At 47.3% G+C, this 41,709-nt stretch carries 41 protein-coding genes, 1 other RNA gene, 2 pseudogenes and 1 riboswitch; of the genes and pseudogenes, 16 read left to right on the top strand and 28 right to left on the bottom strand.

From position 1 onward, the window contains the following. Positions 1-757 (top strand): annotated as a pseudogene (locus ACTCCX_RS08195) (transposase); the annotation flags it as partial. Between the two features lie 19 nt (positions 758-776). Then, a complete protein-coding gene (locus ACTCCX_RS08190; RefSeq protein WP_463275537.1) occupies positions 777-1,355 on the top strand; it encodes an ATP-binding protein in 579 nt (192 codons plus the stop codon). On the opposite strand, the gene istB (ACTCCX_RS08185) is transcribed toward ACTCCX_RS08190, so the two are convergent. Further along, positions 1,316-2,047 carry an IS21-like element helper ATPase IstB gene (gene istB / locus ACTCCX_RS08185; protein ID WP_463275533.1) on the bottom strand — a complete coding sequence of 244 codons (732 nt, stop codon included), beginning with the start codon at positions 2,045-2,047 and terminating at the stop codon, positions 1,316-1,318. The two genes, ACTCCX_RS08190 and istB (ACTCCX_RS08185), sit on opposite strands and share 40 nt — an antisense overlap. Beyond that, a complete protein-coding gene (istA, locus tag ACTCCX_RS08180; protein ID WP_463275532.1) occupies positions 2,044-3,450 on the bottom strand; it encodes an IS21 family transposase in 1,407 nt (468 codons plus the stop codon). The genes istB (ACTCCX_RS08185) and istA overlap by 4 nt, the downstream gene beginning before the upstream one ends. A 249-nt stretch (positions 3,451-3,699) precedes the next feature. Between istA and ACTCCX_RS08175 the strand changes: the two genes are divergently transcribed. The 8 genes from ACTCCX_RS08175 to ACTCCX_RS08140 all read left to right on the top strand — a co-directional run bounded on the left by ACTCCX_RS08175 (position 3,700) and on the right by ACTCCX_RS08140 (position 11,981). Further along, positions 3,700-4,482 (top strand): DDE-type integrase/transposase/recombinase, encoded by a 783-nt coding sequence (locus ACTCCX_RS08175; protein WP_463275531.1) that lies wholly within the window; start codon positions 3,700-3,702, stop codon positions 4,480-4,482. Between the two features lie 102 nt (positions 4,483-4,584). Continuing rightward, positions 4,585-6,162, top strand: a complete 1,578-nt coding sequence (locus ACTCCX_RS08170) for a tyrosine-type recombinase/integrase (RefSeq protein WP_463275530.1) — start codon at positions 4,585-4,587, stop codon at positions 6,160-6,162. After that, positions 6,155-7,129, top strand: a complete 975-nt coding sequence (locus ACTCCX_RS08165) for a tyrosine-type recombinase/integrase (RefSeq protein WP_272161981.1) — start codon at positions 6,155-6,157, stop codon at positions 7,127-7,129. The genes ACTCCX_RS08170 and ACTCCX_RS08165 overlap by 8 nt, the downstream gene beginning before the upstream one ends. Beyond that, entirely contained in the window at positions 7,119-8,150 is a 1,032-nt protein-coding gene (locus tag ACTCCX_RS08160) for a tyrosine-type recombinase/integrase (RefSeq protein WP_068562030.1), read from the top strand. Before ACTCCX_RS08165 ends, ACTCCX_RS08160 begins: the two co-directional genes overlap by 11 nt. Positions 8,151-8,355: 205 nt before the next feature. Next, positions 8,356-9,069 carry a Mu transposase domain-containing protein gene (locus tag ACTCCX_RS08155; RefSeq protein ID WP_463275529.1) on the top strand — a complete coding sequence of 238 codons (714 nt, stop codon included), beginning with the start codon at positions 8,356-8,358 and terminating at the stop codon, positions 9,067-9,069. Then, complete coding sequence (gene istB / locus ACTCCX_RS08150) at positions 9,066-9,812, top strand: IS21-like element helper ATPase IstB (protein ID WP_463275528.1); 747 nt, start codon at positions 9,066-9,068, stop codon at positions 9,810-9,812. Before ACTCCX_RS08155 ends, istB (ACTCCX_RS08150) begins: the two co-directional genes overlap by 4 nt. A 25-nt stretch (positions 9,813-9,837) precedes the next feature. Next, positions 9,838-10,146, top strand: coding sequence for a hypothetical protein (locus ACTCCX_RS08145; RefSeq protein WP_463275527.1), 309 nt, complete (start codon positions 9,838-9,840; stop codon positions 10,144-10,146). Positions 10,147-10,829: 683 nt separating this feature from the next. Beyond that, positions 10,830-11,981 carry a site-specific integrase gene (locus ACTCCX_RS08140; protein ID WP_463275526.1) on the top strand — a complete coding sequence of 384 codons (1,152 nt, stop codon included), beginning with the start codon at positions 10,830-10,832 and terminating at the stop codon, positions 11,979-11,981. Positions 11,982-12,087: 106 nt separating this feature from the next. On the opposite strand, the gene sufB is transcribed toward ACTCCX_RS08140, so the two are convergent. The 5 genes from sufB to sufC are packed head-to-tail and all read right to left on the bottom strand — an operon-like array spanning position 12,088 to position 17,260. Next, positions 12,088-13,482, bottom strand: coding sequence for a Fe-S cluster assembly protein SufB (gene sufB, locus ACTCCX_RS08135; RefSeq protein WP_463275525.1), 1,395 nt, complete (start codon positions 13,480-13,482; stop codon positions 12,088-12,090). Further along, entirely contained in the window at positions 13,479-13,964 is a 486-nt protein-coding gene (sufU, locus tag ACTCCX_RS08130) for a Fe-S cluster assembly sulfur transfer protein SufU (protein WP_463275524.1), read from the bottom strand. Before sufU ends, sufB begins: the two co-directional genes overlap by 4 nt. Next, positions 13,951-15,186, bottom strand: a complete 1,236-nt coding sequence (locus tag ACTCCX_RS08125) for a cysteine desulfurase (RefSeq protein WP_463275523.1) — start codon at positions 15,184-15,186, stop codon at positions 13,951-13,953. The genes sufU and ACTCCX_RS08125 overlap by 14 nt, the downstream gene beginning before the upstream one ends. Next, the gene (gene sufD, locus ACTCCX_RS08120; RefSeq protein WP_463275522.1) at positions 15,183-16,475 is read right to left on the bottom strand and encodes a Fe-S cluster assembly protein SufD; all 1,293 of its coding nucleotides are present in this window, start codon (positions 16,473-16,475) and stop codon (positions 15,183-15,185) included. Before sufD ends, ACTCCX_RS08125 begins: the two co-directional genes overlap by 4 nt. Positions 16,476-16,486: 11 nt before the next feature. Next, positions 16,487-17,260, bottom strand: coding sequence for a Fe-S cluster assembly ATPase SufC (sufC, locus tag ACTCCX_RS08115; protein ID WP_068622182.1), 774 nt, complete (start codon positions 17,258-17,260; stop codon positions 16,487-16,489). Between the two features lie 255 nt (positions 17,261-17,515). Between sufC and ACTCCX_RS08110 the strand changes: the two genes are divergently transcribed. Beyond that, positions 17,516-18,241: a gamma-glutamyl-gamma-aminobutyrate hydrolase family protein gene (locus ACTCCX_RS08110; protein ID WP_463275521.1), complete on the top strand. Its 726-nt coding sequence runs from the start codon at positions 17,516-17,518 to the stop codon at positions 18,239-18,241. 121 nt (positions 18,242-18,362) lie between these two features. Here the strand turns inward: ACTCCX_RS08110 and ACTCCX_RS08105 are convergent, their stop codons facing one another. The 10 genes from ACTCCX_RS08105 to dapD all read right to left on the bottom strand — a co-directional run bounded on the left by ACTCCX_RS08105 (position 18,363) and on the right by dapD (position 27,571). Continuing rightward, complete coding sequence (locus tag ACTCCX_RS08105) at positions 18,363-18,719, bottom strand: glycine cleavage system H family protein (protein ID WP_463275520.1); 357 nt, start codon at positions 18,717-18,719, stop codon at positions 18,363-18,365. A 16-nt stretch (positions 18,720-18,735) separates the two neighbouring features. Further along, on the bottom strand, positions 18,736-19,089 hold the full coding sequence (locus ACTCCX_RS08100; RefSeq protein WP_463275519.1) for a Spx/MgsR family RNA polymerase-binding regulatory protein: 354 nt from the start codon (positions 19,087-19,089) through the stop codon (positions 18,736-18,738). Positions 19,090-19,113: 24 nt separating this feature from the next. After that, positions 19,114-20,310, bottom strand: a complete 1,197-nt coding sequence (locus ACTCCX_RS08095) for an FtsW/RodA/SpoVE family cell cycle protein (protein WP_463275518.1) — start codon at positions 20,308-20,310, stop codon at positions 19,114-19,116. Positions 20,311-20,404: 94 nt separating this feature from the next. Then, positions 20,405-21,427 (bottom strand): YihY/virulence factor BrkB family protein, encoded by a 1,023-nt coding sequence (locus tag ACTCCX_RS08090; protein WP_463275517.1) that lies wholly within the window; start codon positions 21,425-21,427, stop codon positions 20,405-20,407. A 370-nt stretch (positions 21,428-21,797) separates the two neighbouring features. Beyond that, positions 21,798-22,838, bottom strand: coding sequence for a branched-chain amino acid aminotransferase (locus ACTCCX_RS08085; RefSeq protein ID WP_463275536.1), 1,041 nt, complete (start codon positions 22,836-22,838; stop codon positions 21,798-21,800). 355 nt (positions 22,839-23,193) lie between these two features. Next, the gene (locus ACTCCX_RS08080) at positions 23,194-24,141 is read right to left on the bottom strand and encodes an aldo/keto reductase (protein ID WP_463275516.1); all 948 of its coding nucleotides are present in this window, start codon (positions 24,139-24,141) and stop codon (positions 23,194-23,196) included. A gap of 40 nt (positions 24,142-24,181) precedes the next feature. After that, positions 24,182-24,712 carry a DUF2179 domain-containing protein gene (locus ACTCCX_RS08075; protein WP_463275535.1) on the bottom strand — a complete coding sequence of 177 codons (531 nt, stop codon included), beginning with the start codon at positions 24,710-24,712 and terminating at the stop codon, positions 24,182-24,184. 32 nt (positions 24,713-24,744) lie between these two features. Next, on the bottom strand, positions 24,745-25,260 hold the full coding sequence (locus ACTCCX_RS08070) for a hypothetical protein (protein ID WP_463275515.1): 516 nt from the start codon (positions 25,258-25,260) through the stop codon (positions 24,745-24,747). Positions 25,261-25,683: 423 nt separating this feature from the next. Next, positions 25,684-26,826, bottom strand: a complete 1,143-nt coding sequence (locus ACTCCX_RS08065) for a M20 metallopeptidase family protein (RefSeq protein ID WP_463275534.1) — start codon at positions 26,824-26,826, stop codon at positions 25,684-25,686. Positions 26,827-26,857: 31 nt separating this feature from the next. Then, positions 26,858-27,571 carry a 2,3,4,5-tetrahydropyridine-2,6-dicarboxylate N-acetyltransferase gene (gene dapD / locus ACTCCX_RS08060; RefSeq protein WP_463275514.1) on the bottom strand — a complete coding sequence of 238 codons (714 nt, stop codon included), beginning with the start codon at positions 27,569-27,571 and terminating at the stop codon, positions 26,858-26,860. 159 nt (positions 27,572-27,730) lie between these two features. After that, a riboswitch (Lysine riboswitch) is annotated at positions 27,731-27,876 on the bottom strand. 248 nt (positions 27,877-28,124) lie between these two features. Between dapD and ACTCCX_RS08055 the strand changes: the two genes are divergently transcribed. Next, entirely contained in the window at positions 28,125-29,294 is a 1,170-nt protein-coding gene (locus ACTCCX_RS08055; protein WP_463275513.1) for an aminotransferase class I/II-fold pyridoxal phosphate-dependent enzyme, read from the top strand. A gap of 317 nt (positions 29,295-29,611) precedes the next feature. Here the strand turns inward: ACTCCX_RS08055 and scfB are convergent, their stop codons facing one another. Continuing rightward, the gene (gene scfB / locus ACTCCX_RS08050) at positions 29,612-31,015 is read right to left on the bottom strand and encodes a thioether cross-link-forming SCIFF peptide maturase (RefSeq protein WP_463275512.1); all 1,404 of its coding nucleotides are present in this window, start codon (positions 31,013-31,015) and stop codon (positions 29,612-29,614) included. Between the two features lie 206 nt (positions 31,016-31,221). Between scfB and ACTCCX_RS08045 the strand changes: the two genes are divergently transcribed. Then, positions 31,222-32,241 (top strand): RNA-guided endonuclease InsQ/TnpB family protein, encoded by a 1,020-nt coding sequence (locus ACTCCX_RS08045; RefSeq protein WP_463275511.1) that lies wholly within the window; start codon positions 31,222-31,224, stop codon positions 32,239-32,241. Positions 32,242-32,391: 150 nt separating this feature from the next. On the opposite strand, the gene scfA is transcribed toward ACTCCX_RS08045, so the two are convergent. From scfA to ACTCCX_RS08025, 4 genes are all read right to left on the bottom strand, one after another. After that, on the bottom strand, positions 32,392-32,547 hold the full coding sequence (scfA, locus tag ACTCCX_RS08040) for a six-cysteine ranthipeptide SCIFF (protein WP_084253821.1): 156 nt from the start codon (positions 32,545-32,547) through the stop codon (positions 32,392-32,394). Between the two features lie 170 nt (positions 32,548-32,717). Continuing rightward, positions 32,718-34,190: an aminotransferase class I/II-fold pyridoxal phosphate-dependent enzyme gene (locus ACTCCX_RS08035; RefSeq protein WP_463275510.1), complete on the bottom strand. Its 1,473-nt coding sequence runs from the start codon at positions 34,188-34,190 to the stop codon at positions 32,718-32,720. Positions 34,191-34,303: 113 nt separating this feature from the next. Further along, on the bottom strand, positions 34,304-34,858 hold the full coding sequence (locus ACTCCX_RS08030) for an NADPH-dependent FMN reductase (RefSeq protein ID WP_463275509.1): 555 nt from the start codon (positions 34,856-34,858) through the stop codon (positions 34,304-34,306). Between the two features lie 99 nt (positions 34,859-34,957). Next, entirely contained in the window at positions 34,958-35,809 is an 852-nt protein-coding gene (locus ACTCCX_RS08025; RefSeq protein ID WP_463275508.1) for an SMP-30/gluconolactonase/LRE family protein, read from the bottom strand. Positions 35,810-36,013: 204 nt separating this feature from the next. On the opposite strand from ACTCCX_RS08025, the gene ACTCCX_RS08020 reads away from it, so the two are divergent. Next, positions 36,014-37,018, top strand: coding sequence for an ornithine cyclodeaminase family protein (locus tag ACTCCX_RS08020; protein ID WP_463275507.1), 1,005 nt, complete (start codon positions 36,014-36,016; stop codon positions 37,016-37,018). Between the two features lie 25 nt (positions 37,019-37,043). Next, the gene (locus ACTCCX_RS08015; protein WP_463275506.1) at positions 37,044-37,646 is read left to right on the top strand and encodes a hypothetical protein; all 603 of its coding nucleotides are present in this window, start codon (positions 37,044-37,046) and stop codon (positions 37,644-37,646) included. A gap of 113 nt (positions 37,647-37,759) precedes the next feature. Here ACTCCX_RS08015 and ACTCCX_RS08010 read toward each other — a convergent pair. The 5 genes and pseudogenes from ACTCCX_RS08010 to ACTCCX_RS07990 all read right to left on the bottom strand — a co-directional run. Beyond that, a pseudogene (locus ACTCCX_RS08010) lies at positions 37,760-37,921 on the bottom strand (cold-shock protein); the annotation flags it as partial. A 141-nt stretch (positions 37,922-38,062) separates the two neighbouring features. Then, positions 38,063-38,269, bottom strand: a complete 207-nt coding sequence (locus tag ACTCCX_RS08005; RefSeq protein ID WP_463275505.1) for a cold-shock protein — start codon at positions 38,267-38,269, stop codon at positions 38,063-38,065. Between the two features lie 231 nt (positions 38,270-38,500). Beyond that, on the bottom strand, positions 38,501-38,701 hold the full coding sequence (locus tag ACTCCX_RS08000) for a hypothetical protein (RefSeq protein WP_463275504.1): 201 nt from the start codon (positions 38,699-38,701) through the stop codon (positions 38,501-38,503). 322 nt (positions 38,702-39,023) lie between these two features. Beyond that, positions 39,024-39,233: a hypothetical protein gene (locus ACTCCX_RS07995; RefSeq protein WP_463275503.1), complete on the bottom strand. Its 210-nt coding sequence runs from the start codon at positions 39,231-39,233 to the stop codon at positions 39,024-39,026. Between the two features lie 147 nt (positions 39,234-39,380). Then, the gene (locus tag ACTCCX_RS07990; RefSeq protein WP_463275502.1) at positions 39,381-39,995 is read right to left on the bottom strand and encodes a YdhK family protein; all 615 of its coding nucleotides are present in this window, start codon (positions 39,993-39,995) and stop codon (positions 39,381-39,383) included. Between the two features lie 274 nt (positions 39,996-40,269). Between ACTCCX_RS07990 and ssrA the strand changes: the two genes are divergently transcribed. Further along, positions 40,270-40,634: a transfer-messenger RNA gene (gene ssrA, locus ACTCCX_RS07985) on the top strand. Between the two features lie 351 nt (positions 40,635-40,985). Here ssrA and ACTCCX_RS07980 read toward each other — a convergent pair. Continuing rightward, a partial coding sequence (locus tag ACTCCX_RS07980; RefSeq protein ID WP_463275501.1) for an ATP-binding protein occupies positions 40,986-41,709 on the bottom strand: 724 nt, incomplete at its 5' end.

Raw genomic sequence — 41,709 nt, 5'->3', positions numbered from 1 at the left:
GATCTAGGCAATCTTGGTTTTAGCAAGGTCAAACTCGTAATGGACCGAGGGTTTTACAGCAAGGAAAATATCGATGCCTTGTACCAAAATCATTTGAAATTTTTGATGGCCACAAAAGTATCCCTGAAATACGTGCAGGAAGAACTGAACAAGGTTCGAGATAACATCCGCACACGCGCTAATTACAATGCCAGCTACCAACTTTACAGCCATACTGCAACGATAGACTGGGAGTATTCACAGAAACGCCCGTACAAAGGCGATGTGATTGAAGGGAAACGGCGGATGTACCTGCATCTTTATTTTAGCGGTGAAAAAGCACTGGAGCACGAGAACCGTTTCAATGCGCTTCTTGATCGGCTCGAAGCAGAACTAGTTTCCGGGAGCCCTCATCAGCAATGAAATCAAGGATCCCATCGCCGCTTTAGATTTGTACCGTAACAAAGACATCGTTGAGAAAGCCTTTGGAAATCTTAAAGAGCGGCTGAATTTACGGCGCACAGCCGTTTCATCAGAAAGTTCGCTTGAAGGAAAATTATTCGTGCAGTTCATCGCATTGATCTATTTATCGTACATCAAAAAGCAGATGTCCGAAAAAGAGCTGTATAAAAATTACACGATGCAGGAATTACTGGACGAATTGGATGTCATTGAGGCATTTGAAAATCCAGGCAGTGCATTGCGAGTGGGTGAGGTTACGAAGAAGCAGTCGCAATTATATAACACCTTAGGTGTTGTGCCCCCGACCACGTTATAATTTTTTGGGAATCTAGGTAATACATGCTGACTACCAGTATAATGAACCTATTAAAATAGAAGCCTATCGGGGATACTATATTTTCTCAAATCCTGGGAACATGAAAATTTCCGTAGAAGAATTTCTTCGAGGTGGAGATTCAAAACCGAGAAATAATACTATTGTTACATTGTTTAGACGAGTGGGATTATGTGAGAGAGCTGGATCTGGAGAGCCAAAAATATTCCAGGCTGCGCAAAAAAACAAATTGAAATTGCCAGACGTAAAAAATGAAACTTATAAAACAATTATAAAATTGTGGAAAATAGACATCGCAGATGCTCATCCAGGTTTAGGTGACAATGAGAAGAAAATATTAAGGCTTTTACAAAAAAGCATGTTGCCAATATCCAGCTCTGAAATAAGAGACAAGTTAAATTTAACAAAGTATTATTCCGATCAGGCTATTAAAACACTAATAGACAATAAACTGATTGAGCAAGACGGAAATGTGTTTTGCAAGAGAAAAGTGCAGAAGATTGCAGAGAAAAAATACAGAACATTGCTGACCCTATTTTTTTACAGTTTTCTGGTTGATAATGCATTTGTAAACCGATAGCTTTCGCCAGAAAATGAGAAAATATGCGCGTGGTGAATCAAACGATCTACTAACGCACTGGTTAAGCGCGGATCTTGAAAAACCTTATTCCAAGAGCTGAATTCTAAATTCGTTGTGATTATCAAACTTTTGCGTTCATAAAAGTCTGAAATCAAATGGAACAGGAGCTCCGCTCCTTCTTGTTCAAGAGGCAAGTATCCTAATTCGTCTAAGATTAATAAATCGCAGTTCTGGATACTTTTTCGTGTTCGTTCCAAAGTGCCTTTTTTGGTGGCTCTAAGGAGTTTGTCGACTAAATCTAAGACCCGGTAAAAGCGAACCTGTTTGCCTTGTAAACAGGCTTCAAGACCTAAACCGGTTGCCAACGACGTTTTGCCTGTTCCAGGGGTACCAATAAATATCAAGTTCTCTTTTTTCTCAATGAAATCCAAGCTGACCAGTTCTTCCTTCGTAAGGTAAGAAGGGAAACCGATTTGGTTATGCCAGACGTAGTTCTTAAGGTGCTTGTCACTGTGGAAGCCCGCCTGTTTCACTAAGCGGTTTGCTTTTGCTGTCTCTCGTTCTTCCTGTTCATGCCGAAGGCATTCGAGTATAATTCGTTGTTCGTGCTCTGTAATTACCTGCTGGGTGGCATAGTCATGAATATATGCCAAGCGGAGCCTCTTGCACAAACTTTTTAACTCCTCATTCATAACTGCTTCACCGCCTTAGGTCCCAGCTGATCATAGCGTGTCATATCAACCTCTGCTTGAGACTCAATCAATCCAAGATTGGATAATACCAGCTCTTCAAAACGCTCATCCAACGTCTCTAGTGAGTATTTTTTCAAAAGTTGGTACAGCTGGCGGATCCTATCTCGAACGGTTGCGGAATTTTGCTCCACCAAATAAAGCTTGATATTGGGCGGAAGTAATTTTGTGTAACGCGAATGTTTGACTGCTCCAGGCTTCATTCGCCAGTCTTTGAATTTTTGCTCCCAATCCACAGGAATTGTTTCGTTCATGTAGGGGCGGTATCCTTGATGTACCAACTCTCCGTTACGATTCACGCAAGTGAATTGATTCCAAGTGTATTTCACCAGCAGCTGACTGTTTCGTCCGGCCTTGGGAATATGGATTGATTCTCCATCTATTCTCAATTCCCCATACTTATTCGTTTTGCTGTCCTTGTAACTAAAGACAGAATACGGTTCAGTAGGTAAACGCAGCAGAGATTCTGATTCTGTTTTCCATAATTCATCGATTGTGAAGTGCTTTTGGTAATGGTTTCGCAGACTATCTTCGGCTAATTTTTTATTCAGCCAGTCCGTCATCTGCTCAAAGCTCGTCATCAAGGGGATTTCATCAAAGAAGTTGTAGCGGATATAACCTACCTTATTTTCAACGGCTCCTTTTTCATGCCCTGAATAGGCGTTACAAGCGACTGCTTTGAAACGATAGTAGGAACGGAACAGCTCAAATTCCTCAGCGAATACAGTGTCTTCCTTGCCTTTCTTCGGTTGAACAACTGCAGCTGCCAAATTATCAATACGTATTTCAGTTGGAACACCGCCCGAGAGCTCGAAGAGTTTCTTCAAACCCGTTAAGAAACATTCCCGATTCTCCCGAGGCATAGCTACCGCAAAGGCTCGATTGCAATGAGGATAGGCCAATACCAAAAGCTTGATCATGCGGAAATTATTCTCGTAGGCGACGCGATACGTTCCGAAGTCTAGTTGTGCTTCACCCGCGGGGTGTTCCAATTTCTCATATGCTGGCGCTTTGTGTTCTTCCTTTTTCGTATCCTGAATATATTGACAAACTGTTCGATACCCACCTGTAAAACCAAGCTTCTGGAGCTGCTCGAATATCGCTTTACGGGTTCGCCGATTCTTTCGAGTCTCCCGGCTGTCCTCGAATAACCAGCCATCTACAATTTCGTTCCATCCTTCGGTATACATCATGCCATTATTCGTCTGTTTTCGTTCTTTCGGAAGAACCGCAGAGTATGCGTACTTCTTTGCAGTCCTCCAATTAATTCCTTCCTTTTTTGCAATCTGATTGATCGAAAGTCCTTCTTCATTTCTTGTATCTTTGATATGATTAATTTGGTCCATTGTTAACATCCTTTTTGATCCTCCAATATAAGTCTCGACAACTCTATTGTAGGTTATTCATTTAGGTGTGATATCCGACAACCAAAATTACCACTAGTGACATAGTTATTACCACCTAGTGACACCAAACTTACCACTCAATGACATTGAAGTTACCACTCGACAAAATAGATGATTAAATCAACAATACCTCCAATATAATGAAGGAGCACTACAGCGTGCAAAAACATTATATTGGAGGTATTTTTTATGATTCAGTATCGGAAAATATTGGAAATGGCCCATGAGGGCTTGAGCTTGCGGACGGTCTCTGCAAGTACTGGTCACGGTCGGCCGAAAGTCACTGAAATTCTTCAGTTGGCTAAGGAAAAAGGACTGGAATGTCCACTGACAGAGGAGATGGATGACCATTGGATAGAAGAATTTTTGTATCCTTACAAAGCCATTGAGAATTCAGGGTACGGCATGATTGATTTTGAACTCGTGCACAAGGAACTGGCTAAACCCAATGTGACTTTGTCGCTGCTTCACTATGAGTATGAAGTTAATTGTCGTGCGAATGGTAAAATTCCCTATACCTATCGGTCATTTTTACGTCATTACAAAGCTTATGCGGATAAGTACAAAGCAACCCTTAGGGTCCGTAGAAAACCGGGAGAAATAATGGAAGTGGACTGGGCAGGATCAACAGCATTTATCATTGATCGGGATACAGGGGAAAAAATAAAGGCTTATGTTTTTGTCGCAACGCTTCCGTGTAGCCAATTATCCTATGCCGAGGCTACCTTATCCATGGACATGAACGCCTGGATCGGTGCACATAACCGCGCTTTTGAATACTTTGGAGGAAATACGCAGATTGTTGTTCCGGATAACCTTAAAACCTCTGTTACCCGTCATACGCTGAAAGAGCTCGTGCTGAATCCAACCTACCGGGAAATGTGCGACCATTATGGGACTTTATGCATGCCTGCAAGGGTCAGGGCTCCACAAGATTATCCTCAAACTCAGATTATCTTCAAAAAGCCATAGGACAAGCTCTTTCACTAGAGATGCCTGTGGCTTTTTTGAAGATAATATTTTCCATTGGTGGTATTCTTTGACTGATCGATTATAGTATGAGGAGGACTAGAGATGGAAAAACTGGAAGAAATAATCAGCGTTGTTTTGACAGAGAGAAAACCTCAACTTGCATCTTCATCTTTCGAGTCGCTACATTTTTATTGCAACCAATTATCGCAAATGGCATCTAAAATGAATATCACTGTTCCATGCCAGAAACTTTATGATGCTTTTATTGAAGATGACAGAAATTCCAAGGAAAGAAGTTCGAGACATAGGCAATGCGTTAAATTAGTAGATTATTATGCCGGCACTCATGCCAAAGATGAGCGCGGAAATCCATTTAACAGAAGCTCTCTTCCGACGGAAGATGAAACGAAGGATTTTTTCAAAGATGTGAGCTACCCCATATCAATTCAGATTACAATCGATCACTTGATTATAAAGTCTGAATTAGAAATGAGGGGCTTGAAATTATCATCATCTACAATAGGACAATATAAACACTCTTGGCTAGATATACGCGACTATTTTAATAAACAAAACGCAGGCATCTATGCAAGCGAAGTATTACAACAGTATATTTCTGAAATAAATGGATTACGAAGTAAATGCTTAATGAATGAGTGGAAATGGAAAATGAACAGAAAGGCTGCACATGTTCTTTTGGAAGTCGCTGACACAGGTACATTTAACTGGAAACCTATTCAACAAAATTTGTCTTTTACGGATCACGATTTAGAAGAACTCCGCACCATTTATATCAACACATTAAGTGAAAAAAACCTTAGTAAAGCTACAATTAATCTGTACGACTATGTTTTCCGTAAAACCTTATCATTGGCAGAAATACAAACAATTGAAGAATTAGCCGGATTATCTTATGAAGAAACCCAATTGATCATCGCGTCATTTTCAACCATCTGCAATAAAAAAAGTATGGCCACTATATTGCCGATATTAAGAAGCCTCTTAACCTTTTTGTTTGAGAACAACGTTACCGATTATAATCTTTCAAATGTTATCATGAGCAGATTTATTCAAAAAGGCAATGTCTCAGCCTATCTGTCTGTAGAAGATGAGCGGCGCTTGATTGAGCAACTAGAGCAGGAATCCATGCGAACCAAAGCCATAATATTACTCGCTCTACGTTTCGGCCTAAGGGACTCAGACGTCTGCAACTTAACCCTTCAAAGCATTGATTGGAATAAGGAAAAACTGTATGTAGTCCAGCAAAAGACTGGTGAATCAATCATTTTTCCCCTATTACCTGAGATCGGTAATGCCCTCATGGAATACATCTTACATGAACGCCATCCGCGTATAGATTACCCCTACATCTTTTTAAGAAAGCAAGCTCCCTACAATAAAATCTCATCTGCTTATCCTTTTTGTTCAAAACTCCTGAATAAATTAAAAATCCAACCAGTAAATGGCAAAACCAAAGGTTTGCATCTATTTCGTTATACACTAACTCATCGTTTACTTTCAGCTAAGGTTCCTCATCAGGTCGTAACAGATATTCTTGGGCATACTTCAAAAGAATCAGACAAACCTTATATCTCTCTCGAAGAATCTATGCTGCGTATGTGTGCTTTAGATCTTTCAGAAATTGGGAAAATACATTGGGGAGAGGATAAATTTGAGTGAGCATATCTTTAAAAGCAGATTAGGTCCGCATTTAGAAACCTTTATTGCTCAAAAGCAATCTGTTGGGTTCCCTTATCAATCATCAGCACGAATTCTATACCATTTCGATGACATGGTTTTTGAATATTTTCCAGATATAGAGTCTTTAACAAAAGAGATTGTCGATAAATGGATACACTACAAACCAAATGAACATCCTAATGGCCTTTTAAGACGGATTACGCCTATCCGACAATTTGGTAAATATTTACATGCCATTGGGCATGCAGCGTACATCCTCCCTGGGAACATCCCTAATAAACAGCTCCAATATGAAGCTCATATTTTTACTACAAAAGAATTACAGGCCTTTTTTCATGCAATTGATAGTTGTCCCGTTTCTCCTTTTTCCCCTACACGCTGTTATGTTATTCCTGTACTATTTCGCTTGTTGTATTGTTGTGGACTGAGGTCTTCCGAAGCCAGACTGTTGAACATTACCGATGTTAACTTAACGAACGGACAGATTTTGATTCGGGAGTCGAAAGGTTGGAAAGCAAGAATATTATTTATGAGCCCGGATCTTTTAGAGGTGTGTAGAGAATATAACCAAAATATAGAAGAAATTTTCCCGATGCGACAAGCATTCTTTCCAAATATAAATGGAGAATTTTATAACAAAAGTACTATTGATCATTGGTTTCATGAATTCTGGGATAATCTCCCCGAAGCGCAATTGGTAACAGGGAATTCACCAAGAGTTCATGATCTTAGACACACGTACGCTGTACACAGACTAAACTCTTGGGTCAGAGAGAATGAGAATGTCACAGGTCTTTACCCATATTTAAGTGAGTATATGGGACATTCGCATTTTACAGAAACAGACTACTATCTTACTCTCGTAGAATCGTTTTATCCTGAAATTGAAGAAAGATTATCTAGTATTAACGATGACATAATACCGGAGGTATATGATGAGTACTGATAAAAAAATGCAGTTCTACCAATTATTACGAGATTTCTTGACAGATTACTTAGTTACAAGGCGTAATTTTAGCGACAAGACTGTACGTGCCTATAAACAATCCTTGAAACTATTGAGGAAATATTTTTCAGACGAAAAAGGGATCAGCTTTGATTCAATGGATTTTTCCTGCTTTAGCAGAAGTAATATATATGGCTATCTCATGTGGCTTAAAGATTCACGCAACTGTTCTTATCAGACCCTCAACCTCCGGTTAGCTGCTATCAAATCGTTTCTGAAGTTCTGTAGTGAAGAACATATTGAATTAACGCCCATTTATTTGGAAGTTTGTAGTATCCATACTTTCAGAGCATCAAAAAAAGAGCGCATAGAATATCTCAACCAAGCTCAAATAAAAAATTTATTTTTGGCACCTGATGCCACAACGAAGTTAGGCAGACGAGATCGTTTTTTCATGATTTTTGCGTATGAGACCGGTGCACGCCTACAAGAACTTCTTAGCCTTACGTGCGATTCCATAGTTTATGGGGATCATTCTGTTCAGCTCAGAATTCAAGGGAAGGGGCACAAAACTCGTTATGTTCCATTACTGAAGGCTACAATAAAGCATTTAGAGGCATATTTAAATGAATTCCATAATCACTCGGATAAGTCTGATTTTTTATTTTATACAATCCATGATTCAATGCACACCCAGATGAAACCAGGAACGGTTGATCATTTTTTGAAAAAGTACGCGCGTCTTGCATACAATGGAGATCCTAGTTTCCCAATTAATCTTCATGCTCATATGTTACGGCATAGTATCGCGATGGCAATGTATAAGGAGGGTATTCCAATTTCTTACATCAAGGATTTTCTGGGACATAAAAGCTTAGAGACCACATCAGTTTATTCGTACGCCGACGGCGAAACTATTAAAAATGCATTGGAGTCAGTGCAAGACATCCCAAATTTAAAGCAACAGAAAAAGTGGAAAGGCAAGGAAGAATATCTTTTAGAATTTTGTGGATTGAACTAGATTATTATCCTCAAAAGCCACAGAGCCCTCTCGATAACTAGAGCAGTCTGTGGCTTTTTTGAGGATAATCTGAGTTTGAGGATAATCTTTTTTATTTTCAATTGAATATAACAAGGATAAAGCATCTGTTGAAGGCTCAGTCAGCACTATATCGACATGGATTATTGCGGCTCTAAGGAATGAGCATTGTTTTACGCTAAGCGATTTGAATCAAAAAGTCGGCGAGAAGCTCGAAGAATTTAATCACAGAGATTTTTCGAAAAAGAAAGGCACTCGCTTTACAGCGTTTGAAGAAGAGGAGAAGTTCGCACTTTCCCCTCTACCAGCAAAACCATATAAAATGGCCGAGTGGAGAACCGCTAAAGTACGCCTGGATTATCACATCAGTATTGGGAATATGTTTTATTCCGTTCCATATGAATATATCGCGAAAAACGTCGATGTACGTGTTTCCGAGCATCTCATCGAGGTTTTCTTCAAACAAATGCGAGTAGCTACGCACTCCCGATTATATGGGAAATTCGGTCAGTTATCCACCAGTAATGATCACATGCCGGATAACCACAAACTGTATGTCGAGCAGACACCGGAAAACGCCATCCAATGGGCGGAAACGATTGGAGAGAACACTCTACGCCTTATTCAATATCTTTTAGACACCTATCAAGTTGAACGCAAGGCGCTCTCCTCTATTTTTTCCTTAAAAAATAGTTCCCGCCGTTATACCAAGTACGAAATCGAAAGAGCGTGCAAGGAAATATTAAATGTCACCCAACGACCGACGGTCAAATTAGTTCAAAATCAACTGAAAGCAAACAAGAAAAAAGATGCCGAACAAGCAATAGAAAAACCAAGCAAGTCTCAGGACGATTTCGGATTTACGCGTGGAAAAGATTATTGGGGAGGAAAAACACAATGAACGAACAAACAATAAGCAAAATGATCTCAATGAAATTAGCAGGGATGGTAGAAGGATATCAGCATCAAGAGAGTGCACCGGAGTTCAAAAAAATGAGTTTTGAAGAAAGATTCCAACTGCTGATTGATCATGAGTACGACAGACGCAAATCGAACACGTTAAAAAGATTAATCAAGAGTGCAAACTTTCAAGATTCACAGGCTTGTATTGAAGACATCGAATACCACGAGGACCGGAGATTAGAGAAGATGCGCATCTTGGAACTATCCAGCTGCAATTACATTCGACAAACAAATAACATTATCATCAAAGGTCCAACTGGGGCCGGTAAAAGCTATATCGCACAGGCTTTCGGCATATCAGCCTGCCGACAACACCACACTGTAAAGTATGTGCGTCTTCCAGAGTTACTGGATGAATTGATGGTAGAGCACTATCGAAATGATGATTCTTACCGCAAAAGTATTAAGAAGATTGCCAAGGTGGATTTACTGATTCTTGACGAATGGCTCTTAATCGATATCTCGCCAGAACAGGCTGCAATAGTTCTTGAAATCGTGGAAATGAGATACAAGCTCAAATCGACTATTTTCTGTTCCCAAATTGATCCGCAAGGATGGCCCCACAAACTCGGAAATGGAACTGTAGCTGAAGCGATTATGGATCGAATCGTCCATAACTCAATCCAATTACTGATAGATGGAGAAATATCTATGCGTGAACGGCATGGCATCCGGAACTGATTTTCAATAGGAGGTTTAGACGAATATGTGTTATGAAGATGAAACCGAAGATTATCATAAAATGTTAGAAAAGCAATCTGAGGAGTACGAACTTATTTCTTTTATCGTGGCTCTAGTTGAATATTCAGCTGAATTAGAAGAACAGGTCGTCGAACTCAGACGCACAATCAATACCTTATCGGATAAAAATCGTCCGCCATTTCCCGACCTTTTGGGGGATATTTACCAAACGTTTGATGATTATTCCGCGTACAGAAAGTACCAAAGTCTCATTGAGGAGCGTATCGAATGGAATAAAAATCACCCTGTTTCCGAGATAATGAAAGGTCTATAGCAGCATCACCCAATTCTAACTTTAAATTTTACAGTTAGAAAACATACTTGAAATGACCTAAGAGCCGTTCCTGGATTATATGGAATGGCTCTTAGGTGACCTTAAGGTCAGTATCGTTGGTGTTAAACTCTCTGCACACTTACTGGTAAAGTTTATTCACCGATTGTGCATTTTAGCCTTATTCACGAAAAGCTGTCCATTTCCTTTATTTAAAGGATTAGGGCAGCTTTTCTCGATTATTTTTCTCACTGGTAACTTGTCTGGCACTCACTGGTAATATCGGTGTCACTAGGTGGTAATAACTATGTCACTGCTGGTAATTTCCTGTGGCGGATATCAAGGTGTCAGCAATGGACTTTTTATATTGCAGAGTTGTGTAGTTTTCTCCTGCAAAACTCTGTACTTTTATTTTGCACTAAACAGGAAAAGGCAGATCAACAAAATACGCACTTAATCAGTCTACATCGGAATACTTAGCACAGCTACAACATGTATATAAACAGTTAGAAGAGTATTATGTGAATAAATAAAAAACACCACTCTCCCCGACCAAAGCGAAAGTGGTGTTTAGTAGAAAGAGCCTCATGACAAGGCTTCTTTGTGTATGTTCATTTTAGCATATTTAAGAACCAACGAATAGTTCTTTCGCGCTGGCGGGCAAGAGAGATCAGGAGGTTTTTAAATTGATAAAGGAATACAGAAAGAAAGATGGTTCAAAAGCTTATTTAGCACAGGTGTACTTAGGCATCGATCCCGTTACCGGGAAGAAAAAAAGCACCACAAGGAGAGGGTTCGCCACAAAGAAGGAAGCGGAAGTGATGGAGGCCAGGCTGAAGGTGAACTCAGCGGATGGTTTGCATACCACCCAAAAAAAGCAACGGTACCGCTTCAGCGATGTTTATGAATTATGGTTGCAGCAACATGAACGCGAAGTGAAGCCAGGATCGTATGGAACGACAAAACGCTATGCCGAGTTGCACGTTCTACCTTACTTCGGCAATCTGTTTATCGAAAAAATAGACATCGCTTTCTGCCAAAAAATTCTGAATAAATGGACGGATCACTTCAAAAACGCTAAGTATCCAAAACGCATTGTTTCCGAAACATTGAATTATGCGTTATTGATGGGGATCATAGACGCGAACCCCATGAAGATGCTGAAGCTTCCGCGACAAAAAAAGGAGCAGCCTTTGCAGCAAGAGGAAAACTATCTCGATGCCGAAGAGCTGAAATATTTCCTTGAATGCTGCGAGGATTACGGTAACGAAAAATTCACAACCTTCTTCCGTCTCCTCGCATTTACCGGCTGCAGGCGTGGAGAAGCGTTAGCCTTGACATGTGATGACATTAATTTCAAATCAAAAAGAATCACCATTTCAAAAACGCAGACCGTTGACAAAGATGGCGTTGTGATCGTTTCAACCCCGAAGACTTTCGAATCTTACAGAGAGATCTCCATTGATAAAAAAACGGCCGATATTCTAATGGGATGGCGTGCAAGCCAAAGGAAGATGTACTTCAAACGAGGGATTAACACAAGCTCAAAAGAGCAACTCGTTTTTACTACCTATCCAGAAAACAAGCTATACAATGGTCCGACAGTGAATGATTGGCTGAACACGCTTGAACGTAAGTACAAACTGAAACATATAACCATTCACGGCTTCCGGCACACTCACTGCTCGCTCTGGTTCGAAGCTGGGACACCAATTCAGGTTGTCAAAGAGAGGCTGGGCCATAGCAACATTAACACAACTATGAATATATACACGCATGTGACCAAGAAAGCGGAAGACAACGCTGACGAAAAATTCGCGGAACGCTTCAATTTTTGATTCTCAACAGAGTGGAATTCAAAATGGAATTCACTGCGCTATTTCCGTAAAAATAAAAAGGCTAGAAAAGGCTTTGCGCAGCCCTTTCTAGCCTATATTTGATGTTTTATCCTACAGACCCTTCCATTTCATACGCAATAAGTCTATTCAACTCGACTGCATACTCCATCGGAAGTTCTTTTGTGAATGGCTCTACGAAGCCCATGACGATCATTTCGGTCGCTTGGGACTCGCTGAGGCCACGGCTCATCAGGTAGTAAAGCTGCTCTTCAGAGATTTTGGAAACTTTGGCTTCGTGCTCCAGGGAGACTCTGCCATTGTGGATTTCGTTGAACGGGATTGTGTCGGAAGTGGAGATGTCGTCCATGATGATCGTGTCGCATTCGATATGCGAGATTGATCCTTCCGATTTCTTCCCGAACTTCACTTGTCCGCGATAGTTCACTGCCCCGCCGTCTTTGGCGATCGACTTGGAGACAATCGAGCTGGACGTGTGCGGTGCGTTGTGGATCATTTTTGCGCCGGTATCCTGCAGTTGACCTTTGCCGGCGAAAGCTACGGAAAGCATCGTTCCTTTGGCGCCACGGCCGTTCAGGAAGATACTTGGGTATTTCATGGTCACTTTGGCACCCAAGTTGCCGTCAATCCATTCCATGGTCGCATTTTCCAGGGCTACGGCACGTTTCGTCACCAAATTGTAGACATTTCCGGACCAGTTTTGGATGGTCGTGTAGCGGCAATAAGCATCCTTCTTCACGATGATCTCAACGACTGCGGCATGCAGGCTGTCGGCCGAATAAGTCGGTGCGGTACAACCTTCAACATAGTGGACGCTGGCGCCTTCGTCAACGACGATCAACGTGCGTTCGAATTGGCCGGAGCCTTCATTGTTGATACGGAAGTAAGTCTGCAACGGCACATCACATTTGACGCCTTTCGGAACATAGATGAACGTACCACCGGACCAAACAGCTGAATTCAAAGCTGCTTGGAAGTTGTCTGTCGGTGGTACAACCGTGGCGAAATGTTCCTTGAAGATTTCCGGATATTCCTTCAGAGCTGTGTCCGTATCGGTGAAGACGATGCCTAATTTCTCAAACTCGTCCTTCATGTTGTGATAGACGGCTTCCGACTCGTACTGGACCGTTACGCCGGCCAGATAGGCACGCTCGGCTTCAGGAATCCCGATTTTTTCGAAAGTTTCCTTGATTTCGTCAGGCACATCGTCCCACGTCCGGGCAACTTTGTCAGTGGCTTTCTGGAAATAGGTGATGTCGTCGAATTTTAGATCGGTTAAGTCAGGTCCCCATTTCGGCAACCCTGCTTTGTGGTATGCTTCCAATGATTTCAGACGGAAATCCAACATCCATTGCGGTTCATCCTTGGATTCGGATATTTCCCTGACGATTTCTTCAGTCAGTCCTTTTCCGGTTGAATAGATGATTTTTGCGTCGTCATGAAAGCCAAATTTATAATCGTCAACTACTGGTACTTCACTCATACAATCTCTCCTTCATGCGGGGATTCCGCTTGTTCTTCCCCTTGTTCTTTTTTGTCCTGGATAATCGCTCTTTCCAAAGCCTTCCAAGCCAAAGTGGCGCATTTGATGCGGGCCGGGAATTTCGCGACGCCGTTCAGGACGATCGCTTCGCCGAGGTGTTTTTCATTCGGCTCGATTTTGTCCTGGACCAGCAGGAAAAATTCTTCCGCCAAAGCCACTGCTTCTGTCTTTGTTTTGCCGATGACAACGTCCGTCATCATGCTGGCGCTGGCTGTGCTGATGCTGCAGCCGTGGCCGGAAAATTTGGCGGCCTTGATCGTGTCACCGTCCATCGCCAATTGCAAAGTGATGACGTCGCCGCAGGTCGGGTTGTTCAGCTCGATCTGTTCGTCGGCGTTTTCCAAAGTGCCGTAATTGTGCGGATGACTGGAGTGGTCAAGAATGACATGGCGGTATAGGTTTTCTAGTTTAGATAAAGCCATCTTTGAAAAACTCCTTTATTTTATGCAAGGAGGCGATGAATTGATCGGCCTCTTCGAATGTGTTGTAGAAATAGAAACTCGCCCGGGCTGTCGAAGATACATCCAAATAACGCATCAACGGCTGCGCGCAGTGATGGCCGGCGCGGACGGCGATGCCTTCCATGTCGAAAGCCGTAGCCAAATCATGCGGATGTATCCCTTCCAGGTTGAAGGTGATGACGCCCGTGTGCTTATCCGGATCGGCCGGACCGTAGACAGTGATGCCTTCGATTGCTTGCAGTTTCGGCAGCACATAACGCACCATTTCCTTCTCGTAGGCTTCGATGGCATCCATGCCGATCGCTTCCAGATAGTCGACGGCAGCCCCAAGGCCGATTCCGCCGGCGATGTTCGGTGTGCCGGCTTCGAATTTCCAAGGCAGGACACTCCAAGTGCTTTCCTGATCATAAACGAAATCGATCATTTCGCCGCCGAATTCGACAGGCTCCATCTTTTCAAGCAAGGCTTCCTTGCCGTAAAGTACGCCGGAACCGGTAGGCCCGAGCATCTTGTGGCCGCTGAAGGCGTAGAAATCGGCATCCAATGCCTGCACATCGACTTTCATGTGCGGCGTCGATTGGGCGCCGTCCACGACGATGTAGCCGTTGTGCTGGTGGATCAATGCGGCCAGTTCCTTGATCGGGTTGGTGATCCCCAAGACGTTCGAGGAATGGCAGACCGACAGAATTTTGCCTTTTGCAGTGATGATCTCGGCCGATTTTTCGACATCGACGAAGCCATCCGCAGTCAACGGCAAGTAGACCAATTTAGCCTTCTTGCGTTTCGCCAATTGTTGCCAAGGAACCACGTTGGAGTGGTGCTCCATCGGCGTGATGTAGATTTCATCACCCTCTTCGACGATCAGATCGCCGAAGCCAACAGCGACCCAGTTCAATCCGGTCGTCGTGCCGCGCGTGAAAAGGACTTCCTTCGTCGAAGCGGCATTGATGAAGCGGCGCAGTTTTTCGCGGGCGGCTTCATAAGCTGAAGTCGCGCGTTCCGCCAACGTGTGCACGCCGCGGTGAATATTGGCATTGTCCTGCTCATAGTAATGTTGGATGGCTTCCAGCACCTGGTTCGGTTTTTGTGAAGTGGCTGCATTGTCCAGATAGATCAGCGGCTCGTCGTTCACGGTCTGGAAAAGGATCGGGAAGTCCTGTTTGATTTTATTAGCATCGATCAAAGTTTCATCAACTTCCTTTCGATCATCTCCACCAAATCTTCACGGATTTCTTTGACTGGGATGGCCGCGATGACCGTGCCCAGGAATCCGCGGATGACCAGACGCTCTGCTTCTGCCTTCGGGATACCGCGGGAAAGAAGATAGAACATCTCTTCCGGATCGACGCGCCCGACGCTGGCGGCATGGCCGGCTGTGACGTCGTTCTCATCGATCAAGAGGATCGGGTTTGCATCCCCTCTGGCGTTATCGGACAGCATCAGGACGCGGCTTTCTTGCTGCGCATCAGCGCCCTTCGCACCTTTGATGATGTGGCCGATACCGTTGAAGGTCAAAGTCGAACGGTCCATGATGACCCCGTGCTGCAGGATATGGCCGATCGAGTGCTTACCGTAGTTCGTGACGCGGGTATCGATGCCTTGTACTTGTCTGCCTGTCGAAACAGCCACGACTTTGATTTCGCTGTGGGAGCCTTCACCGATCAGATCGGAATCGAAATCGGAGATGACGTTGCCGTCGTTCATGACGCCGATTGCCCAATCGATCAAAGAATCCTTCAACAGGTGGCCGCGACGATTGATGTAGACGGACGTGTTTTCGCCCAAAGTATCGACAGCCGAGAATTTGACTTGCGCGCCTGGTTTCGTGATGACTTCGACGATGATATTTGCGCTGTTCTTTTCGTTGCCGTCGGTTTCGTAGCGTTCCACGTATTTGACGGAGCTGTTCACATCAGCGACCAGAAGCACGTGTTTGACGAAGCTTTCCTTCACGTGGGCATTCTGGATGAACAGAGCTTCCAACGGCTCTTCGATGACGACGTTCTTCGGCACGTAAAGGAAGACGCCACTGTTCATGAAGGCAGTATGGAAAGCGGTGAAACGGTCTTCTTCCGGTTTCACGGCTGTCGTCATGTAGTATTCTTGGACCAATTCAGGATAGTCCTGAGCAGCCGTATATAAATCAGTAAAGATGACGCCTTGATCGATCAAATGTTGCGGCAATTGCTCCATCAGCGTCACATTTCCGTATTGCACGATTTTCGGTGTGTCGCCCAAGTCGTATTGCAGTCCTTGGCTGTTCACCAATTCCTCGCCGTATGCACCGGCGGAGATGGTCGTCTCGAGGAGTGGCCAACGGTGGTAGCTGACGCGTTCCATCAATGGATAATCCAGTTCCTCGTATTTTTCAAGCCATTCCAACCGTTTGTTGCGCATCCATTCCGGTTCTTCCTTTTCAATGGAAAACAGGCGAACCGCATCCAACAAGGACGTTTTTTCTTCGTTCAGCATGGGACGTCCTCCTATTCTTCATCCAATTGGATATCAAGTCCTAATTCGTCGCGGATACCGCGGTAGCCTTCCGCTTCCAGACGTTTCGCCAAGCTGGCATCGCCGGATTTCACGATGCGGCCGTCCATCATGACATGGACGAATGTAGGGTGTACATAATTCAAGAGACGTTGGTAGTGGGTGATGATCAGGACGCCGAAGTCAGGACCGGACATCAGGTTCACGCCTTTGGAAACGACTTTCAAGGCATCGATATCGAGACCGGAGTCGATTTCGTCAAGGATGGCGAATTTCGGTTCGATCATCATCAACTGCAGGATTTCGTTGCGTTTCTTTTCTCCGCCTGAGAAACCTTCGTTCAAATAGCGTTCAGCCATTTCTTCCGGCATGTTCAGGATTTCCATTTTTTCATCCAATTTCTTGATGAAATTCATGACTGAAATTTTATCGTCTTCCGCGCGGCGGGCATTGATGGCTGCGCGCATGAATTCGGCGTTCGTGATGCCGGTGATTTCGCTCGGGTATTGCATCGCCAGGAACAGGCCGGCGCGGGCGCGTTCGTCGACTTCCATTTCCGTCACATCTTCGCCGTCCAACAGGATCTGGCCTTGCGTGATCGTGTAGCTCGGATGGCCCATGATCGCTTGCGACAGAGTCGATTTACCCGTACCGTTCGGCCCCATGATGGCGTGGATTTCGCCGGTGTTCATCACCAGATTGACGCCCTTCAAAATTTGTTTATCCTCAATGGAGACATGCAGATCTATTATTTCTAAAGTAGACATAAACTAACTCCTCGCAATCTATATATTTTAATCGAACCTTCATTATTGACACTACGACTATTCTAACCCAATTGAAAACCTTTCGCAATGAAATCCTAATGAAAACCCAATCAATCAACGATATTTTTTTTTAATTTATAATCATTATAAACTATCGATCGGTTTTGTCCACCAATAAGAACGATTCTTTCCCATATTCCCGATTGTGGTGTAAAATGATGAAAATCAGCAATTAGCGAAAGGAAGTTAACATATATGAGACCATTGATCGGCATCACCGGCAACCAATTACTGGAAGCAGTCCCCGCTTTCTCAGGCATTTCCGTCGCCTACACACCCATCGGATTCGTGAAAGGGGTCCAGGCAGCGGGAGGCAACCCGCTGATCATACCAATCGGCGCCCCCGAAACGGCAGCGGACTACATCGCCAAAATCGATGGGCTGCTGTTGACGGGCGGACAAGATGTTTCTCCGAATTTTTACGGTGAGGAACCGAGCCTGCATATCGGCGCGACCTTCCCTTTGCGCGACGACTTCGAAATGGCGCTCGTGGAGGAAGCCTTGAAACAGAAGAAACCGATTTTGGCCGTCTGCCGCGGCTTGCAGATCTTGAACGTGCAGATGGGCGGCAGCCTCTATCAGGACCTTGCCCATGAATATCCGGAAATGCGCATCCAGCATCAACAAAAGACCGACTTCAAGTATGCAACCCACTCAGTCATCGTGACGGAAGGCAGCCACCTCCACGAACTCGTTGGCGGAAAGCTACCGGTGAATTCGTTTCATCACCAAGCGTTGAAGGTTATCGCAAAGGGTTTGCAGCCTGTCGGATATAGCCCTGACGGTCTTGTCGAAGCCGTCGAAGCGACGGATCCGGAACAAAGCATCCTGGCCATCCAATGGCACCCGGAGACGATGATACCGGAGTCGAAGACCATGCGTCTCTTCTTCGAGGATCTGGTAGCGCGGTCGGCGCGCTAGGAGGATATCGGGTTTCGGGCCGGCTCCTCCGGCCAACCCGGCCTTCGCTGGAAAAAAATAAAAAAGGCAAGCGCTCGGATGTCATATCCACGCGCTTGCCTTTTTATCTTTTCACATGCTTTTACAGTCCGGATTCGTTCAGCAAAGCTTCGAATGCTTCCTCGGATACGTCCGTCAGTGCGACGATCCAGTTCACTGTTGCATCGCTACTGTTCAGGTTCTCCGGATTGTTTTCCAGTGCTTCGTTGACGGCTGTGATCGTGCCGTCCAATGGTGAAGTCAAATCCGTCATCGCTTTGGCAGCCTCTACGCCGATCAGTGTGTCGGTCGTTTTGATTGCTCCCGTTTCGGGAAGGTCGATGAAGCTGACTTCGCCCAGATCGTCCTGGCCTTTTTCGGACAGGCCGATGATGTACTTGTCGGCTTCCTTCTTGATCCAGAAGCCGTTCTCGCTGTATTTCACTGTGTTTTCAGTCATGTTGGTTTCCCCTTTCTTATTTCCAGATGGTCTCAAACTTTTCTTCGTCGTGTCCGACCGTGATCTGCGTGCCATCCGTTACGAATGGTCGGCGGATCAACATTCCGTCTGATTCCAACAGATCCAACGCTTCTTCAAGTTCCATGCTGTCGAGTTTGTCCTTCAGTTGCATTTCCTTGTACAGATTACCGCTCGTGTTGAACATACGGCGAAGCGTCAAATTGCCGGATGCGATCGCTTGGCGGATACTTTCACGGTCCGGACGCTCTTCGCGGATGTCCTTCAATTCATAGGCGATGCCCTCTTCGTCGAACCAAGCGCGCGTTTTTTTGCAGGTCGAGCATTGGGGATGTTGATAAATAGTGATCAATACAGTTGCCTCCTTAAGTTAGGCTCAGATGCCGAAATGTTCGTCCTCTTCCGAGAACATGTAGCTGCGGTAATGGTAACGCATCGACATGACCAGCCCGATCCCGAGCATATTGCCGAGCAGCGCCGAGCCCCCCTGCGAGATGAACGGCAACGGGATACCGGTGATCGGCAACAACCCGATCGTCATGCCGATATTTTCCAATACGTGGAACAGGATCATCATAATGACGCCCGTCGCCATGTAGGCATAAAATTCGTTTTTCGTATCGAAACAGATCCGGATCATTTGATAGATCAGCAAGAAGTAGACGAAAATGAGAAAACACCCGCCAATGAAGCCGAAATTCTCGCCGATCGTGGAAAAGATCATATCGGAAACGCGAACCGGCACGTAGACTTCGGAAACGCCAAGGCCTTTGCCGAATAGTTTGCCCGATCCGATCGCTTTCATGCTTTGCGCCAATTGATAAGCATCCCCGGTGCTGTCCCCGAATGGGTCGAGCCAGGAATCGATCCGGGCGAGTTGGTAATTCTGGAAGCCGAAGTTCAGGAGCACATCGCGGTTATACACTACCAAGTAGATTAGCAACGATCCGAGCGCTCCAATCGTCCCGAATACGGGCAGCAGGATTTTCCAGGATACTCCCGAAAGGAAGGTCATGCCGATGATGATCGCCAGGAACACGAGCGTCGTCCCGAGGTCATTCTGCAGGATAACCAGCAGCAGCGGCGGTGCCGACCACATGGCGATCTTCAGCAGCAAGTTCATGTCGGTTTTTTCGGTCCGGTCATCGATCTGCATATTGTGCTCGGTGATGACTCGCGCCAGCATGATGATGAGGGCGACTTTCACGACCTCGGAAGGCTGGAACGTGACGGAACCGAAGCGGAACCAACTTTTTGCCCCCTGGAGGTAGTAGGTATTGCGGTCATAGAAAATCAGGACCAGAAACAGCAGCAGGATGCCGGCCCCATATGCGAGCGGCGCGACTTTCCAAAGTTGTTCGGAATCGAAATGCATCACGATGGCCGCGGCAATGATGCCGATGCCGTACCAAACGAGCTGCATGATGGTCGTACTGATGTCACCGTTCGTCTGCAGGACAGTCGTTGAATAAATCGTCAGGACGCTGATGATGGCAAGAAGGAACACGGACAGGATGATGCCGTAATCGATCTTAGAAACATCCGCATTCTGCGTAGTTTGTTGATTTCGCATGGTTAAATCCTTTCTTTCTAAAACAATGGGCGTGCTATCTTTTCATTATATAGAAACTTCGCCCAAAAAAAAAGGCGCCGAGGTTTAAAAAATCCTAAACCTCTTTGCCCCGACTTTCCGGATTCAATAATGCGTCTGCCTGTTTGTTCGACTGGATGCGCAGTTTTTTGCGGATCAGCCGCCGTTTCAGCGATTGTTCGTTGACGGTCAGCGCCAATGCGTTCTTCGAATAACGGATCGCATAACGGCTCTCCTCTTTCAGAACGATCGGCAATGGTCGGAAATAATGGTACAGCATCACGTTGAGGAAGCCGCCCAGGATCAGTACCGTGCCCATCAGATACAACCACAACAGCAGCGTGATCACAACCCCGATCGCGCTGTTCCCGATTGCTTGGTTGCCGGCGACTCCGACATATAGGGAGAACAATTGCGAAATCAGCAGGAAGCCGATCGTTGCGAATGCCGCACCCGGCAGGGAATACTTGATTGACCAGCGCACGTTCGGAACCACGAAATAAATGACGGTCATGATGATGGAGATGATCAGGAAGGCCCAGACCCACCGGACATTATCGAATGCCGTGATGAAGTCCAACTGGATGGATAAAAATTCTTCAAAGAAATCACGGATATATCTGCCGAACATGAACAGGAAGGCAACGAGCGCAATCATGGCGACCAACAGAAAGGCAATAACGAACGAAAAAATCCTGTGGACGATGAAGTTCTTCCGCATCTTCGTGTTGTACACTTGATTCAAAACGTTCTGGAAGACATTGAATGCCTTCGAAGCTGTCCAGATCGACAACACCAGCCCGAATGAAACCACCCCACCACTGCCGCTGTTCAAATATTCTTCCAGTATCGGCGTGAGCGTATTGCTGACTTCAAGCGGCAAGGCCATCTCCACATAGGCCACCACCTGCTCCCGCGGCAACGGCAGCAACGGAATGATGTTCCCCAACAGCAACAGTGAGGGAAGCAGCGCCAACAAAACATAGTAGGCCATCTCAGCCGACTGCCGTCCAATCTCCATCCGGCCCCAATGCTGCTGGAACAAGACCATGATTTGGCGAATTTTTGGATTTTTGATGTATTTCCTTAATGCATTCATTCCTCTTTCCTCCCGCCAATATCTATAGCTTAATCATAGCCAAAAGCGGCTCTGAATGCCACCGATATGCATTGATGGAGCGGTACAGCCTAGTTGCTCCGTCAGCGCCGGCGAAGGTAGCCCTTGCCGGTGCTGGCGATTCCAGGAAAATGTCACCTCCGGTTGGCTCGGCTTCGCCGGAGTTCGGCTGCCGCAAAAAACCTCTCCTCCGGCCAACATTCGCTCGCCGGAGTTGGTCGCCGGCACGCACGCTGTTCTCCGGGCAGCGCTCCCTCACCGGAGCTGCCGACCTTTTCCGGCAGCCAGCACCAAAAAAACAGCCCTCCGCCAGCATAAAGGCTTTGGGAGAGCTGCATTTTCATCTAATCGTTTAGTCCACTTTCACGATCCAACCTTCAGGCGCTTCCAGATCGCCGAATTGGATACCGGTCAGTTCTTCATACAATTTGCGGGTCACAGGTCCGACTTCCGTTTCGGAATTGAAGACGTGGAAGTTGTCGCCGTACTGGATGCCGCCGATCGGTGAGATGACTGCAGCAGTTCCGCAGGCACCGGCTTCGCTGAACTCATCCAGCTTGTCGATGAAGACATCGCCTTCTTCGACTTGCATGCCCAAGTGGTGCTCAGCCAAATACAACAAAGAGTACTTGGTGATGCTCGGCAGGATCGATGGTGATTTCGGTGTCACAAAGCGGTTGTCCTTCGTGATGCCGAAGAAGTTTGCCGAGCCGACTTCTTCGATTTTCGTGTGCGTTGCCGGATCAAGATAGATGCAGTCGCTGAAGTTGCGATCATGCGCTTCTTTACCAGGCAGCAAGCTGCTTGCGTAGTTACCTCCGACTTTGGCTGCACCTGTGCCGTGCGGTGCGGCGCGGTCGTAGTCGGACACGATGAAGTTCGTCGGCGTCAAGCCACCTTTGAAGTAAGGGCCTACCGGCATCACGAAGATTGAGAAAATGTATTCGGTCGCCGGGCTGACGCCGATGTTGTCGCCGACACCCATCAAGTAAGGGCGCAGGTAGAGTGTGCTGCCTGTATTGTAAGGCGGCACCCATTTTTCATTCGCTTTGACGACAGCTTTAGCGGCTTCGACAAATTTTTCAACCGGAAACTCAGGCATCAAGAGACGTTGACAGCTTTGGATCATCCGTTTGGCATTTTCTTCAGGACGGAACAGATTGATGCTGCCGTCTTTTGTGCGGTATGCCTTCAACCCCTCAAAGCAGGATTGGCCGTAGTGCAGAACCGGAGAGCCTTCGCTGATGTGGACTTTGTTGTCGGTCGTCATTTCGCCGTCATCCCATTTGCCGTCTTTCCAATAAGAAATGAAGCGGTAATCCGTCTTGATGTAACTGAATCCTAGATTTTCCCAATCGATGTTCAACGCTTTCTGTTCTTCTGTCTGTGTCATTTCTGTCATCCAAACCACTCCATATCTATATTATTTACCTGTCATACTGAACGAAAAAAAGAATGAGCCTATGCGATCAGGCTCATTCTTTATGAGAGCCCAATGAAGCGGAAAGAGGACTCTACTTGTAGTAAGTAAGAATCCTGGGCTTAAATCACTTCTAGAATGACTAGGGCATCGAATGAGAACGACGCTTTCTTTTTGTTCTGCAGCGTGCACATTCCGCAAGTCGCATCCATTCCCATCCACTCCCCTCTTTTTGTTAGATTATGATGTAATTCTATGCTTGTATCTAATGAATGTCAAATGCTTTTTTCATCATTTTGCAATAAAAGGATGTGATGCAACCGGAAATTCATTTCGGCAACCGATACGATGCCGGGAAAGCTTGCTGGATCAAAGCGATGTCCGCTGCATCCAACCGGACTTCTGCAGCTTCGAGGTTCTCGAGCACCTGTTGACGATTGCGGGCGCCCGGAATGACAGCATCGACAATATCCTTGGAAAGGTAGTAGGCCAAAACGACATTCTGCAGGCCCGTATGGTGCTTCGCGGCAAGCGGCCGGATCATATCCACGCGCTTCAGGATATCTGTGTAGGTGCCGCCCTGGAACTGCGGACGCTGCCGTTGTTTCTCCGACAAGACCGAATCTTCCCTGTACTTGCCGGCCAGCAGCCCGGATGCGAACGGGAAGTACGGGATAAAGGAGATGCCTTGTTCGCGGCAATAAGGGAAGAGTATCTCTTCGGCCGACTGGTTCAGGAGATTGTATTCATCCTGGACAACATCGATGTAGCCGTTGGCGTTGCCTTCCTTCAGCTGGTCCAGATTGAAGTTAGAGACACCGATGGCACGGATTTTCCCTTGTTCCTTCAGTCGCTGCAGCGCGCCGACAGCTTCGGCTTTGGGTGTCTTTTCATCCGGAAAATGGATGTAATAAAGATCGATGTGGTCGGTCTGCAGTCGCCTGAGACTGTCTTCGACCTGTTCCGTCAGGAAATCCGGATTATTGTTCAGAACAATACCCGTTTCCGTCAACTGGTGCGCGCCCTTTGTGGCGATGACGACATTATTGCGTAGGCTGTGTTCCTTTAATGTCTTGCCGATGATTGTTTCGGAAGTGCCCTTCCCATAAAGGAAGGCTGTATCGATGAAGTTCAATCCCTTATCGATCGCGCTCAAGAGCACCTCACCGCCGTATTCGGTGTTCGTTTCCGGATCGGCTGCGGCGATTTTGTTCGCCCCTAGCCCGATTGGATGGATCAGCAGGTCGGTTCTTCCCAATTTCACAAGTTCAGTCATATCGTTTCCCCTTTCTTTGTTCGGTCATTTAATTGTTGCTTTATTTGCCGAGGTGGACCCGTTTGGACCAGAAACCGCCGTGGATGTATTTCGGGTCATACGAAACCATGAAAGCTTTCTGATCGATCTCCAGCACTTTGTTCTGAAGGTGGCGTTCGGCTTTGCGTGTCAGCAAAATTTCGAGCACAAGACGCTCGCCGTCCCTACCGTTGGCTCTGTAACTGGAGACGCCGTAACCAAGATCGCGCAGTTGATTCGGCATTGTGCTGGTCACGTCCTGGGTCATGACGGTGATCATCGTATAACCGAGCGCGAGCCAATCCTCGATTTTTATGCCGACAGCGATTCCGGCACCGTATCCGAGTGCATAGGCCGCCAGATTAAGCGGATTGTCGAGGCTGTTCATGACCATCGACAGTCCCAACACGTAAATGACGATCTCCACCATGCTCAACAGTGGCGCCAAAATGCGGTAGCCTTTTATCGTCAGCATGAAACGGATTGTGTTCAGCGTGACATAGCTTAGATTGATCGCGAAAATTTTTGTCAATAATTCTAAGTCGAGAATCATCATCACTCCTTTTTTTGTTCAAAACGGACTCTTTAGTATTGTGCGGGATGGCGGGTGTATTCGCCCGTTACGATATCCATTTCCAGCAGTTCTCCGGTCGTTCCGTTGTAGCGGTAAAAGCCGACGGAGCTGGCTACCTCGGCGCCGTTTTCGCGGACGTTGATGGTGACTTCATTGCCCTCTACCGATTCCACGATGAAAAGATACACGTCGCTTTCGACATAGCCTGTCAATTGCGTGATTGTTTGTTTTGCCTCGGTAATCAGTGCCGACTCTTCAGCGGTCTGGGCCGTCTCGATGGTAGTGGTGGAATCCGCTGTTGTGCTGTTTGCTGCAGGCTGTGTCTGCACGCTCTCGGTCGCTTCCAGACTGCTCGCTCTTGAAGCGGCTTGCGTACTCGCCTCACCAGTTGCCTGCTTTTCCGATTGCACTTGCGACGTGCTCGTCGCCGTCTCGATGGCTGCCGTGTCTGTTGCTGGACTTTGACAGGCGACAAGCAGCCATGCTGTGGAGCCTAAAAGAAATGCGGATAATCTTTTCTTATGCATAATTTCCCCTCTTTCATCCAATATGTGATTCCATTGTACCTTTTTTGCCGAAAAAATGCTTTCCACATCCATCAATTTAAGCGAACCTTTACAATTTTATTGGATGCGGAGCAATATTGCTGCAACCCATCTGGTTTGCCCGCTTCGATCAAATTAGGTAAAAAGTGGCTGCCGGAGATGAACAATGCACACTGGCCCACAGCTCCGGCGAGGGTCCGTTCGCCGGAGGAGACCGGTAATAGATGGGCTCTCCTCCGATGAGGCTCCTGCCATCGGAGGAGAGCATTTGAATGAGGTCCTGTACTCCGGCGAAACACCCCTCACCGGAGGACGGCAATCGTTATGTGCCCCGAAAGCAAAAAGCACCCCGGCGAGGGTGCTTTTTGGTTGTATGTTGTGTGTTCGGTAACTTGCTGTTAGCTTTCAGCCTTTGAGCCCTTCTTTTTCGAGGATCAAATCGTAGCATTCGATCCCTTTCAACAGAACCTTCTCGTCGAAGTTGAAACGGCTGCTGTGGAGCGGGTGCGTCCATCCCATATCGGGACGGCCGGTGCCGAGCAGGATGAAGGCCCCGCGGATGCTTTCCTGGTAGAAAGCGAAGTCCTCGGCCAGCATCAACGGTTTGACGACCTCGTAGGTATCCATCGGCAGTGCATCCATCAACGTGCCGATCATTTCCGCATCGTTTGTGACTTCCGGATAGAAATCGCGGATATCCAACCTGCAGATGACACCGCTCAAGCGCTCGACGCCGGCGCAGATGTCGGCGAGGCGCTCCTTGATGGCCGCGTAGACCACCTTGTCGTAGCTGCGGATCGTACCGGTCAACTCGGCTCTGCCGGCCACAATGTTGCGGGCTTCCCCGGCATGCAGCGTGCCGATGTTCACGACTGCCGGCTGCAGCGGATCGAGATCGCGGGCCAGAATATTTTGGACCGAAAGCAGGATCTGTGCGGCGGCGATCAGGGCATCCTTGCCGAAATGCGGCTGCCCGGCATGCGAGCTGACGCCTTCAAGCGTGATGTCGAATTCGCCGTTGCGCGCCATCAGGGGTCCTTTAGCCAAGCCGAAAATACCTTCAGGCAGACTTGGATACACGTGGTAGCCGTAGATTTTTTCGACCTGCAATTCCTGCAGAATGCCGGAATCCATAATCCATTTCGCACCGCCTGGACCTTCTTCGGCCGGCTGGAAGACCAGCACGACGGACTTCTCCAAAATCGGCAGGGACTTCAGGTATTTCGCGAAACCCAACAACAGGGCCATATGCCCGTCATGTCCGCATGCATGCATTTTGCCCGGGTGAATCGAAGCGAAATCCACTCCGGTTTCCTCGGTGACCTCCAGCGCATCCATATCCGCACGGAAAGCGACCGCTTCCGGCGACTTGCCCTTCAACAAGGCTACCCATCCGGTTTCGGCGGTGCTGATTGGTTCATAACCGAATGACACCAGTTTCTGGCGGACATATTCCGAAGTCAACGGCAGATCGAAGCCAATCTCCGGAATCTGGTGGAGCTCCCTTCGGATCTTTTTCACCGTTTCGTATAATTCTGCAATTTGCATGCTCTTCACCTGGTCCCTCCGCGTGTAGTTATTAGTCTCTTAAATCAGCCAACAATTGGGTTTTTTCGCTTGTCTGTTCGTCCTTCATCTTCACGATTTTAGCAGGGGATCCCGCTACAACCGCATTAGCCGGTACGTCTTCCAATACGATTGCGCCGGCTGCGACAACAGCACCTTCGCCGATGTGCACACCTTCGATGATGACCGCGTTCGCGCCGACCAAAACACCGTCTTCAATGATGACTGGTGATTTCGAAGGTGGCTCGAGTACGCCTGCAACCACTGCGCCAGCACCGATGTGGCAATTTTTGCCGATTGTGCCGCGTGCGCCGACGACCGCACCCATATCGATCATCGTGCCTTCGCCAATGACTGCGCCGATATTGATGACTGCACCCATCATGATGACCGCGCTCTTGCCGATTGTCACGTGATCACGGATGAAGGAGCCTGGCTCGATGCGGGCATCGGCCTTAGTCGTATCCAACAAAGGAATCGCGGAATTGCGTCTGTCATATTCCATGACCTGATCTTTGATCTTATCTTTGTTAGCTTCCAGGAAAGGATAGATTGCTGAAGCATCTCCGAAGACTGTATAGCTGTCTCCGCTTCCGAAGAATTTCAAGCCCTCGTAGGCTGGGTTTTCAAAATCCCCTTTGATGTAAAGTTTTATGGGTGTTTGCTTTTCGGCAGCTTTGATGTAGGCTGCGATTTCATAAGCATCTGTCAATAATAGTTCGCTCATTTTGCTGTTTCCTCCCGATCATTTTTTTCTGTTCCAACATGCCCATTATAGCACGCCGGCCTGCGTTTGCCCTATGCGGCGGACGGCCATTTGTTGCGGAAATGCAAAAAAATAGCGGTAAGCGAGTGCTTACGGCTACGGAGACCTGCATTCGCCCAACCAAGCTAAAGCGCAATCCATTGTCATCGGGCAACGACAATGGAACAGCCCCACATTTGTTCAACCTGGGTCCAGCATTCTCATGCTTCGGCGACCGTCCCTTTCCCTTGCGGTACTCTTGACCAGTCGCGACCTCTTTTTGCTTGGTGATTCATTCATTTTTCTAATCGTACACTTATCCGGCAGGACTGTCAACCGCTCCGCGTCGGAAAGTGCCGGGATGAATGACCTTTTTTATGTGAAAATGTTCATCAAATGAGCAATTTTCTAATTATTATCCCTGAGCAGCCATCTTTGTATAGAAATGAGGCCACAATCATGTTATGTTACTTTCATAAAGTGTGGGTTTCCCACGCGACATCATCAAGGATAGTTCATCCGGAGGAGACAATATATGAGCAGAGAAACGAACCGTTTGGTAAAACAATTGAAAGGATCGCCCATCCGCAACTTCGACGCCGCCATCAGCGATGTGAAGGATCTGATCCGTTTCACGATGGGGGAGCCGGATTTCGATACGCCGGCTTTCATCAAAGCGGCGGCCGTGGAGGCGCTGAATCAGAACCAGACGCATTATGCGCCTTCCGCCGGTGTCCTCGAAACACGCAAGGAAATCGCAAAGTTCATGGAGCGGAAATACGGGCTGCAGTATGAAGCGGAAAGTGAAATCATCCTGACTGTCGGCGCCACGGAAGCGATCACCGCCTCAATGTTCGCGCTGATGAATCCGGGCGACAAAGTGATTATCCCTTCGCCGGCCTTCCCGCAATATGAATACGTGGCGCACCTTGCAGGCGGTGAGAACGTAATGATCGACACTTCCAGAACCGGCTTTCTGATTACGCCAGCGGATCTGAAAGCTACCCTGGACGCCAATCCGGAGACGAAAATGATCGTGCTCAACTACCCAAGCAACCCGACCGGCGCAACCTATGCGCAGGAGGAAGTCGAAGCCTTGGCGGCAGTGATTGCAAAATATGATGTTTTCGTGCTCAGCGATGAAATCTACAGCGAACTGACCTACGGAGGCAGCCATACGTCCATCGCCACGTACATTCCAGAGCAGACGATTGTCATCAACGGCACTTCGAAGAGCTATGCGATGACCGGATGGCGCGTCGGCTTTGTCGCCGCCCCGGCCGAATTGACACACGAAATTTTGAAATACCACCAGAGCCTCGTCACTTGCGGTTCCACGCCTGCCCAGACGGCGGCTGGCGTTGCCTTCCGCGATGGCGATGCGGTGACCGCTGAAATGAAGGCGGCCTACCGCAAACGCCGGGACATCCTGCTGGAAGGCTTGACGGCTGCCGGGCTGCAGATCCATAATCCGGACGGCGCCTTCTACTTGTTCCCGCGCATTCCGGAACAGTACGGCAACGATGACTGGAACTTCTGCATCGACCTCGCCCGCAAAGCCGGCGTCGGTGTCATCCCCGGATCGGCGTTCGGACCGGCCGGCGTCGGCTACTTCCGCATGAGCTACGCCGCCAGCGATGCGAACGTCATCGAAGGCTGCCGTCGCATCGTTGCGTTTCTGGACGAGTTGAAGGCTGCTCAGTAAATCGGTGAAATGAAATAGAACTGGAGGAGGTGTCCCGGCTGGGATGCCTCCTTCTTGCATTATCTGTCGGGTGTTTCGCGGTTTTCGGTATCCGTTTTGTCGACAGATGCGGGATCTCTCGACATTTGAGGTTACCGTCCTGGGCATACGCCCGACAGAAGAGCGTTCTGTCGACAGTTCTGCATTTGTAACCGCATCAACAACTGACATCCGGATATTAACTTGTCTAAACAACTGCAATTTCATCAGAAAGACAAAAAGAAGTGCGAACCGTGGTTGAACGGCGCGCACTTCTCTCATTTTCTATCGTTATGTTCTTACTCAGCGGCCATCGCTTCGGCTTCCATTTCGCGGATCGATTCCGCGACTTTCACCATCATCGAGCATTCCACGCGTTTGCGGAACAGGTCGCAACTGAATTCATAGTTGCCTTTTAATGAGCCTGTCGCATGCAGGGAGTTGGCAGGGCAGCCGCCGCTGCAGTACAATTTCGCCCAGCAATCCTGGCATTCTGGTTTGGAGTAGCAGTTGACTTCCTTGAATTGGCATTGCAGTTCCGGTTTGGTTACGCCATCCCAGATATTCCCCAAGCTGAATTCCTCATCACCGACGAACTGGTGGCAAGGGAACAATTCGCCCCAAGGCGTGACAGCCATGTATTCCGTTCCCGATCCGCAGCCAGAGATGCGTTTCTGGATGCACGGGCCTTCGGAAAGGTCCAGCATGTAGTGGTAGAACGTGAAGTCGTTGCCCTCTTCACCGCGCTTCAGCATTTCCTCCGCCAGAATTTCATATTGTCTGTACAGTGCCGGAAGATGTTCCTCCGTCAAAGCGTAAGGTTCAGATGGATCGCAGATGACCGGTTCCATCGACAGTTTGTCGAAGCCGAGATTGGCGACGTGGAAAATATCGTTCGTGAAGTCGACGTTATTGCCTGTGTAAGTGCCGCGGACGTAGTATTCCTTGTCGCCGCGCCCTTCCACGAATTTCTGGAATTTCGGCAAGATGTAGTCATAGCTGCCTTTTCCGTTGACCGTGCGGCGCAGGCGGTCGTGGACTTCCTTGCGTCCGTCCAAGCTCAAGACGACGTTGTACATTTCTTTGTTCAGGAATTCGTTGATTTCGTCGTTCAACAGCATCCCGTTCGTTGTGAAAGTGAAACGGAAAGTCTTGCCGGACTCCTCTTCCTTGCTGCGCGCGTACTCGACGATCTGCTTCACGACGCGCCAAGCCATCAACGGCTCGCCGCCGAAGAAATCGACGTCCAAGTTGCGGTGGAACCCGGAATTTTCAAGCAGGAAATCGATTGCTTGCTTACCGACTTCAAATTTCATGATCGCCCGATCGCCGTTGTACTTGCCTTGGCTGGCGAAACAGTAATCGCAAGTCAGGTTGCAGGTATGCGCCACGTTCAGGCAAAGGGCCTTCACGAATGTTTGGCGGTTCTTCAGATCGATGGAAAGGTCTTGGTACAAGTCCTCCGTGAACAGTTCCCCGTTGGCTTTCAACTCTTCGACGTCAGACAGTGTATCGTGGATCTCCGTTTCGTTGACTTCCGGGTCGTTCGCATATTGTTCCAGCATCATCGTGACGATCTCTTCGACCGGCGTCTCTTCGTACAGTGCGATGATGTCGAAGGCCAGGTCGTCCACGACATGCACGGCACCGCTGTAGGTATCCATGACGATATTGTATCCGTTCAGTTTATATTGATGAATCATTTCGGGTTCATACTCCTTTTTATGCATAAAATTGCCGCCCAACTGGAATCAGTCGGACGGACTCTTTTTTCACCGCCATTGGCGTTGACAAAGCCAATTAAGTTGGTCCCCCTTTTAATGGTGGGATGACAAGCGCTTCCCCTTGCTTTATTGAACATACGTTCGTATAATAAGGGTATCTTAATCAACGGAAAGCAGGGTCGCAGATGAAGACGGTCCAAATCAAACTAAAACCGACGAAGACACAAGCCACGGAACTAAAACGGCTCTCGGTGGAATACATCCGACAAGCAAACGCATTAATCCAACAGGCCATCCGTGAAGAAAAATTCCCGCGGGTCACTTCAAAGCACATCGAATCGGACATTCCTTCAGTCCTGAAAAACGAACTGATACGGTATGCCAAAAGTAAGCACAAGCAGTTCGGAAAGTGTACCTTCAAGAAACCGATGCTTTCGTACAACAACCAGAATTTTTCGGTGGACACAATTGCTATCCGGTTTCCGATCATGGTAGACGGAAAGGTGAAGAAAACGGCCATCAAGGCCATCATTCCGGAAGAATTGTTTGCGTTGCTTTCCGGCTCCAAATTGGGAACCTTGCGAATCACGAAGAAAGGTTTCCATTGGATGGCGCAATTCTCCGTCCCTACCGAAGACAAAGAATTTGTCGGCGAAGGGATTCTCGGTGTGGATCTGGGTATCCTTTGTCCGGCGGTAGGCGTTATCGCTGCCGACGGCAAGACCCAGTTCTTCGGCAACGGCCGGCAAAACAAGCACCTCCGCAGGAAGTACAAAGAACTCCGCCGCCAATTGGGCAAGCAGAAAAAGGTCAATGCCATCCGAACCATCAACGACAAGGAATCCAGAATCATGCGGGACATCAACCACAAGCTTTCCAGACAGGTCGTCACGTTCGCAGCGGAAAACAACTGCGGCACCATCCATTTGGAAAACCTTTCCGGCATCCGCCGGACCTCAAGGCTAAGAGGAAAAAACAAAGCAAACTTGCATAGTTGGACCTTCTACGAATTGTCTTCATTTATCGCATACAAAGCCCGTGAGCTCGGGATAAAAGTGGTCTACATCAAACCCGAATATACGTCTCAGACTTGCCCATCGTGCGGGGAGCGAAACAAGGTAAAAGATCGCAACTATGATTGCAGTTGTGGGTATCATACCCACCGCGACAGAGTCGGCGCCCTAAACATCGCCAAAACAATCTAACCGATGTGGTCATAGTGTCGGTGCCCGTGGGTCTAAACGACCTGCCACGGGAGGGGTGGTGGCACACCCTAAACTTGAGACTTGAACAAAACAGAAATGGCCTGCGTTCGGTAAGGTACTCAAGAATCCCACTACTTTAGTGGTGGGTTGTCACTTCGCTGCCTGTCTTGGATTCACACAGCTTTGGTTGGCGATTCCGCAAGAAGTTTTGCACGCGGATTGGCAAGATGTTTGGCATGCGCCGCAGCCACCATGTTTGGCAGTATCCTTCAGGTTGCGGGTGCTTAATGTCACGATTCTTTTCATAACGACATCTCCTCTGAAATAGGTTAAGGAAGCATATTGCTTGACAGAAAAATGCTTCCTTTGTGAATAATTTTACCAACAAATTGTTAGTCCGTCAATCTGCCGACCTATCAGCATAGTGACCGTTTTTATCGATAACGTGATTCGTTCAATAACTTTCAAAATGTAAGTTATTGAACAAGGTGTTTCTGCCCAATAATCCGGACGTTTTCCGGGATCCCACCGGCATCGCTGTGGACCTGCGTCCCCTTTTCCGACAGCGTCTGGACTTGGCGGATGAACCCATCGCTGATGCGTTCTCCCGGCACCAGCAACGGGATGCCAGGCGGATAAGCCCAGACGTATTCGGCTGCCGTTTGCCCGATAGCATCTTCCACAGGACAATCGTTTTTTTCCGATTCCAGCGCCTGCCAAATTTCGCATTGCTTTTCCGGCAAAGCGAAAATTAATGTGCCGTCATTTGGGGATTGCGCTTGAGCCCGTGGAGTGAGTTTGCTGTCGATAGTCACCAACGCAACGGCCAAAGCAGCCATCGTAGCATCCGTATCGCAAACGCTTGTCATCGCTAACGCATGATCGCCGTATGCCATCTCCATTTCAATGCGGTATTCGTTCCGCAACATTTCCGCAAGCCCTTGTCCGGTCAGACCGGTTCCTTGCGCAGAAATCAGGATTTTGCCATTGTCGAAGGCGAAAAAGGTTGGGTGCGCCGTCGGATTGTCCTTTCCGTGGCACAACACTTTTAGATGCTCAAGTCGTTTCATTTCCCCTGAAAATTCATTCAATCTTTTGTTGTAGTTTTCGAATAAGGGCTTGCTTTCATCCCGCAGTAACCGGAAACAGCTGTCGATCGAAGCCATCAGCACATAGGACGGCGAGCTGCTTTCGAAGATGGAGAGTTGCCGCGCCATTTCTTCCGGGTTGATCATATCACCGTTCAGATGGGCCAATGATGTCATGGTCAACGAAGGCAAGGTCTTGTGCAGACTCTGGATCACGATGTCGGCGCCGAGTGCGGTCGCGGTGGTCGGGAAATAATCCGAGTAATTGAAATGCGAACCGTGCGCTTCATCGACCAGCAATGGGATGCCGTGCCCGTGACAGATTTCCGCAATCGCCGCTATGTCGCTGACTACCCCCTCGTACGTCGGGGAAGTCAAAACGGCCAGCTGCGTATCCGGATGTGTTTTCAGCGTATCTGCGATGCTTGCAGTCGAGATGCCGCCGTGGATGCCGAACGCTTCATCCATTTCCGGCATCAGATAGATGGACTCCAATCCGAACAACTCGATTGCATGATAGACCGATTTGTGGCAATTGCGTGCGACCGCAATCTTGCCGCCGCGCTTCGTCGCTGCGCGGATCCCTGCCAGGATGCCGCAGGTGCTCCCGTTCACGAGGTAAAATGAGCGCTTGGTGCCGTAGTAGGCCGCGATTTCCTCCATATATTCCTTGAGGATGCCGCTCGCTCCGTGCAGATTGTCGAAGCCGTCAATCTCGGTGATGTCGATGCTGTAAGGCAGATCCATTCCGAGCAGATCGGAATTCCGCTTGTGCCCCGGCATATGCATCGGGATGCTGTTTGAAGCCGCATGTCTTTTCAATCTGTCCAATAGTGATGGGGTAGTGTTCTGTTTTTCCATATGCTTTTCCTTTTCTGGGTGAGATTTGTCTGCTTTCATTATAGCAGAGGAAACCTATCAAAAAATGCCTGCCCACGATATTCCGTGCGGACAGGCATTTCTATTTATTGTGGTTATGTATTTTCGATCAATTGGACGAAAGCATCCACGATTGATTTGAAATATTCCGTCGTTTTTTCATCAGCCACGGAACCGTCTTCGTTCAGCAACTTCGTGACGTTGCCGATGTAGGCTTCCGGTTGTTGCAACGGCACCATATTCAAGAAGACCAGCACTTGTCTTAAATGGTGATTCGCACCGAAAGCACCCAATGCACCTGGAGATTGGCTGATGACCGCTACCGGCTTGCCGTCCCATAGATTTGCTCCATACGGACGCGAACCGACGTCCAAGGCATTCTTCAAAGCTGCTGGATAGGACCGATTGTACTCCGGAGTCACAAGCACAAAAGCATCATAGCCTTTAATTTCCTCACGGAACGGTGTATACGAATCCGGAAGCATCCCCTCCACATCATCAAAATCCTGATTGTACAAAGGTAAATGTCCGATTTCCACTATCGCTGTTTCGTACCCATCCGGGAACAATGCTGCAAACGCCAAGGCCACTTTTTTGCTGTAGGCCTCTTCACGCAAGCTACCAACCAAGAATCCGATCTTTTTCACCATAAAAACCATCGCCTCTCTTATTTTGGAATCGCCTTACACTTTCATTATATCGGAACAATTTTCCAATATTCAACGAAATGCATTATACCCTCGAAAGCGCTAAGCCAATTTCACGCGGAACAATCCGCCAGCCAACTCCTCTTCCGTCTCTCCGTCCTTCGCGGTTGTGATATAGAGGTATTCATGATCCTTTCCGCCCAGACAACAGGAAGTCGCATTCTTCACCGTCATCCGGACCTCATCAAGTTTTTCACCCGTCGCCGGATCCCATCTGCAGACTTTTCCGCCGCCGTATTGCGCCACCCAGATCATCCCTTCCGTGTCCACGCACATACCGTCCGGATTGCTGCCGTCGGTGATTTCGACCACATATTTCTCGAAAACCGCTTCACCCGTTTTAAGATCATAAGCATACCTGCCTACTTTTTTTGTCGGCGTATCGATGAAATACAGCGTCTTTCCATCCGGTGACCATCCCATACCATTGGCCAACGTGAGGCCATCCAAAACCGTGCGGAACGTTCCATCCTTTTCGACGGCATACAAAGCGGCCTCTCCTTCATAAGTATCTTCATAGCCCATCGTCCCTATAACCAGTCGGCCTTTCGGATCCAACTTCCCATCGTTGTAGCGCATCCTTTCGTCATTATGCACTTTTGCCACCAGTTGCTTCTCCTTCGTCCGCGGATCGATGCGGAAAATACCGTCCATTTCGGCCTCCAGAATCATTCCCTCCTGGTCGAGGACTGCGCATCCGACCGGTCCATCGGTAAGGTAAGTCCGGACCTCGCCATTCTCCGGATCGATAGCGTAAATCATGCTGTTCTCGATCGAAACGCAATAAAGCAAATTATTCCTGGCATCCCAGTGCGGCCCTTCCAACAATGTCGAACCCGCATAGAAAACCAGTTCCGGTTTCCTAGTTCTGCTTTTTCCAGTATATTCTCCCAATTTCGCTCACCTCTTCTTTTCTGAATTATTCATATTTTAAGTATATAACATCAAAATATCCATGACAATTCATACGATTTTGCGGACACTTTATTTAAACGGATGCATGCGATTATTTGTTCAGCCCAGAAAATGCTATACTTGAAGTGAATACTACGAAAAGATTGTGATACAGTAAGAATTCCTAAAAGGAGGAAATGAGCCATGGCCGAAACCAAAACGCTTCTGATCAACCAGAGCTCCATCAAGGCATTAGTAGATATCACGGACTTCAATGATATCGTGCATCAGACATTCCAAGGTCTCGGTGACGGCACTATCATCAACCCAACAAAATTGACGCTGGACTTGGGTGAAACGGGAGGCTATCCACATTATGAAGGCTTCATGAACGCTATGCCCGCTTACATCGGTTGGCAGGATATCGCCGGCCTCAAATGGGTAGGGGGATTTTTGGGCGAACGCAAAGCTGCCGGACTCCCTTATATCATCGGGATGATTTTGTTGATCAATCCGCATCTCGGCACCTTCACCGCTGCACTTGAAGGCGCTTATATCACCAATATGCGCACCGGGGCCCAGACAGCAAACGCATTACGGTATTTGCACAAGAAACCGACCGTAAGCATCGGCCTCTACGGAGCTGGTATGCAAGCCAGCACCAATATCCGGGCAATCGCTGATCTGTTCGACATCACCGAGTTGATCGTCTGGAACCACAAGCGTTCCACAGCCGAAGCATTTGCCGAAAAGATGCAAGAACACGTCAAAGGCGCCATCCGCATCGTCGATGATCCCCGGGAAGCCAGCCAGGCCGAGGTCCTCATCACCGTGACGCCGGCGCAGACTCCCCTCATCAAAGCGGAATGGATCAACAAAGGCACCCTCATTTTTCCGTTGGGATCTTTCCAGGAAATTGAAGATGAACTTATCCTGAAGGCGGACAAAATCATCGTTGACCATGTGGAGCAGGCTCTCCATCGCGGTGCTTTGAAGAAACTGACGGGTGAGGGAAAACTGTCCGAAAAAGATGTTTTTGCAACGTTGGGCGAATTGGCGATCGGAAAGAAAGATGCCGGTGACCTTTCGCAGGGCATCACCATCTGCATCCCGATCGGCACCGGAGCGATGGATGTCGCGATTGCTGGAGAAGTTTACCGGAGAGCGCTCGAAAAAGGAAGGGGCTACGCCTTCGATTTTGAAGTATAAAACAGAAATGAACTGGAGGAGTACTATGAACACGAACAATATCGACAAACAAAACAGCCATTTGGACTTGCAGGATAAAGCGGTCCAGGATATTTTTGCACTTTATCAGGATTATGCCGAGGTGCCATACATTTCCGAAAAACGCGACAAGGAAGATTGGCTGAACGCCGTGCGGATCGGATCGGAACAGCTCGTTCCGAAGCGCAACTTAATCCGTTTTGAGGAAGATATCCTTCCCGGGCATCTGATCCTGTTGTGGCGCATCCAATTCGGAACATTCACGAACGACAGTGTTTATCCGAAATATTTCGAATACAACTACGGCATCGATGGCCGCCAAGCACTGGATGAAGTGCTCGAAAAAGGCTATGCAGTGGAACTGTCAGCGTCCGATTTATTGGATCACCTGAATGCAGCCAGCTTGAAAGCCATCCTGAAACACTACGAAGTGGGTGGATATTCCAAGCTGAAGAAGCCGGAATTGATGGAGCTTGCAAAACAAGAACTGAGCGAAGAACAACTCGCTTCCCAATTCCCCCTGAGGGGTTACCGCATCACTCCTGCCGGCGAAGCCATCCTGGCAAAATATCCGGAAGTCGTCGATCGCCATCCTAAGAAGAAATACTGATTCAACAAAATAAAGCCTCAGGAAGCCTGATTTTGCATCGGGTTCCTGAGGCTCATTATATTGGGTCGACTATTCCGGCTGAAATCGATTTGGGCGGAGATTTGGCAGGAGTTACCTTCTTCTACGCTGAAAGTTACTGCTTGGCCTTCTTCTAAAGATTTGAAACCTTCAGATTGGATAGCTGAGAAATGTACGAATACATCGTCTCCGCTTTCGCGTTCGATGAAGCCAAAACCTTTGTCTGCGTTAAACCATTTTACTGTACCTTGTTCCATAATTGAAAATCCTCCTCGTGCTATTGCACATATCTTACATTGTTGCTAACGCTACGGATCGGAATTTTCGTAAAGCAATTCGTTTCTCTAACCCAACAAAATGTTAAATTCATTGTACCATGTTTCATCCAACAAAGCAAATCAAACCAAACAGACTTTTGATTTTGAACAAATTCCAAAAAAATTACCTTCTTCTACGCTGAAAGTTACTGCTTGGCCTTCTTCTAAAGATTTGAAACCTTCAGATTGGATAGCTGAGAAATGTACGAATACATCGTCTCCGTTTTCGCGTTCGATGAAACCAAAACCTTTTTCTGCGTTAAACCATTTTACTGTACCTTGTTCCATAATTGAAAATCCTCCTCGTGCGTCTTGCACTTTATGATACATTGTTGCTAACGTTACGAATCGGAATGTTTTGAAACAATTCTTTTCTGCGCTTCACAAAATGTTAAAGTTATTGTACCATGTATTTTTGGATTGTGCAACCCCTACCTTCTCAGATTTTGCGAAAATTGACAAAATGTTATTTGAAAAACAAAAGAGAAGCAATCTTTGCGGGATCGCTTCTCTTTTGTTTTATTTTTTTTCTTTATCAAGAATTTCGGATATTTTTCTGTCGACATAATTCAAGCCCATGCTCATGAAATATTCAGCCAGTTCTTCATCGCTGATATTTTTCACCTCGTAGCCGCCTTGTCTCCTTTTTGCGGCATACCCATGTCTCATTTTTTCCAGCATATCTTCAGGTAGCTCCACTTGGAATTTCTTCATTGTCATCGCAACCGCCTCCTATGTCGTGGTTAGCCTGAACAATCGGGTATGGAAATGTTTCTTTCGCATTGTTCAGGTAACGCTTTCATTATACCCTTCTTTTCAAAATATATACAGAATTTTATGTTTAAACCTGCAATATATTTGATGCGATTTTCGGAATAAGAAATGCTGAACGGGTTCGTTCAGTTAGGCGCATGAAACATTTTGGAAACCTGTGAAACCCCTACGGTGAAGCACTTTTCAATCCGAAAAATTTTATACTTTCCTGCTATATCAAAAAAATGACCGTGCTCCAACTGAGGAGGCGGTCATCATTATTATTGACTTATTTTCTTTTCTTGAACAGATCCCAAATCGAGAACGTGGCTTTTTTGTATATCCTGTTGTAGGCTGCCCTTTTGGCGTCCCGGACCAGGCCCATTCCTTTTTTGCCGTAGAACGGATTTGTTTTGCGTTTGATTGCCCGCTTCATCTTTCCAGACGTCCTAGCTTTCAATGAACGTTTCAGGCTCGGTTTGCGCATACCGAATTTCATAGTGACCAGTCCTTTCTGTTGCGCGGATACATCTCAGAATCAGTTATCCTCTTAATTAATTCCAGAAGCTCAAACATTTGCTGCTGTTAAAAGGAGTCGAAACCGTGTCCAGGCACACTTGACATTGCTGATCCGGATTCTGAGTGTCTATTGATCTGAAACCGGCGCAAGTTCCTGTTCGGTCACCCACTTATGGTTTTCGATCATTTCCCCGGTTATCGTATCCGTATAGTTCACCATGTAGACGGTGGTCGTTTCAACGGCATCGATAGTTGCAGTCGCGCCGCTCATACCTTCCATGTGCTCGGCATCCAGCATCACTTCATCGCCGACGCTGAAAGGATTTTCGCCGGCATCCATGATTTCTTCATGGATTACCCATTGGTGATTTTCCACTCTCGCGTCTCCATTGGTTGGGTCATAGGAGACTTCATAGGCGGTTGTGTCGAACGCTCCGACGATTGTCGCTTCTGCCCCTTCCATGCCATCCATATGCCCTACTTGCATGATGGCTGAATCTCCCACTCTGTAGACCGGATCTTCTGCCTCGATTAATCCTTCCGGAATTTCTCCGGAGTCATCGTGGACCATATCACCCATGCCTTCTGAGCTGCTGACAGAAGACTCTTCAATCATGCTTTCCATTGAAACACTCTCGACATCTACAGAGGTATCCTCCGTATTAGTCTGCGGTGAACAAGCGGCCAATAATACTGTAGCCGATAGACTGAATAAACTCATTACCATCTTTCTCTGTCTCATCTCTATCCATCCTTTCTTAATGGGAATGCTTGTTACTTATTTATAGTTTACTCAAACTGGCTGTACATTTCAAAGAATAGCCCTCTCCGGCAGGACAGCGGTATGCGCTGAAAGCTTCCGAAAGCCTTCGATTCGATTCCGAACCGCTTGCGATTCTTTGTTGGTTTTCGGAAACATGCGGCAGTCTACCAAAATATTTTGTGCATAATACTTGCTTTTTGGACTGGATACCGTATAATATGAGATGCAAGATAACTCTGTGCATTCCCATTCCGGGGACGTTACGGATTCGACAGGTATAGGTCGAGCTTTTGATGCGCTCCGTAGGTTACGTCTACGCTAAAACGTTACAGTTAAATACAACTGACAAAACACAAAACAACACTTTAGCTTTCGCTGCTTAATTGTAGCTAGCTAAGATCCTCCTGGTATCGCCCATGTACTCAGATCAGGGTCTCAATGATGTGGGATACGCTGTGACCTTCCATCTGGAGGAATCAGAAGAGATCAATCAGATTAGCCGACAATGATGCCTGTTAAACGGCTAGTTCAAGGCGAATTCCAATAGTTTAACTATGAGCGTAGACTTGGAAGTGCCGATATGCTTGGACACGGGTTCGACTCCCGTCGTCTCCATACTAGTATGAGACAACACCCCATAGAAATGTTGATATGAAGTGATTCATATGACTTTCTGCGGGGTGTTTTTTTGTCGTTCAGATTTGATTAGATAGCAGGAATCCGACAGATCCAGAGGTGGGTGGGCGTGCTCTCCGCTTGTCGGATTCTTTCCGGTTATCCGACAACCCCAGTGCCATCCGCGATCCGCTTGTCGGATTCTTTCAAGTTATCCGACAACTCCGAAGGCTCGTGCGCTCTGCTTGTCGGATTCTTTCAAGTTATCCGATAACCCCGAAGACACTCATGCTGCAGATGCAATGCAAAAGGGCTGCCCCAATGAGGCAGCCCTTCTAAAGAACGCAGTTACAATTATTTACTCATGTCTTCCAATTGGAAATGGATGGTCTCCATCGCTTGCAGCAAGGCTTCGGCTGTATCCAAAGATGTCAAACATGGGATGTTGTTTTCGACTGCTTCACGGCGGATCAGGAATCCGTCGGTCTCGCTCGTCTTGCCTTCCGTCATCGTATTGACGACCAGGTTGATGCGGCCATCGCGGATAGCGTCAAGAATGTCATTGCTGTTCTCATTGATTTTCTCGATGACGTCCACTTTGATTCCCTCTGCTTCCAATGCTTTTCCGGTACCTGTCGTGGCAACGATATGGTAGCCTAACGAAATCAAGCGTTTCGCCAATGGGATGATCTCTTCTTTATCTTTATCCGATACCGTCATCAACGCTGTACCATAGTCAGGCACATGCACGCCTGATGCGATGAAGCCTTTGTACAAAGCTTTCGGCAAATTGACGTCTTTACCGATGATTTCTCCGGTAGACTTCATTTCAGGTCCCAAAACTGTGTCAACTTTCTTCAGTTTGCTGAAACTGAAGACTGGCATCTTCACGTATACGCCTGCTTTTGAAGGGACCAGACCTGTCTTGTAACCCAAATCCTTCAGCTTCAGTCCCAGAATCCCTTTTGTGGCCAACTTGGCCATCGGAATGCCGGTCACTTTGCTCAGGAACGGAATCGTCCGGCTCGCGCGCGGGTTCACTTCGATGATGTAGACGACGCCTTCGCTGATGACGAAC

This window comes from Trichococcus sp. (genome assembly GCF_055118575.1).
The sequence above is the reverse complement of the archived record's forward strand: the minus strand, read 5'-3'. Positions and strand labels throughout refer to the sequence as shown.

Excerpts from the sequence above, each read along its gene's own strand:
- ACTCCX_RS08045 (WP_463275511.1), top strand. The coding sequence starts at position 31,222 with ATGAAGACGGTCCAAATCAAACTAAAACCGACGAAGACACAAGCCACG.
- dapD (WP_463275514.1), bottom strand. The coding sequence starts at position 27,571 with ATGAGCGAACTATTATTGACAGATGCTTATGAAATCGCAGCCTACATC.
- ACTCCX_RS08175 (WP_463275531.1), top strand. The coding sequence starts at position 3,700 with ATGATTCAGTATCGGAAAATATTGGAAATGGCCCATGAGGGCTTGAGC.
- sufU (WP_463275524.1), bottom strand. The coding sequence starts at position 13,964 with ATGGCTTTATCTAAACTAGAAAACCTATACCGCCATGTCATTCTTGAC.
- istB (WP_463275528.1), top strand. The coding sequence starts at position 9,066 with ATGAACGAACAAACAATAAGCAAAATGATCTCAATGAAATTAGCAGGG.
- ACTCCX_RS07990 (WP_463275502.1), bottom strand. The coding sequence starts at position 39,995 with ATGAGACAGAGAAAGATGGTAATGAGTTTATTCAGTCTATCGGCTACA.
- scfA (WP_084253821.1), bottom strand. The coding sequence starts at position 32,547 with ATGAAAAGAATCGTGACATTAAGCACCCGCAACCTGAAGGATACTGCC.
- sufD (WP_463275522.1), bottom strand. The coding sequence starts at position 16,475 with ATGCTGAACGAAGAAAAAACGTCCTTGTTGGATGCGGTTCGCCTGTTT.
- sufB (WP_463275525.1), bottom strand. The coding sequence starts at position 13,482 with ATGAGTGAAGTACCAGTAGTTGACGATTATAAATTTGGCTTTCATGAC.
- ACTCCX_RS08030 (WP_463275509.1), bottom strand. The coding sequence starts at position 34,858 with ATGGTGAAAAAGATCGGATTCTTGGTTGGTAGCTTGCGTGAAGAGGCC.
- ACTCCX_RS08070 (WP_463275515.1), bottom strand. The coding sequence starts at position 25,260 with ATGCATAAGAAAAGATTATCCGCATTTCTTTTAGGCTCCACAGCATGG.
- ACTCCX_RS08110 (WP_463275521.1), top strand. The coding sequence starts at position 17,516 with ATGAGACCATTGATCGGCATCACCGGCAACCAATTACTGGAAGCAGTC.
- ACTCCX_RS08020 (WP_463275507.1), top strand. The coding sequence starts at position 36,014 with ATGGCCGAAACCAAAACGCTTCTGATCAACCAGAGCTCCATCAAGGCA.
- ACTCCX_RS08160 (WP_068562030.1), top strand. The coding sequence starts at position 7,119 with ATGAGTACTGATAAAAAAATGCAGTTCTACCAATTATTACGAGATTTC.
- ACTCCX_RS08000 (WP_463275504.1), bottom strand. The coding sequence starts at position 38,701 with ATGACAATGAAGAAATTCCAAGTGGAGCTACCTGAAGATATGCTGGAA.
- ACTCCX_RS08075 (WP_463275535.1), bottom strand. The coding sequence starts at position 24,712 with ATGATTCTCGACTTAGAATTATTGACAAAAATTTTCGCGATCAATCTA.
- sufC (WP_068622182.1), bottom strand. The coding sequence starts at position 17,260 with ATGTCTACTTTAGAAATAATAGATCTGCATGTCTCCATTGAGGATAAA.
- istB (WP_463275533.1), bottom strand. The coding sequence starts at position 2,047 with ATGAATGAGGAGTTAAAAAGTTTGTGCAAGAGGCTCCGCTTGGCATAT.
- ACTCCX_RS08005 (WP_463275505.1), bottom strand. The coding sequence starts at position 38,269 with ATGGAACAAGGTACAGTAAAATGGTTTAACGCAGAAAAAGGTTTTGGT.
- ACTCCX_RS07995 (WP_463275503.1), bottom strand. The coding sequence starts at position 39,233 with ATGAAATTCGGTATGCGCAAACCGAGCCTGAAACGTTCATTGAAAGCT.
- ACTCCX_RS08145 (WP_463275527.1), top strand. The coding sequence starts at position 9,838 with ATGTGTTATGAAGATGAAACCGAAGATTATCATAAAATGTTAGAAAAG.
- ACTCCX_RS08065 (WP_463275534.1), bottom strand. The coding sequence starts at position 26,826 with ATGCAAATTGCAGAATTATACGAAACGGTGAAAAAGATCCGAAGGGAG.
- ACTCCX_RS08090 (WP_463275517.1), bottom strand. The coding sequence starts at position 21,427 with ATGAATGCATTAAGGAAATACATCAAAAATCCAAAAATTCGCCAAATC.
- ACTCCX_RS08085 (WP_463275536.1), bottom strand. The coding sequence starts at position 22,838 with ATGACACAGACAGAAGAACAGAAAGCGTTGAACATCGATTGGGAAAAT.
- scfB (WP_463275512.1), bottom strand. The coding sequence starts at position 31,015 with ATGATTCATCAATATAAACTGAACGGATACAATATCGTCATGGATACC.
- ACTCCX_RS08170 (WP_463275530.1), top strand. The coding sequence starts at position 4,585 with ATGGAAAAACTGGAAGAAATAATCAGCGTTGTTTTGACAGAGAGAAAA.
- ACTCCX_RS08055 (WP_463275513.1), top strand. The coding sequence starts at position 28,125 with ATGAGCAGAGAAACGAACCGTTTGGTAAAACAATTGAAAGGATCGCCC.
- ACTCCX_RS08015 (WP_463275506.1), top strand. The coding sequence starts at position 37,044 with ATGAACACGAACAATATCGACAAACAAAACAGCCATTTGGACTTGCAG.
- istA (WP_463275532.1), bottom strand. The coding sequence starts at position 3,450 with ATGGACCAAATTAATCATATCAAAGATACAAGAAATGAAGAAGGACTT.
- ACTCCX_RS08080 (WP_463275516.1), bottom strand. The coding sequence starts at position 24,141 with ATGACTGAACTTGTGAAATTGGGAAGAACCGACCTGCTGATCCATCCA.
- ACTCCX_RS08035 (WP_463275510.1), bottom strand. The coding sequence starts at position 34,190 with ATGGAAAAACAGAACACTACCCCATCACTATTGGACAGATTGAAAAGA.
- ACTCCX_RS08095 (WP_463275518.1), bottom strand. The coding sequence starts at position 20,310 with ATGCGAAATCAACAAACTACGCAGAATGCGGATGTTTCTAAGATCGAT.
- ACTCCX_RS08105 (WP_463275520.1), bottom strand. The coding sequence starts at position 18,719 with ATGACTGAAAACACAGTGAAATACAGCGAGAACGGCTTCTGGATCAAG.